The 48,240-nt window shown below is 52.5% G+C and carries 33 protein-coding genes (1 of these 33 cut by a window edge); 20 read left to right on the top strand and 13 right to left on the bottom strand.

Annotated features, from left to right (window positions below):
- Positions 1–118: 118 nt before the first annotated feature.
- Together VN577_23150 and VN577_23145 are read left to right on the top strand one after the other, a co-directional pair.
- Positions 119–826, top strand: a complete 708-nt coding sequence (locus VN577_23150) for a GntR family transcriptional regulator (GenBank protein HWR17746.1) — start codon at positions 119–121, stop codon at positions 824–826.
- Positions 827–857: 31 nt separating this feature from the next.
- Positions 858–1,856, top strand: a complete 999-nt coding sequence (locus VN577_23145) for an alpha/beta hydrolase (GenBank protein ID HWR17745.1) — start codon at positions 858–860, stop codon at positions 1,854–1,856.
- Here VN577_23145 and VN577_23140 read toward each other — a convergent pair.
- From VN577_23140 to VN577_23125, 4 genes are all read right to left on the bottom strand, one after another.
- Positions 1,825–4,518 carry an FAD-binding and (Fe-S)-binding domain-containing protein gene (locus tag VN577_23140; protein ID HWR17744.1) on the bottom strand — a complete coding sequence of 898 codons (2,694 nt, stop codon included), beginning with the start codon at positions 4,516–4,518 and terminating at the stop codon, positions 1,825–1,827. The genes VN577_23145 and VN577_23140 overlap by 32 nt on opposite strands.
- 134 nt (positions 4,519–4,652) lie before the next feature.
- Complete coding sequence (locus VN577_23135; GenBank protein ID HWR17743.1) at positions 4,653–5,504, bottom strand: fumarylacetoacetate hydrolase family protein; 852 nt, start codon at positions 5,502–5,504, stop codon at positions 4,653–4,655.
- Between the two features lie 15 nt (positions 5,505–5,519).
- A complete protein-coding gene (locus tag VN577_23130; GenBank protein HWR17742.1) occupies positions 5,520–6,263 on the bottom strand; it encodes an SDR family oxidoreductase in 744 nt (247 codons plus the stop codon).
- Positions 6,256–7,167 carry an SMP-30/gluconolactonase/LRE family protein gene (locus VN577_23125; protein ID HWR17741.1) on the bottom strand — a complete coding sequence of 304 codons (912 nt, stop codon included), beginning with the start codon at positions 7,165–7,167 and terminating at the stop codon, positions 6,256–6,258. Before VN577_23125 ends, VN577_23130 begins: the two co-directional genes overlap by 8 nt.
- A 694-nt stretch (positions 7,168–7,861) precedes the next feature.
- On the opposite strand from VN577_23125, the gene VN577_23120 reads away from it, so the two are divergent.
- Positions 7,862–8,836, top strand: a complete 975-nt coding sequence (locus VN577_23120; GenBank protein HWR17740.1) for an SGNH/GDSL hydrolase family protein — start codon at positions 7,862–7,864, stop codon at positions 8,834–8,836.
- Positions 8,837–8,841: 5 nt separating this feature from the next.
- On the opposite strand, the gene VN577_23115 is transcribed toward VN577_23120, so the two are convergent.
- Complete coding sequence (locus VN577_23115) at positions 8,842–9,984, bottom strand: glycoside hydrolase family 172 protein (protein ID HWR17739.1); 1,143 nt, start codon at positions 9,982–9,984, stop codon at positions 8,842–8,844.
- Between the two features lie 79 nt (positions 9,985–10,063).
- Positions 10,064–12,679 carry a glycosyl hydrolase-related protein gene (locus VN577_23110; GenBank protein HWR17738.1) on the bottom strand — a complete coding sequence of 872 codons (2,616 nt, stop codon included), beginning with the start codon at positions 12,677–12,679 and terminating at the stop codon, positions 10,064–10,066.
- Positions 12,680–12,877: 198 nt separating this feature from the next.
- Here VN577_23110 and VN577_23105 point away from each other — a divergent pair, with 198 nt between their 5' ends.
- A complete protein-coding gene (locus VN577_23105; GenBank protein HWR17737.1) occupies positions 12,878–13,018 on the top strand; it encodes a hypothetical protein in 141 nt (46 codons plus the stop codon).
- A gap of 882 nt (positions 13,019–13,900) precedes the next feature.
- Here VN577_23105 and VN577_23100 read toward each other — a convergent pair.
- From VN577_23100 to VN577_23085, 4 genes are all read right to left on the bottom strand, one after another.
- Positions 13,901–14,665: an SDR family NAD(P)-dependent oxidoreductase gene (locus VN577_23100; protein ID HWR17736.1), complete on the bottom strand. Its 765-nt coding sequence runs from the start codon at positions 14,663–14,665 to the stop codon at positions 13,901–13,903.
- On the bottom strand, positions 14,658–15,851 hold the full coding sequence (locus tag VN577_23095; protein ID HWR17735.1) for a mandelate racemase/muconate lactonizing enzyme family protein: 1,194 nt from the start codon (positions 15,849–15,851) through the stop codon (positions 14,658–14,660). Before VN577_23095 ends, VN577_23100 begins: the two co-directional genes overlap by 8 nt.
- 179 nt (positions 15,852–16,030) lie before the next feature.
- Positions 16,031–17,593, bottom strand: coding sequence for a hypothetical protein (locus tag VN577_23090; GenBank protein HWR17734.1), 1,563 nt, complete (start codon positions 17,591–17,593; stop codon positions 16,031–16,033).
- Between the two features lie 599 nt (positions 17,594–18,192).
- On the bottom strand, positions 18,193–20,793 hold the full coding sequence (locus VN577_23085; protein ID HWR17733.1) for a hypothetical protein: 2,601 nt from the start codon (positions 20,791–20,793) through the stop codon (positions 18,193–18,195).
- A gap of 847 nt (positions 20,794–21,640) precedes the next feature.
- On the opposite strand from VN577_23085, the gene VN577_23080 reads away from it, so the two are divergent.
- The 8 genes from VN577_23080 (at position 21,641) to VN577_23045 (ending at position 33,370) form a co-directional block, all read left to right on the top strand.
- Positions 21,641–22,585, top strand: a complete 945-nt coding sequence (locus VN577_23080; GenBank protein ID HWR17732.1) for a DMT family transporter — start codon at positions 21,641–21,643, stop codon at positions 22,583–22,585.
- Between the two features lie 36 nt (positions 22,586–22,621).
- Complete coding sequence (gene ggt, locus VN577_23075) at positions 22,622–24,304, top strand: gamma-glutamyltransferase (protein ID HWR17731.1); 1,683 nt, start codon at positions 22,622–22,624, stop codon at positions 24,302–24,304.
- Between the two features lie 45 nt (positions 24,305–24,349).
- Positions 24,350–24,601: a hypothetical protein gene (locus VN577_23070; protein HWR17730.1), complete on the top strand. Its 252-nt coding sequence runs from the start codon at positions 24,350–24,352 to the stop codon at positions 24,599–24,601.
- Positions 24,594–24,797: a type II toxin-antitoxin system VapB family antitoxin gene (gene vapB / locus VN577_23065; GenBank protein ID HWR17729.1), complete on the top strand. Its 204-nt coding sequence runs from the start codon at positions 24,594–24,596 to the stop codon at positions 24,795–24,797. The genes VN577_23070 and vapB overlap by 8 nt, the downstream gene beginning before the upstream one ends.
- A complete protein-coding gene (locus VN577_23060; GenBank protein HWR17728.1) occupies positions 24,797–25,207 on the top strand; it encodes a PIN domain-containing protein in 411 nt (136 codons plus the stop codon). The genes vapB and VN577_23060 overlap by 1 nt, the downstream gene beginning before the upstream one ends.
- A 638-nt stretch (positions 25,208–25,845) precedes the next feature.
- A complete protein-coding gene (locus VN577_23055) occupies positions 25,846–27,756 on the top strand; it encodes an AAA family ATPase (GenBank protein HWR17727.1) in 1,911 nt (636 codons plus the stop codon).
- A complete protein-coding gene (locus tag VN577_23050; GenBank protein ID HWR17726.1) occupies positions 27,753–29,516 on the top strand; it encodes a UvrD-helicase domain-containing protein in 1,764 nt (587 codons plus the stop codon). The genes VN577_23055 and VN577_23050 overlap by 4 nt, the downstream gene beginning before the upstream one ends.
- A gap of 125 nt (positions 29,517–29,641) precedes the next feature.
- Complete coding sequence (locus VN577_23045; protein ID HWR17725.1) at positions 29,642–33,370, top strand: hypothetical protein; 3,729 nt, start codon at positions 29,642–29,644, stop codon at positions 33,368–33,370.
- Between the two features lie 208 nt (positions 33,371–33,578).
- Here VN577_23045 and VN577_23040 read toward each other — a convergent pair whose 3' ends face one another.
- Genes VN577_23040 through VN577_23030 form a run of 3 tightly spaced genes read right to left on the bottom strand, consistent with a single transcriptional unit; the run spans position 33,579 to position 36,556 of the window.
- Positions 33,579–34,640, bottom strand: coding sequence for a hypothetical protein (locus tag VN577_23040; protein ID HWR17724.1), 1,062 nt, complete (start codon positions 34,638–34,640; stop codon positions 33,579–33,581).
- A gap of 45 nt (positions 34,641–34,685) precedes the next feature.
- Complete coding sequence (locus tag VN577_23035) at positions 34,686–35,396, bottom strand: hypothetical protein (protein HWR17723.1); 711 nt, start codon at positions 35,394–35,396, stop codon at positions 34,686–34,688.
- 53 nt (positions 35,397–35,449) lie between these two features.
- A complete protein-coding gene (locus VN577_23030; GenBank protein ID HWR17722.1) occupies positions 35,450–36,556 on the bottom strand; it encodes a hypothetical protein in 1,107 nt (368 codons plus the stop codon).
- 366 nt (positions 36,557–36,922) lie between these two features.
- Between VN577_23030 and VN577_23025 the strand changes: the two genes are divergently transcribed.
- From VN577_23025 to VN577_22990, 8 genes are all read left to right on the top strand, one after another.
- On the top strand, positions 36,923–38,230 hold the full coding sequence (locus VN577_23025) for a site-specific integrase (protein ID HWR17721.1): 1,308 nt from the start codon (positions 36,923–36,925) through the stop codon (positions 38,228–38,230).
- 54 nt (positions 38,231–38,284) lie between these two features.
- Positions 38,285–39,424, top strand: coding sequence for a tyrosine-type recombinase/integrase (locus VN577_23020; GenBank protein ID HWR17720.1), 1,140 nt, complete (start codon positions 38,285–38,287; stop codon positions 39,422–39,424).
- A gap of 333 nt (positions 39,425–39,757) precedes the next feature.
- Positions 39,758–40,129, top strand: coding sequence for an HNH endonuclease (locus VN577_23015; GenBank protein HWR17719.1), 372 nt, complete (start codon positions 39,758–39,760; stop codon positions 40,127–40,129).
- A gap of 577 nt (positions 40,130–40,706) precedes the next feature.
- A complete protein-coding gene (locus VN577_23010; protein HWR17718.1) occupies positions 40,707–43,034 on the top strand; it encodes a type I restriction-modification enzyme R subunit C-terminal domain-containing protein in 2,328 nt (775 codons plus the stop codon).
- A complete protein-coding gene (locus VN577_23005; GenBank protein HWR17717.1) occupies positions 43,031–44,446 on the top strand; it encodes an N-6 DNA methylase in 1,416 nt (471 codons plus the stop codon). The genes VN577_23010 and VN577_23005 overlap by 4 nt, the downstream gene beginning before the upstream one ends.
- Complete coding sequence (locus VN577_23000) at positions 44,443–46,050, top strand: restriction endonuclease subunit S (GenBank protein ID HWR17716.1); 1,608 nt, start codon at positions 44,443–44,445, stop codon at positions 46,048–46,050. Before VN577_23005 ends, VN577_23000 begins: the two co-directional genes overlap by 4 nt.
- On the top strand, positions 46,047–47,597 hold the full coding sequence (locus tag VN577_22995; protein ID HWR17715.1) for an AAA family ATPase: 1,551 nt from the start codon (positions 46,047–46,049) through the stop codon (positions 47,595–47,597). Before VN577_23000 ends, VN577_22995 begins: the two co-directional genes overlap by 4 nt.
- A 130-nt stretch (positions 47,598–47,727) precedes the next feature.
- Positions 47,728–48,240, top strand: the 5' portion of a protein-coding gene (locus VN577_22990; GenBank protein ID HWR17714.1) for a hypothetical protein. 198 nt of this gene lie beyond the right edge of the window; only the first 513 of its 711 coding nucleotides appear in the window; it begins with the start codon at positions 47,728–47,730; its stop codon lies beyond the right edge, outside the window.

Here is a 48,240-nt window from a genome sequence, read left to right as displayed (position 1 = left end):
GATAGATCATTTATCCTATATTCCGATACATTGACTGGAGCGTCAGATCGTCTACAATCATCTTGACCCGAGAAGGAACTGTTGAAACGACACTCGGGATCGCATACCAGAGGGACTGATGCCACTCACAGCAACAAAACTTAATACGCAACCGGCCCGCCACCAAGTTGCGGGAAAAATACGGGAAGCAATCCTAGATGGATCACTAATTCCAGGCGAGAGATTGGTAGAGCGCAAACTTGCCGAGGCTCTTGGGACCAGCCAGTCTGCTATTCGAGAAGCGCTAATTCAGTTAGAACTCGAAGGGCACGTTAGTAAAAAGCCAAATTCCGCGACCTATGTGACCGATTTCAGCCAGAGAGACCTGGAAAATACTATCGCCGTTCGACGGGCGCTCGAATCCTTCGCCGCTGAAGAAGCTGCCCGGCAGAGAACTCAGGCAGACATTGAGCGGATGCAGGATCTCTTCCATGAATCAACGGCTGCCGCCCGTTCGAGAGATTTCCAGAAATACATCCGCGGTGACCTGATTTGGCATATTTCGATGTGGGAATCGACTCACAACGACTGTCTGGTGGAAACCCTTCGTCGCGTCGTAGTGCCTTTGTTTGGCTTTAGTGCAATTAGGGTTGCTATGCAGCCTGGATTCAACCTTGCTAAGGACCTTCAGCTTCACAAGGCTTTATTGGACGCTATCGTCGCCGGCGAACCTGAAAGAGCCAAGCGAGCGTTTCACGCCGCCATGCAGGATTGGACAGACCAGGCAGTGCATCTGTACAGCGAAGAAGAAGCTTCTGAAGAAACTCCTGAGACCGTCGCTGAATAGTCATTCGCGGAACCGAGAAGGAAAGATAGCCGTGAAAAGCCGCTGCGGTGTCGGGTTCCTATTTCTTGTCTTTGCTTGCCTTCCACTCTTCGGACAATCTCCGAACCGGGCCGCGCGCCCAGATTCGGCTCAACTTAATAGCGATACCGGCGCGGTGCTTTGGATTGCGCTCAACTACGTTTTCATTCCGAACATCACCTACACCACGGCGAACAACTATCAAGCCAAACTGGATGTCTATCGGCCGGTATATACGAAGTCCCCTGTTCCGATAGTCGTTAATATCCATGGTGGCGGATGGGTTAATGGAACGAAAGAGGAGGTTTCTCTCAGCGTACTTCCTTACATGCAAATGGGATTTGCCGTCGTCAACGTCGAGTATCGTCTGGCTCGCATTTCCCCAGCGCCTGCAGCCGTTCAGGATTGTCTGTGCGCCTTGCACTGGGTGGGACGGAATGCAAAAGTGTTTGGCTTCGACTTAAACAAAGTTATCGTTACCGGCGCTTCAGCCGGAGGTCACCTCGCACTTACGAGTGCCCTGATCCCGACGACCGCAGGCTTCGAAGATCAATGCGCGAATGACGACGATGCTTCGGGCGGAGCTGTACCGTGGCCCAACCACAGGCCTCGCGTGGCAGCTGTAATCAACTGGTTTGGAATCACCGACGTGAAGGACCTTCTACACGGCCCACACACTCGCGCGTACGCAGTCACGTGGCTGAACAACGCTCCGGATAAGGACGACCTTGCAGCCAGGCTATCTCCCATCAATTACGTTCGGCAAGGTACGCCGCCAATTCTCACGATCCATGGTGATCGCGACACATTTGTTCCCTATGATCAAGCTATCAACTTCCACAAAGCATTGGATGCAGTTAAAACCAGGAATCACCTATTGACGATCAATGGAAAAGGTCATGGCGACTTCACTTTGGCCCAGAATTTGGAAGCATGGAACGCAATCGGACTTTTCTTGAAAACGGCAGGAATCTCTTCGATCAATGAGGTTGAGTCTCATTCAAGGCACTAGCGACAAGGAACGCTATCGACTGATAACGGATACCGCTCTGGGTTGATAGCCCGATTTCGCAAGTTCGACTCGAGGAATATCCCTCGGAGCACACGGCTCTCACCTGCGGTTTCAGCTCGATCAGCGCCGATGCACTCAACTCCGGATGTGTGAATCCTCTGTCTCCAGCAAAACCGCAGCATGTTGTGGCGTCCGGCACGATTACACGTTCGGCACACAGTCTCGCCAATTGCAGAAGTGACTTTTCTTTTCCCGCCTTCGTTACGCTACATGGGACGTGAACCGCCACGGTCGATTCGAGCTTTGTGATCGGCCCTCGCGGAACTAATTCTTGCAGCAAGAATTCGCTGAGATCAAGAACCTGCAGTTCTCCTCGGGCGTGCTCGATCAACCTTTGTGCGCACGGGCTGGTATCGACAACCACCGGGTATTTACCGTGTTCTGACGCCAAGTCGAGATGCGCGACCAACTCCTCCAATTTCTGACTTCCGACTGAAGCAAACCCTTTGCTAGAGAAAGCCATACCGCAGCAAAGATGATTTATCTCAAGTGGCACAAGCGGATTGATACCAAGACGTTGGAACAGTTTGTAAATCTCAGTAATTTGGGAAGTTGATTTTACCGAACCGCCAAACCCGCCAAACAAACGGCTGACGCAACTTGGAAAATAAACTACTTGCTTCAACGATGATGCGGACAGAGAGGTTGGAAGTTTGGGAGCAGGCAACGGAATCCACTCCGTCCACTCAGGGATTGATTTCCCCACTAGCTTTCTAGCCATTTTGGCCAACCGTCTCATTCCTTTGTTCCCGATGACCCGGTGGATTAGCCATGCAGCACGAAGAAGGCTTCGAAATGCTGTCAAAACAGTACCCAGATGCGAAGACACAAATTGAGCCAGAGCTTGACTGGTCGCATGGCGAGAACTACTGCGCAATTGTTTTATGAAAGCCCCAGTGTCAATTCCCAATGGGCACAAAGTCGCGCACAGACCGTCCGTTGCACATGTTGCTTCTCCTTCATACTGGAACCCGCGCTGCCAATCCGCCGCATTGGCTCGGGGCATCGACATCTCCCTCCAAACGCTTATCCGTTGCCTGGGCGTAAGACTTAAATGCCGCGAAGGGCAGGTCCTCTCGCAAAATCCACACTCTGTACATTTCTCGATGATCGCATTCGAAGCCGGTGTCTTCTTCAGGTTCCTTACATGTATCTTTTCGTCACTGCTGATGATCACCTCCGGGTTCATCAGCCCTAAGGGATCGAACGCGCGTTTGATGTCCCGCATCAACTCGTAAGCCTGTTTTCCCCATTCCATCTCAACGAATGGAGCCATATTGCGGCCGGTCCCATGCTCTGATTTCAAAGACCCGTCATATTTCCGAGTTACGAGTGCAGCAAGTTCAGCGATAAAGGCTCCGTATTTCTCGATCTCGTCGTTGAGGTTGAAATCAACGCAGAAGACAAAGTGGAGATTCCCTTGGAGTGCGTGCCCAAAGATGACAGCATCGTGATACCCATATCGTGTAAAGAGCGACCGTAGGTCGAGAGCTGCGTCACCCAGCCTGTTGCACGGGAAACCCACGTCTTCTATCAGGATTGTTGTGCCTGGAGACCTCGCGTGACCCAGCGCAGGGAACAGTCCTTTGCGAAGTAGCCAAAGTTGCTTGGAGCGGAGTTCATCCGACGTGAATTCACACGGTGAACAAGCGTTGCATTCTTTGAGTACTGAAGCAACTTCCTGTCTACTCCGCTCAACAGTTTCAAGGCTATCGGCACGCACCTCAATCAATAACGCAGCGATATGTTCGTCGAGCTTGCGGAAACTCTCTGGAATCTCCAGCTTCGCTTCTACAGCGCGCAGGCTTTGGCGGTCCATGAGCTCTACTGCGGAGACATATGTTTTTGTAAGCTGATAAGCAGCTCTACACGCCGTAATGACGTCAGGAAAGAGAACCAATGCTGTCGAGGAATGCTTGAGATCAGGAACCGTGTTGTATGTAATCTCGCTGATAAAGCCCAGAGTTCCCTCAGAACCGATCAGCAAATGAGCAGCAATATCAAGAGGATCGTCGAAATCGATCAGCGAGTTCAGGCTGTATCCACACGTATTCTTAATGGCAAACTTCTTGCGAATACGCCTTTGCAACTCTGGGTCAGATTTCGCGCGTGCCGCTATCTTCGTCAGGTGTTCGAGCAACAACGCGTTGTTTGCGGCAGAATGTCGACGGCTCTTTTCTGAATGCGTATCAAGAATCGAACCGTCCGCAAGGATAGCTCTAATTGCTCGCATCGTGTGATAAGTGTCCTGAACATTGCCACAGCACATTCCGCTCGAGTTATTTGCAGCGATACCCCCAATCATAGCGGCATCAATAGATGCTGGATCGGGGCCAATCTTCCGGCCAAACTTTGATAGTACGCGGTTCGCATCTCCGCCTAGAACCGCAGGTCCGAACCGCGCGGTTGCTCCATCTTCCGCAACGAATATGGGATTCCAGAGCCGACTTACTTGAATTAACACTGAGTCGCTCACCGACTGCCCGGAGAGGCTAGTCCCCGCTGCTCGAAAAGTGAACGGAACCTTCCAGGTTGTACACGCATGAATCGTCGTTATAAGTTCCGCTTCCGATTCCACCATCACTACCAATTTGGGAACCATTCGGTAGAAACTCGCGTCTGTTCCGTAGGCAAACCTACGTAGCGAATCGCGGATTAGCCGAGAGGATGGGATGCTTCGCGACAAGGACTCGAACAGTCCACCGTACCGCTCATCCATTGCTTCGTGGGACCGCATCAACAATCAGACCAATCTGTCACCTTTTGAACTTGCTCGCCCAGTCCTTCGATCCCAAGCCTGATTTGATTCCCAGCCTTCAAGTAAACCGGCGGCCGCTGTCCCAGCCCCACTCCCGGTGGAGTACCGGTGGAGATAATGTCCCCGGGGTGCAGGCTCATAAATTGGCTTATGTAACTTACGAGGTAGGCTACTCCAAAGATCATCGTCGACGTATTGCCATTTTGATAGCGATGTCCGTCAACCTCCAGCCACAGACGCAGGTTCTGAGGATCGGGTACTTCATCGGGCGTGACCAGCCAAGGCCCGATGGGTCCGAAGGTGTCCGCGCTCTTCCCTTTCACCCACTGTCCCGTGCCTTCCAGTTGAAACGCACGCTCCGAAAGATCATTCACTACACAGTATCCGGCCACATGTTCCAGAGCTTTATCAATATCAACATATTTCGCGGTCTTGCCTATCACCACACCCAGTTCGACTTCCCAGTCAGTCTTCTGCGAATTACGTGGAATCACTACATCATTGTTTGGACCGCAAATCGCGGAAACCGCTTTCATGAACAATACCGGTTCGCTGGGGACTTGAGCGCCGGCTTCAGCCGCGTGATCTGCATAATTAAGTCCAACACATATGAACTTGCCTGTCCCGGAAACACATGCCCCGATTCGAACTCCTGCCGCAACTTTCGGCAGCGACGAGATATCGATCGTCCTGAGTTTGTCCATCGTTTCTGGACAAAGTGCATCTGCAGCGATATCTGGCACGTGCGCGGACAGATCTCGCACCTCTTTATTTTCATCCAACACGCCAGGCCTTTCGCGTCCGGGATCGCCAAATCGAAGTAGTTTCATAATTCTCTCGATGGTTTAAAGCGTGAATCCGCCGTCGATCACATGAATCTGCCCCGTGGTGAAAGACGATTCGTCGGAAGCCAGGTACACAGCAAGGGCAGCGACCTCCTCCGGTCGCCCCAAACGCCCCGTGGGCTGCCGGGCCACAAATTCAGCGCGAACCTTTTCCGGGTCTCCTTGCGAAGCGATGCGTTTTGCCAGCGATGGAGAGTCCACCGTCCCGGGACAGATTGCGTTGCACCGAATCCCGCTGCGAATGAAATCGGCCGCGATAGCCTTTGTTAAGCCGATAATCGCAGCCTTGGTAGTGCCGTACACGAATCGATTGGGTGCCCCTTTTATGCTCGACACTGTCGACGAAACATTCACAATGCTACCCTTGCCTGCTTTGATCATGCCCGGTAGCACCGCCCGGCAAGTGCGATACATTGACTTAACGTTAATGTCGAACGACATATCCCAGTCGTCATCTGAACAGTTAAGAATTGTGCCGTGATGAACGTACCCGGCGCAGTTGAACAGAATATCGACTTGCCCAACTTCTGAAACTACCTCGTTGATTGCTTGCGTGTCTCGAACATCCACTCGCCGAGTCTGAATTTGCGGGCACTCCTCCGCCAATCGGCCGAGTGCCTCACCATTCAAGTCGGTCGCCCAAACTTTGCATCCGGCCGCGGCAAAGGCCAAAGCCGTGGCTCTGCCAGTCCCCTCGCCTGCGGCGGTTAGCAATGCGATCTTTCCAGCCAGTCGATCACGCATGAGCAGCAATGCCTCTCAAATCCGTTCGGTATTCCGGTTTTCCTGTTACCGGAACTGTGCAGTGGAACAAAGCTCCCCCAAAGTATCCGGAGTTTGCGTCGTAGCCGGACGGCATCACCGGCATTGGCTCTGATCTGGCTGCAGACGTAACGAACAGTTCGGTGAGTCCAGGCCCACCAAACATCACCGAAGAACTTTGTTTCGCCGGAACACTAATCTTCCGTTCCGGTCTACCGTCCGGGTCATATCGAACTACACAGCTCCCATACCATTGAGCTACCCAAACGTGGTCTTCAGCGTCGACCGTCAACCCGTCTGGCAATCCTTCGGTGCTGTCTAACTGAATGAATGTGCGTCGGCCGCGAGCTTTTCCCGTAGCAACATCGTACGAATATGCGTATACCTTTCGCGCAACGGAATCTGAGAAGTACAGTGTCGTCCCGTCTACCGAAAAACCCAAGCCGTTTGCAAGACGAAAACCCTCATCCAAAATCTGTAGTTCGCCGGAGCCATCGAGTGAAAACAATTTCCCCAATTCATACTTCGTACTCGGATCATAGAAGCACGATCCAGCAAGGAACCGGCCCTTTGGATCTGCAATGCAATCATTCAGCTGAAGTTTGACGGGCCCGAGTTCAGACGCAAGCAATCTGGGCTCGCCGACTCGGTCCCAAATCCACACGCCTGAGTTGTTCGAGAAAACAAGATCGCCCGACCGGTCGAGCGCGCAGCCATTCACCTCGACATCGGTGAGGAGCACGTCTTTGAGTTTCAACCTCCAGTCGTAGGAGTAAAACTTTCTGCCCACGCAATCCGTCCAATAGAGCTTTTGACCGGTTGCATCCCAGAGTGGCGCCTCGCCACAAAGATTGTTGTCGTCTACAAGTACTGAGCAAGAGCTCATGGAATTCCTGTAAATGTTTGCCCCTACGAAGCTGTGGACTGAAGCCCCGTTGTGGTCGAACAATCAGTGTCACTACGCCGACACCGCAAGTCGGCGGCATTTCGGGCAGTTCAAAACCCGAACACTGACACAACTTCGGACGAGTGTTAATCCATCTGAACCTGGTCCGCCGGCTAATCCTAATGCATACCTGCGTCTGCTTACGTAACGACTCTGAGTATGATCGATGATCGTTCAAATGTCAAATCAGAAACGCTCTCTTTCCTTCCGTAACCGCTTCCTGCCGGTATAATTGCCCGAAGGGTAAAATTAAATTCGCCCTTGTCCGATATTCCCCCCGGCAGCCTTGCTCGATCATTGACTAGATACTAAGCATCCAAGGGAGAATATCTGGGACGACCAACAGGGTACCGCTGTGTTGCTCGGAGTGAATGATTTGAAAGCTTTGACTCTGCTAGCCAGTGTTTTGTTCGCGACCTCTATGGTCTGTGATGCGCAATCGCCGCAAGCGTGGGTCGGCACATGGGCCAGCGCACCTATGGCGTGTCCGGTTAAAGCCGGTGGTCCCTCTCCCGGGAACTCAACGTACGTTAACATTGTCCGGACCAGCATTCGCGGTAAGCGACTCCGGGTTCGATTGACGAATGAGTTTGGGACTTCGAATCTGCATATCCAAGAAGTCCGACTCGGTCTGATGTCGCCGGGTAAGCTGGACGCTTCCAAGAGAGATTTACCAATACACTTCGGCGGACGACCTTTTACTACAATTCGCGCTGGCGAGTTCGTTATTAGCGATCCAGTTGAAACACGGATCCCTGAGCTATCGACAGTTTCAATCAGCCTTTATGTTCCTGAGCAGCCCATTGCGATCATCACTTGTCACGAATTGGCCGTATCCACAAACTTCGTGGGTCGAGGAAACACCTTCAAACATCGGAAGACAAAAATGTCGGCCACCTCCTCCTGGTACTTCCTTTCCGGCATTGACGTGCAAGCTGAAGAGTCGGCAATCGCAGTTGTGGCGCTCGGAGACTCCATTACTGACGGGATGTCATCTACGCAGGATGCCAACCGGCGTTGGCCAGACGTTTTGGCCGTTAGGCTGCAAAATGATCCCGAACTGCGCCATGTGGCGGTTCTGAACGCCGGGATTATTGGAAATCGCGTTCTTCGTGACGAAATCGGCCCTAACGCCATTGCTCGCTTCGACCGCGACGTTCTGCGTCGGCCAGGAGTCAAATGCCTGGTCCTGTTAGAAGGGATCAACGATATTGATTGGATTCGCAGTGACGAAAATGTTTCAGATTCGGCAGAATTAATCTCAGGATTGAGAAAGCTGATTGAGCGCGCACATTCGGAAACACTGTTTGTGATTGGAGGTACCATTCCGCCGTATGGCGGCGCTGAAGGGTTCATTGACAGGGGTAATTCGATACGCCATGCCGTCAACACTTGGTATCGAACCGAAAACGTGGTCGATGGCATAGCTGATTTTGATCAGGCTCTCCGGAATCCAGAACAGCCAGACAAATTGGACTCTAAATATGACTCGGGAGATCACGTTCACCCAAACGACGCCGGGTACGCTGCCATGGCTATGTCCATCAATCTGGAACTGATCCGCTCATGTGCAGAAGGACATGACTCCCCAATGCAGAGACGTAGATAGACAATTCAATTGATTTCCAGAGACTCCCTTCCTGGAAGCTTGGGGAATGGAACGTGTGGTTCAGCTTGGTACCAAAAGGCGACGGACGAAATGTCATCCTGTAGTGCAATAAATTTGGTTCCTCGGGGTGCAATGCCGAGTGCTTGAATTGTTACACGCAAATCGGATTCGAACCGTATTTGATCCGTGATGTGCCAACGGTATAGCCCAAACTTCTGCTGCGAGCGATATATCCCATCGGGTTGAATGACCTGGACCAGTCCCGAATAAGGCGAAGTAAATTCTTCGTATCGTCCCTTTTCATTTTCGAAATCGATGGAACCGCCAAAGTAATCTTCCGTTCCGGTGCCGTTGATGGTCGGAAAGTCCTTGTCTCCATCTAAGTAGAACTTTACTTCTCCTTCTCCCCACCAACCGTTGTTGTGAACTCCCCAGGTCATGTAGGTGCCGACATATTGGCCTTTACCTTTGACGCCATCGAGAATCGTATACACCTCCTTGTAAGGCAATGGGTTGACTCGCCGAAACTGCGCATGGAAATAGGCCGCGTCTTCTGACACCTGACTCATGGAGTAATCAATCTGAAAATACAATTGCATGGGACCCTCATCCAGGTTTTGCATTGTGATTTTGGCTTTGCGGCGAAATGGCATTGGCCAATAAGCATTGAAGCCACTGTTGGGATTCACACATATCGGCAGCGAGGCGATGCGGGCAGGCTTCAATAAGCCCATTGCGAAGAAGTCGCCAACCGGTACTTCCACAGAGGGTTCATTTTCATCATCCCAGTACATACGAAGGATGGCCAACCGCCAGTTTCCGATCGGCGTCAACCAAATGTGGTTAACCATTCCGGACCCATCAATTGTGGCCAACGTGGCGGTCCTCCCAGACTCGATAATGATGCTGGGGCTGACTTTCCAACCCTGCCCGCCTAAATGACGGCCGAAACTTGCATTCGTTCCTTCTGTGGCCATTCCGCCTTTTCCTTTTTCACCCGTAGGATTCTCGGGACTGATCGAAAAGGTCTTCGCATTTGAAAGTCGGTAGATATTCGCCAAACTATTCTGAAGACCGTCATACGATCCGCTTTGGCATAGAACTGGGACGGCAACGATTAACGTTGCGAACAGCAGGTTGAGTTTCATTGAGCTCCCTTGTATTCACAGTGAAGAACATCTCGGGTCCATTACTGATAACAACATAAGTTCGAAACAACGAACCGTTTCATCGGCTATCGCTATTGGACAGCGAGCCGCCCACTAGATCCGGCAATTTCATCTTCTGCAATTCTGCAGAATCTTTTGTTCGAGTCTGAATCCTCAAAGTGGCAATCCCAAACGATTTGATGGGAACAATAACCGTGCTGCCGGATACCGGAAGAGTTTGGTCGCAGCGCTCCACTGCATCGCACAACCAGGCTGATTCTATCTTTGCCGTTGGAAACTCCACCGCGAATTCGCTCGGATTTCCCTTCAACTCAGTAAAGCGAAGGATCGTACCATTGCCATCCTCTGCCTGCTTCCATGCAGTCAATACAACGTTGGGAGAATCTACATTCAGAAAGCTGCCCTGGTTGGCCGGTAGAGGGCGAGGCAATTCATCGACGCGATCCTGCGCGGAGACTACATTCACTTCGAACTTGGTCATCGCCGCCCACCCGAAACGACTTAGGGTTGCCGGCGTGAGCTCTTTTCCGCTGGTCAATGCATATCGAAATACGAATTCTCCTCCCTGCCCGGCAACATAGTTCGTCGTCCAGTAGTTGTTCATGGGCCAGGAGAAAACGATACCCTGCCTGGCACCGAACTCCGTCGGGAAAGTGCCCCGCACGATGTCGCCAAAAGTGGCTAATGGCGCATCCAGCGGTACAAGTGCCGCAGTCCCAAGTTCATCTCCTAACGCTATCCAATGTTGGATAGAAAACCACTCCCGTCCCGCACCGGGCAAAAGGTCCTTTTCAGGATCCACAAATCCATTCTGGGTTTCGTACTTAAATTGCGGATTCCGAATGGCAAACGGGAACGCGAAGTACACTCCTTCTTTTGCGTAGGTCTTGGTCTTGGTCAAGCGATTGGTAAACAGCACCGCTTTTTCATCATTGAGCAAAAGAATTTCTGTCTCGATTTTGGGGGTGTTTATGCCGGCAGATTGCACGTTCGCTACCGTGCCGAACGGGGTTTTCGATACGGACACAAGTTTCCCCTGCCAGGTTGAGTGAACTTGCATGTCTGGTAACGGAAGCACTTCGGAGTAACGTGACAACCGGTTGGATCTTCCGTCCCCTCCCGTCACGTACAGGTATTCATTAAATTTGTATGCCGACGAAGCATCTACTAACTCGCGCTGTAATTGTTTGTCGAAGATACTACGAATCGATCCCGATGTGGCATCGAGGACGATGCGATAATACTGGTTTTCTAGGATCGGTGACACAATGGAAGTCGCCGGTGCCGCCGATGTCCGATTCCGGCGCAATGCATAGCTCTTGTATCCGACGGAAGGAACATTTTTGGCCCAGAAGCGGATGTGGTCAAATCCGTTTCCGCCGCTTAGGATTTCGAACGGCACATCCTTCCCGGTGGAGAGATCGATCAGTTGCGTGTTCTTGTCCAGATCCATTTCAACCAAACCGCTGCGAGCCCAATTCAAACTATTGAAGACCAATACTGTCTGGCTTCGATTTTCAGTTGCATCCGCGATTACCGACATTGACCTCTGGACCGTCTCGTCGATCAGAAGATGTGCGTCCAGCACGCGCGCTTCCTTGACGGCGCGCTGCGCAATACTCAGTTGGCTTTCGGGATCGACGATACTTCGGTCAGCTTCCCAACAATGCTCTGCAAAGAGCAGTTGATTCTTCCAAATTGCGTTTAGCGTTTCGCGGTCGGGACTCGTCTTTGTATTCACGAGCGCACTGATGGTCGCGAACTTTTCTGCCGTCAGCGCACGTTGCTGGTTTTCTCTGGCTATCGCCGCATAATAGGAATCTGAACCAATGCCATCTTCCCAGTAGGGCCCTCCGTCGCCGCGAATTACCGGCATCTCTTTTCCGACCTGTGCAGTAATGTATTCCATTGCTTCCGCAAAGCCGGAAAAGCGAATCCGAGGATACGCGAACACCTTATTCCACTCTTCATCCAATTTCGCCTGGTTTGTATAGAGCGCGGTATTTTCCCATTGGGTCCCATATACGATGACGCCGTCCGACTTGTATTCTTTCTCGCTATACTGCTGCAAGAAGATCGGCAACGTGTCGCGACCGCCCTGGATCTGTGGAGGCAATCCAAAGATATGGGGAAGTTGCTGGTACGACTGCGAGTACCACATAGCAATTTTGCTTCCATCGGGACCTTGCCATAAGAATGGAGAACGGCGGTTCAAATGTCCGAGCCGAAGGATAGGGGCCCGTTCGTTGTTGCTGGCTGCCACCAGATATTTCAGACCGGCGGCCGAGAGAACGGACGCATAAGACCAACTGTACGAGGGGACGTCGGTGATACTGGCATATTCAAAGGGGATCCCGTAATCGGAGCTAAACCTCTGCCCAGCATAGAGCGACCGGATTAATTCCTCCGAAGAAGCAAAGCCAGTCAGTAGATTGAAATAGTTTGCCGGTACCTCTATCTTTCGCTCGCGAACCAAGTTGAGAAAGTTGGCGCGTTGCATCTGACTTCTCGTCTTCAGAAACTGCTCAGCCGCCCATTCACCATCGACTGAATAACGAAACGACGGGTGTCTTTCGATCGTCTCGATTGCTTGATCCAAAGCACGGCTTTGTATCTCGTATGTCTTCGCTTGGTAGTCGGAATAGCCAATGTCGAGATGCTCATGCGGGACCACAAAAACGATCCACTTCTTTGCTGGGCGAAGCTCAGCCAGAACTGTCTGCTTGTAGCGATCGGTGGATACCAAGACTTTCCACTTTCCCGCTACGGCTGATTCGGGAATCTTGAAATTAAGTCGATGCTCTCCGAAATCTCGATCGCTTCGAATCTCTTCCGAAGCTCGAAATCCTTTCGATTCGAGCAGTACTCGTCCATGATACGGTCGTTCTCTGAAGCGAACGCGAACTTCAACGATCTCAACAAGGTTGATCCCATCATTCTGGTAGAAGATTGTGGGAACAACCTCGGCCATGAGTTGTTCGGATTTATCTTTTTGGCCATCATTCCGGATTAACGCGATGGCATCGTAGAACAGCCCTGAGTCCCCCACCCTGCCAGGCGGCGCAACCGCGTCGTCACGGTCGTCTGGCTCGTCAATGGCCGTCAGTACGAGGAGGTTCTGTCCCTTGCGCAGAGAACGTGCGGGCAGATCTACGGTGATCGTTGCAACGGTATAAGTAGGCGCATTTCCAGTCGGATCACCCATCCTGTAGTTCAGTTTCGGTTGAGGATAGAACCACCCCGTAAGGCCGTTGATCTCCACTTGTATATGAGGTATACGCGGGGTATCCACAATTAGGCCGACGCGCAGCGAATACAGAGCGGAAGGGCGTTGTGACAAAGAAAACCGAATGGTAAACGGGTGACGACGATGTCCTGCTTGCCCATTCGCGGAACCCGGTTGGTAAGCAGGCCAGTCCTTTTGAGAGGTGCTTTCCCCCACCACGAAAACCGGATCTTCGGCCGGATCGGAATAATCAATCTGCTTCGCAAACTCTATCGATGCCTCATCGAATTTACCGATCTGCCAAACAGCTTCAGAGCCGAGTGCAGAATGAGCCGAAAAGAGCAGAATCGCGACCGCTATGCATCGCCCGGTTCGCAGCACGTTCATCCTCCTCAGTCACAACGAAGCGTTATTCGACCGATGGACCGGCCGTTTGAGAGAACGCTTGGCATGGCCCTTGATTGTTTACCTGTTGATATCAGCAGATCTCGAATGAATCTCTCGATTCCAGGAAGGAACCAGTGCCGCTCCAGCAATTGCCAGAATCAAGCAAGTCAGCGCTCCAGCAGCTATCGCATCGTCTGCAACTTCGTATGCGGAATACTGTTCTGCCCAAAGCACGTTAGCTCGACGAGCGCGGAAACGTTGATGACGCGTTGCGGCTCACTTTCATGTGGCGAGCCTGCAAAGAAGACCCCCATCAACAACCAGCGACGCACCGGTGATATAGCGCGCCGCATCCGATGCCAGGAAGTGCACTGCTTCGGCTACATCCTCCGGTTGGCCGACCCTTCCTAACGGGATCTTTTCTCCAAAACCCTTCAGAGCCTCTTGAACGTCAGACGCGGCAGCGAGAAAAGGCTCCATCATTCCGGTCTGGATTGCTCCCGGGCACACCGCGTTCACGCGAACGCCCTCTGACGAGAAATCCAGTGCCATTCCGCGAGTAAGTCCGAGAATTCCAGCTTTAGTGGCCGCATACACGGAGATATTTGATTCCGTCGCAAACGCCTGCACCGAGGAAATATTTACGATGCAACCTCTCGTTTTCTTCAAGGAGAGGAATGCGTGCTTGCTGCACAAAAACGTTCCTCTTAAATTTGTGTCAGTAATCGCGCTCCATTCTTGAGCACTGTACTCTTCAGCACGCCGGTAATACTCGATGCCTGCGTTGTTGCATAAAACGTCGATCTTTCCGAATGCCTCGATAGTTCGATTGATGAGTCGTTCAATATCTTGTTCATCACGAATATCTGCCGCCACGAACAGGGCGCGGCGATTCTCGTTCTGCAAATCCTTTTCAAGCGATGCACCGCGATTGGAATTGATATCCGCGATTACAACACCGTAACCATCCGCCGCGAACCGCTTCGCAATGGCGCGGCCGATGCCGTAAGCTCCACCGGTTACGATCACCACGCGTGGTTCAATCACTTATCTTTGCCTTTAAAGACTGTATGTCGCTGGTCGCTGCTTCAGCCTCTTCTTTGAATCTCTGTAATGCATCCCGGTTGAGTTCGACTCCCAATCCCGGCAATTTCGGTAAAGCAATTTGCCCGTTTACCATTTGCAATTCGTTCGATACCAACTCCCGTCTAAGCGATGATCCACAAAGAGAGTCCGGTAGAAATTCGATAAACGCACAATTCGGGGTGGTTGCGGCCAAGTGCGCGGCTGCTGCTATCGAAATACCCGATTTCCAGAGATGCGGAACAATTGTCAACCTCTTTTGTTCCGCAAAATTGCACACTCGCTTTGCTTCTGTGAAGCCGCCAACTCGGCCTACATCAGGCTGCACTACACTGACTTTGCCCCGGTTTATCAAGTCCATGAACTCGAACCGCGTGGCGAGCCACTCACCTGCGGCGATCGGTATCGGTTGTTCCTGGCTTAACCGCGCATAACCATCCAGATCGTCCGAAGGCAGCGGCGTTTCAATGAAGAACAGATTGAAGTCCACCCACGGCCGAATCGCTTTCAAACAGGTGTCTGCGTCCGGAAATGCATATTGCACGTCCACCATTAGCGTGAAATCCGGGCCGACAGCATCCCGCACCTCCCCGATCACGCTCGTCATCTCCTGATGAGAAGCTTTGAGTCCTTTGTGCGCGTACGGGCCACATGGAGTGACCTCGATCTTCGCCGCCCGAAAGCCCAGGGCCTTTGCTCGAAGTGCCCACTCCTTGATCGACGTCCGATATACGTCGAAAGAACTGACCTCAGGCTGAAGCGAAGCATAAGGGGTGATCGAATCCCGAACCGCACCCCCGAGCAACTCGTAGCAAGGCTTGCCAAGAGCTTTGCCGCGGATATCGTGTAGCGCCATATCCAAGGCGCCGATCGCATGGACTACCGCCCCGCGCCGGCCATTCATTGCCGACCCGACATAGAGCTTCTCCCACAGACGCACCGTATCCATCGGATCCTCGCCCATCAACATCTCTGCCAGGCCAAGCCCCATCGTATGCGTTCCCGGTGCCTCAATGCAGGCCCGGGCGATCCATGGATTTACATCTGTTTCCCCTATACCCGTAATTCCCTCATCCGTATGTATTTCAACCACAATGTCATCTTGGGACGAACTCGTGGCACCCACGTCATATCCTGGATCTAACAGCACGTGGCACTCTATGTTTGTAATCTTCATAATTAATTAATATCAATGATCGATCACAGAGTACGATTTTCTTGTCGATTGTGTCAATGAATTACTTATATCTTCGCCATTTCCATAGTTTACAGGGGTTCAAATGACAATTATAAGATCGATCATCATTCATTGGAGTTACGTGAACGGAATCACTGGCTCTGGGCAACCGCAAGTTTGAACGGCTCGACACATCCGATCATTACTGAGTTTTTCGAGTACTTAGCAAGGAGTCGTCCCTCGATCGGCTCGAAAAATGACTCAATCTGTTCATAATTCGTGTAGGGTTTGCCTGCACCGATCACCTGTTTGAGGCGAACCAATGCCTCATTTAAGTCTCTGTCTCGCTCAAAGAGCGGGCTACGCCAGATGTTGATGTCGATCGTTTTCTCCCAGCCCGTCTCTTTGTTCCACGCCAGCATTTTGTCAAAATAGTCTTCTACGAGCTTTCCGGCATTGTCGATTTTCGCTCCGTCTCGCACACCTTCGATGAGGAGCTCCCGAGCGACGCGAATCTCGAGCTGCATTTTCAGAGACTTGATTACTATGTGGGGATCTGGAAACAAGAACCTGCCAACAGCACCCACCCGAGGTTTGCCGACGGATCTCATTAATCCTTCCAGCCGCGCGATTAGGAGGCCAATCGTTCTTGGATCTTTTTGCCGTAATGCCAGGAAAGAGGCCGCAATCAGTTCCTTGTGGTCGGGATAAAGAAGTCGTGCGACATCATCCAGGACTTCGCTTTCGCTCTTGTTCCGGTAACTCGAATCCCAAAGGGTATTCATGAAGTAGAAGCTGCGCGGAAACTGCAAGAGAAGCAATTCGTTGTTTCCCATCCATCCGCGTAGCTCAGGGTATGTCTGCTGTATTGCCAATACCTCTCTCAGCGATTCGAACCCCATGTTCGTAGCCGGGAACGCTGGTTCGGATTCAATAGCTCCGTAAGGAAGGTAGACCGTACTTTTTAATGCTGCTTCGCGTCGTGCAGACTCGAGGTAAGGCGTCATTCCCGCAACAACTTCCCAAGGACCAGGAAGGTTGTTCTTGAAATTTCGGATTGTGTCAGCCATGAACTGAATGTCGCTTTCATCAGGGAACTTGCCGGTGAAGTTGAAGACCGTTCCCAACTTTTGCGGAGACTTCTTGGATGTGTGTCGCCCCCAACCGATCCACATCCAATCGACTAACTTCGTTCTGTGGCCGCCGACGCTATAGCGATCAAGAAGTTTCCGGGCCTCGAGAAAAATCTTCAATTGGTCGCTAAGTGGACTCTCGGGCCAACCACCCGGGTCCGAATCGATCAGACAAAAAGCATCCGCGTTATCAACCACGCGATAAAGAGCTTCGAATGATTTGGAGATTGTTGCGAGTTGCTGAGGATCAGAAGGGTCCATGTCCTTCTGGCATCCCTCGATCCAATGCGGCCTTAACCTCGGGTCCGGTACACTGCAGTCCGTCACGGCTATGCGATTTGCAGACTGCATGATCCAGACTTCCATCCCCCGCTGACGCTGGGCATACTCCACCACGCGCCGAAACTCCTGTAGGTACGCCTCGTCTGGCGGCGCCAAAGGAACAGTCATGGTTTCCACGTAGGGCCACATGAAAATCAAATTGCCACGCTCCGCCCAAACGATATCGACGAACCTCTTCCAGTCTTCCTCTGTCCATGTGCGGAATCCATAGGGATGGTTCAGTTGCCATCCCCCGTTCATATGAAACCCCCTTACCCGAACGCTTGGCCCGCTTCTAATGTCCAGAGGTCCTTCGACATAAACGACGTCCGCTTCGCTTCGGATCAGTTGCAGGAGGCTTGCCACGCCTAGATTGGTTCCGTGCGGGTCAGAACCCGCGACAACAACTACGATTTTGCCAAGCAGATCCAGAGACTTTATCGCTGAGTCTTGCGGGCCTAGGCCACTGGTTAACTTCTCGTCCAAGTTCAGGGCGACAGCCATCTTCTGCCCCACGACAATGGCTGTTTTACCTTTTCTTAGATCTTCCGCGGATGAACTTACTCGAACAGTTATTGCGGTCAAATCGCTCAAGTAACTCGCCAAATCCTTCACAGCATATTGAACATATGACGCCTCGTCTGGGTGTACTAAGATCACCGCATTCGTCAGGTCTATGCGGCTTGTGTGCGTTTCCGTCGAGGACAGGATCCCGCAAGAGAAGAACGGTAGAAGGACCGCGAGTAGTCTTAAGTGTCGAGTTAACTTCCTATTTACGAATCGCATAGCTGGCAGTAGGGCTGCAAAATAATGGCTGGAACAAAGTCGGGGACTGAAGAATCAGCCCCCGCGCATGGAATTCAGAACGTTAATCGAACAGCCAACTGAATTTGCCGATTGTCTAGCCTTGTTGCGGTGACTTTTCCGAAGTTGGGCGTTCCAAACGTGGTGTTTGGGTTGGCCATGATCAGGTGGTTTGCGACGTTAAATGCTTCGGCACGGAACTGCAGATTCATCTTCTCCAAAACTTTTGTGTTTTTGATGAGAGAAAGATCCACGTTTCGAAGGCCCGGACCAATAACCGTATTGATTCCTGCGTTGCCAAAGGTGTATTGAGGTGGGAGGGCAAATGCGGCCGTATCGAAGAACTGATCGATAGTCTTCGGGCCATTGTTTGGGTTGTGCAGCAAGTTTGGGAGCTTCGCTCCTTCGCCTACATTTGGATTATCGAACGCAAGTGTGACCGTGAGCGGTTGACCAGTCTGAAAGGTTCCGATTGCTGCCATTTCCCAACCGGAAATCAGCTTATCCGCGACGCCACTAACACCTCCAAGAACCTGCTTCCCTTTTCCAATTGGAAGTTCATACACAGTACTCAAGGTAAATCTGTGCCTTATGTCAGCACCCCACAAGCCTCGGTTCGCCTTGCGGTCATTATTATCCTGTAAATCTGGGGTCGATGTACTTGAGCGCTGGGAATCGGTTATCGTCTTGGCCCAGGTATAGGAAGTGAGCAAAGAGAGTCCGCTCGAGAAACGCCTTTCCCCTCGAACTTGAAGTGAGTGATAGTTCGAGCTTCCAATCGACTGATCGCTGCTAATCCTACCGACATTGGTGTAGGGACGACGGTCGTTAATACTACCCGGACCAGGTCGCGGCTGGTTCGGCAGTGCACGCGACCACAACTTCGTATCGTGGTTGCCAACGTAGCCGACATTAATCACTACGCCGGCTCCCAACTCGCGCTGCACGCTCAGGTTCCAGGCTTGCAAGTAGGGGTTCCGGGAATTCCCCGGATATGCACTGAACTGGAATACGCCTGGATTCGAAGTAGCAACGGGATTAAACCAATCCCAACTCTGAAAGTTTGAAACGTTATTGAAAACATTGTAGTTGCTGACGAATGGCGGATTATAGCTCAGGGAAGTTAGTCCGCTGAAGTTTCTCTCTTGGTAAAAGATTCCATACGCTGAGCGTATGACCGTACGTCCCGACGAACCTAGTCGGTAAGCGAACCCAATCCGTGGCGCGAAATTATTGTTGTCATTTCCATCGAAAGTACTACGATTCGGAGCAATTGAACTGGGCAGAGTTGTTTGACAACGGCGCACTGCATCGGGAACACATGGGCCTGACAGCAACAGTGTGGCCGTACTTGCTCCAGGCGGAAGAACGATGTTCGCAATCGAATTGTTCGCAGACACAGGCCAAGGCCGCCACTCATATCGCAGCCCGATATTGATTGTTAAATTGTTAGTGACACGCCAGTCGTCCTGAACCCACGGCATGATTTCCCACTGGCGGAATTGTGGGTCAAACTTTTCTGGCGAGAGTTGATAATTACTCGGAATCCCAATCAGCATGTCAGCGGCTGAATAACCCGTGAACGTGCCATCAAACGTATACGCTCCGTTTGGGATGAGTATTTCCGGGAAAGTTTCGTGGTGTCGGACAGCATGTCCGCCCATCCGAATCATGTGTTTTCCGCGTGTGAGGCTAACACTACCTTGATATTCGTACCTCTCACTGAACCAACTGCGCGGGCTAGAACCGCCGCCAAACCCGCTGAACCCGACCACTGAAAAACTCGGAGCACTAGATCCGAGCGGATCTTGAGTAACGCCGTTTATTCGCAGAACACCCGTCGCGATGCTCGGTACTTCGCCGGAATGGTTCTGAATATTGAATTGCTTGAACAGGTTATAGCCGACTCGGAATTCCAGAATGCTGTTTGGACTCAAGGTTTTGTTGAGTTGAATCCCGACGTTGTGATTGAAATTCGTATCGTACGAGGAGAAGTTGGAGTTCAGGATCGCTGGATTATTGTTGATCTGGTTGCGAACATAATGCCCAAATATCTGAGTATCTTGCTGCAAGGAATGGTCCAGCCGAACGAGGAATTGGTCGGTGGAATTGGTGCTACTGCCGGGGGCGACGTAGTTGTTAGACAAACCCGGACGATTCGGCAGGAGAAGGTACTTGTCGAGGAAATCTGGCATGACACTAAGCACCTTGTTCGGAGGAATGACATTTCCAGGATACGGCTGGCCGGTAAAAGGATCCTTTATGACTCTCGGAGTTGGCAAGGCAAGTAATTCCGAGAAATCCCCGTGATGCATCGCTTGGGTCGGGAGACTGGCCAGCAAGGTTACCGTACGATGCTCGCGGAACCCCTCGTAGCTGCCGAAATAGAATGTTTTGTTGCGGATCAGCGGCCCGCCAAACGTAGCACCAAATTGATTGCGTCGTAGCGGCGGCTTTGGTTGGCCCAATCTCTTCGTGAAGTAATTAGTCGCATCAAAGAAATCGTTTCGGAGGAACTCGAAAGCGCTGCCATGATACTGGTTGGTGCCGGACTTTAGCACCATGTTCACAAGACCTCCGGCGTTGGAACCAAAGTCCGCAGAGTAGTTGCCGGTTTGAGTCTTGAACTCCTGTATTGCATCGACGGACGGATTCATGGTGTTCGTTCCGTGGATCCAATCCTTGAAGGAAATCCCGTCCAGCAGATAATCGTTATAGATCTCCGAATTTCCATTAACCGAAAAGCTTCCGCCGCCCGTCGTGGTAGTTTGCCGATCGATTTTGACGGCTCCAAAAATGGAACCGTACGCAGGGCCGGTCGTTACCCCCGGTGAGAGAAGTTGCAATTGAAGGAAGTTTCGCCCGTTCAGCGGGATCTCGCTAACCAGCTTGGACTCGAAGAGAGTGCCAACGGTGGATTCAGTGGTCTGCACCGCCGTCGGCGCAGCGGTGACCGAGATCTCCGATGCCGTCGTTCCGGGCGCGAGAACAAAGTCAACGGTGCGTAACGACTGAACTTCCAACCGCACCTCCTTCACGATCTTCCGTTGAAAGCCATCTCGTGTCGCAGTGACTTCGTAAACGCCGATCTTCAAGTTCGGCACTGAGTACTGCCCTGCTTCATTGCTCTTCGCTTGCCGAGTGTCCCCGGTGTTCACGTTCCTTACGCTCACGGCCGCGCCAGACAAGATTGCACCTGTAGAGTCGCTCACAGAGCCCACAATGCCCGCTCCCTGTGCGCGTAGTGAGACTGGGAACGCGATGAGCACAAAAAGGGTGGCCAGTCCGAAGCTGCGGATCACACTCAGGAACATCATGCTTCCTCCCATTTAATCGATGAACGATCATTATTCATCGACGAGGTCGGAAGGTATATCTCACCTGAAAACTCGCTGTCAACTGGGAAATTCGCAAGTACAGCGATTGTTTCGACTAGACTACCACCTTTACCTCCTGCTACGATCTGCTGCGATTATGATCGATTATCGACCGTAGAGGGAATGAATGAACCGCCGACATGGTTCCGGAATCAACTTTGCCGCTCTCATCGTCGTCAACCTGCTGTGGGCGACCCAATACCCTGCTTACAAGATTGGGGGGGACGCCATGGAACCGGCTGCTCTCAATTTCTGGATGCTGTTGCTCGCGTTGATTCCTCTGATCCCTCTTCGATTGCGAGAGAAGCGCCGCATGCAACGCTCGAATTCCAAAAGAGGTTGGCGGACTCTCTACGAATATCTAATCCTCGGAATTCTCGGCATTGTGCCCCCATCGGTGATGCTTTCTTGGGGCATCTCGCATTCATCCGCTTCCAATGCCGCTCTCCTGTCGCTTACCATTCCAGTCCTGATGACGGTTCTCGGCGTTCTTATGCTCGGTGAGCGCTTCACTACTCTGCGGATTTTTAGCCTCGTGCTCGGACTGCTCGGCACCTTGATGATCTCCACCAGCGACTTGGCGGAAGCCTCGTTCAGTCGCAATCTGCTGTTCGGAAACTTCGTCATCTTGATTGCCGGGTTAGGTAGCGCCTTTTACAACACATACAGCAAGAGTTTGCTTGCCCGCTATTCCGAACTCGAAGTTCTGATCAACAGTTATGTCGTGGGAGCCGTAGCGTGCGCCATAATCTCCGGCTTCTTTGAAAAATCGCCGTTCTACAAAATCGATGGCTACTCCTCCCGGACTTGGGTCGCAATTGCCGTACTTGGACTTCTGTCGTGGGGAGTAGCGATGGTCCTGTGGATGTGGGTTCTCAACCGCCTCGACGTCGGACAAGTATCCACTTCCATCTACTTGTTGCCGCTGTTTGGGCTCGTACTCTCTATCATCTCCGTTCACGATCGCATCACGCCTTCGCAAATCTTGGGAGGCCTTTTGACGGTCGCCGGCACCGCGACACTCACGCTGTTTGAGAAAAATCGTGATCAGCCAAGCGGCGAATCGGCATAAACTCAGTACCCTAACGCGACACTAAGGAAAGTGCTGATGCTTCCCCGTCCACAATTGGCTCTGCTCATCCTGTTGTTCGTGACGTTCGCAGGTCCCCTCTCCTTCGCGCAGGGCCGAAACACCGCGCGCTCCATGGTCATTACTCCGAACGGCATCGTAGCCACCAGTCAAATTCAAGCTTCGCAAGCGGGTGCGGAGATACTCCGCCGTGGTGGCTCGGCAATCGACGCGGCCATTGCCGCCAACGCCGTGCTTGGAGTAATCGAGCCTATGATGAACGGCATCGGTGGCGACCTATTCGCGCTTTATTGGGATGCCAAGTCGGGCAAGCTATACGGTCTTAACTCCAGCGGTTGGGCTCCACGACAACTCACGCTTGAACGTTTGCGATCCAAAGGGAAAGCTACTCCGCCTCTCTCCGGAATCGATTCCGTCACCGTTCCCGGAGCAGTTGCCGGATGGAAGGCGCTCCACAACCGCTTTGGAGTCTTGCAGTGGAAGGACTTGCTTCAACCCGCGATTTTTTACTCCGAATCAGGTTTTCCTGTTCCAGAAATTGCGCACGCGTACTGGAACGAATACCGAGAGACAGTTTATAAAGATGACGAAAGTCGGCGCGTCTATCTGCCGAATGGGAAGGTGCCGGACGTTGGAGACCTATTCAGAAATCCCGATCTGGCCGCGACTCTTCGTGTACTTGCCCGTGAAGGCGCCGAAGCCTTCTATAAGGGCCCCATCGCCAATGCAATTCTAAGCACTTCTCGAACTCTGAATGGATCAATGGCGGCTGACGATCTCGCGTCTTTTGAGCCCGAATGGGTGGAACCCATCTCTACTTCGTATCGAGGCTGGCACATTTACGAACTTCCTCCAAACGGCCAAGGTATGGCGGCTCTGGAAATGCTAAACATCCTGGAGACGCTCCCTGCCTCGCTGGACGGTCCCTCAGATCCGGTTGAGCTGCATCAGCGAATCGAGTCAATGAAGCTCGCTTATGCCGACCTGTACCGCTACAATGCCGATCCGCGATTTGCAAAGGTTCCAGTCGCAGGATTGACTTCGAAGGACTTTGCCAAAAAGCGAGCGCAGTTGATTGACTCAAGCCGTGCGAATTGCAGCGTTCCTTACGGCGAGCCGTTCAGCGACACGACCTATCTGTCTGTCGTCGATCGCAACGGTAATATCGTTTCGATGATTCAGAGCAACTATGACGCCTTTGGTTCTGGGATCACCGTGCGCGGCATGGGCTTCGTACTTCAGGACAGAGGTGCCTTATTCTCTCTCGACCCTTCTTCTCCCAATGTACTGGCTCCACGTAAGAGACCGTTTCACACCATCATTCCTGCCTTCATGGAGAAAGGCGACGAGCACATCGGATTTGGAATTATGGGCGGAGCCAACCAGCCCTTGGCGCATGTACAATTCGTCTCCAACATCGTCGACTACCACATGAATATCCAGCAAGCATTGGAGGAACCTCGGTTCACCGTCCATCCCAATCAAGGCTGTAATATCCGTGTCGAATCCCGTATACCCGGCAAAACCCAGAACGAACTATCAGCAATGGGCCACATACTAGATGTTCGTGAGGCTTACTCAACCCTGATGGGCCGTGGAAATGCAGTGCTTCGCAACTCAAAATCCAAGGTTAATTATGGAGCCTCGGACGCCAGGGCTGATGGAATCGCAGAGCCGGAACTTATCCGGAGCCTCCATTAAGTAGGCAACCGCTAGTCTCTGGCAAACTGAAGTGCAGAGCAACGGTTGACCTTCGTCACTTATGACCGCGGGACGATTCCTCCCTTGCTAAAGGTCTGGGCAGAAGAAGAGCGTTCCCATGGCGGTGTGCTCTTTGTCGATGAAAAGACCATCTCGCCGACAGATATTGGGGGACTCGTCCGGGCGCTGATTTCGCTCGCTGCCGAGGGATTTCTTACCGGTTTGGCATATACCAGTGTATATGGCAAGACCAAAGGAGCCGTCCATGCAACGCAAAGCGAAGATTTTCATGAATAACCGGAGTCAAGCGGTCCGTCTCCCCAAAGAGTTTCAGTTCCGGACACACGAGGTATTCATTCGTAAAGAGGGGAGCGAGGTCGTGTTGTCCCCACGGCCGTTTGACTGGACTTCCTACCTTGCCGAGGCGCCCGTAGCTTCGGCGACTTTCATGGAAGAGATGGAAGATCTGCCGGTGCAGGAGCGGGAAGCGTAATGCGACGCTACATGCTGGACACCGATATCTGTTCTTATGTGATGAAACGCTCCGATGACGCACTTCTCAAACACCTCGAAAAGCTGCCGGTCAGCGATGTGTGCGTCTCGGTAGTCACGAAGTCAGAATTGCTCTATGGTGTCGAAGTATCTCCGCGGCGGAAGCAGGACGAGGCAGCACTGCATGCTTTCCTGAGTTATGTTGAGGTTCTCGATTTCGCCGACCCGTCAGCTGCGCATTATGCCGAGATCCGATCTCACTGGAAAAAATTGGGAACTATGATCGGAGCCAATGATCTCTTCATCGCAGCCCATGCGCGAAGCCTGGGCTTGACGCTGGTGACTCACCATACGGGGGAATTGGGGCGGGCCCCTAAATTGGCGATCGAAGACTGGACGAAAGTTCCCTGAAATGGTTCCTGGAGCGATGTTTCTGCGTGGGTGCGAATGATGGGCCCGATCCGGAAAAATGGTGGGCGATCGAAAGGAATCGTTCCGGCGGACTGCCGGTCAGCCGGAAACTATCCTTATTATTAGGGTTCAGGGCAGGGTAGTGTGCCAGTTGTGGGCCGCGCAAGGTGAACTCTTCGTTGAGCTGCTCCTAAATGGGACGATAAAGACGCTCAACAAAAATGTTAACTCTGGATCAGCATATCGGGGTTCGAATCCCTGGGAGGCAGCCAAATTAGAATCAACAACTTGCCGCAGAAACAAGCCCGCACGGAAGCAAACGCAAACGGTATCAAGAAAGCGCATAAATCGCACTTTGTATCAGGGCGTGCGGCACACTTATGGCACACCTGCAACACACACCACACACGAAAACCCGCATTTCCTGTCGAGCGAGTGATCTAGGCAAAAATTGATTTAGGCTAGTGCATGTACCCCTCCACCACGAGCACAGCCCCCATTTCATGCTGATCCCGACACATTGCTTCAAGGCGACTCGGCACTTCCCCCCCTTTTTTGTCCAACTTGCGGGTGATCACCGCGAAATCCCTTCATAGCGGAGTACGATACCTGCCGACACTTCCTCGAAGGAGTTTCTGTTGAAAGTCGTTCAACTCAAGATCGAGAACTTCAGAGGGATCCAGTCGGCGGACCTTAGATTTGATGGCCACGCTCTCCTTCTGGGACCCAACAACGTCGGGAAGAGCACAATATGCGAAGCACTAGATCTTGTCCTCGGGCCTGATCGTTTGAACAAGTTCCCGCCAGTCGAAGAATTCGATTTTTATAACGGCAAATATCTCCAACCGGCGGCTACACCCGAAGACAAACCGCTGCCGATCCCAATTCGCGTGCAGGTGCTTCTCATCGACTTGAGTGCTGAGGTGTTGAAGAGATGCAGCGGGCATCTGGAGTTCTGGCATTCCGCGGAGAAACGGCTGTTGGCACAAGGTGAGGTGGCGGCGGCAACTCCCGGGACCTCAGTGCCTTGTCTGAGACTCGAGACCGTAGCTCAGTACGATCCGGAGGAGGATGAATTCACGGCAGAGACCGTGTACGTGCATAGTCCAAATAATGCAGAGGATGGCAAAGATCCGGTCCGACGGGAGATCAAACGGCTTTTTGGTTTCCTGTACCTGCGCGCATTGCGCACAGGTTCGCGTGCGCTAAGTCTTGAGCGCGGATCTTTGTTAGATCTGCTGTTGCGCTTGCAGAAAATCCGGACGGGTCTCTGGGAGCAAGCCATCAAGCGGCTTCGCGCGCTCGACATCGAAAAAGACGCCGCCGAGCTGGAACCTGTGTTGAAATCAATCGAGGAACGGCTTGCGAGCTACGTTCCGGCCAGTAAGCCGGGGCGTAAGACCAAGCTATACGTCACCCAGCTCACGCGTGAACATCTGCGCAAGACGATGTCTTTCTTCCTCGGGATGCGAGATGACCAAGAAGAAGTTCCATTTCAGCAAGCCGGGACCGGAACCCTCAATACTCTAGTGCTGGCGCTGCTTTCGTTCATCGCGGAACTCAAACCGGAGTCGGTTATCTTCGCGATGGAGGAACCCGAGATCGCTGTCCAGCCCCACACACAGCGTCGAATTGCAGAGTACCTCTTGCTCCATACCAAGCAGGCATTCGTCACGTCCCATTCCCCTTACGTCATCGAGCGGTTCACTCCGGAGAATACATTTTTGCTCACGCGTGGTACGGGCGGAAGCCTGCAATGTATGTGTGTCGCGGATGCAACAGGACTAAAGGAGAATGACTACAAGCGATATGCTCGCCGTGGCCTCGCCGAGTGCATGCTTGGCAAAGGCGTCGTTCTCGTCGAAGGAACAACAGAATCCCATGCATTACCTGTGTTAGCGCGCTGCATCGAGGCGAATGATCCAACACTGAACCCACTCGATCTTGCTGGCGTGACGGTATTTGACGCGGAGAGTGACGGGACAATACCGAAGTTCGCGAGATTTTTTCAGGCACTCGGCTTGAAAACATTCGGCTTCTACGATTTCAAACAGAGGACGCCAGATGAGAAAAAGAAATTCGCAGATGTGTTAGACATCAACGTGGAACACGCATACAAAGGTTTCGAACAGCTACTCGCCCAGGAGATCGCTGTCAGCCGATTGCGTTTGTTTGTAGACGCCCTCGTAGCCGCTGGGGTGGATTTGGGCCATTACGGTATTCCCGCGACGCTTCCAACCGACGACAACGCGATGAAGAAACTTGTTCAGCAGCTTCTCTCGTCAACCAAAGGCGCAGGATGGGCGGCTCTTCTAATTGAAGAGTGTCAGCTCAATGAGTTGCCACAGACGGCTGTCGCATTCTTGAAGTCCATCTATACGTTTTTCCCGATTCCTACGATCACCGCGGCAACCCCTCCTACCAGCTCCGCGAATGCTGCTCCACAATCGGCCGCGTCGCCGTCCTCACAACCGGATGTTCCGGCTGCTGCCGCGGACGGCGATTCTTCACATTCCACTTCATCTGTTGATGTGAATGGAAAAGCGTGAATATTTGTCCAGAGCGGAAGAAGCTGCTTGACTGTAACGGGCATGCGGTTGTTACCGGTGGCCCGGGCAGCGGCAAAACGACTATTGCTCTCAAAAAGGCGCTAGTTCGGATCGATGCAGGTCTTGACCCGGGTCAGTCCGTTCTGTTCTTAAGCTTTTCTCGAACAGCGGTTGCGCGCATTTTGCAGGTGGCACGCCTGGAGCTTTCTCGTCGAGAGCATCGAACTCGCCTCAATGTCCAGACGTTTCATTCTTTTTTCTGGGACTTGCTGAGGACTCACGCTTATCTTTTGGGCGCACCGTCGCCAATCAAGATCCTTATGCCCCAGGATGAGCGAGTGCGAAACGGTGGTACCAAGAGCGATCCTGATAACGCTCAGTGGAATGCCTGGCTCGCCGAGCGGGAAACGCTTTTTCTAAACGAAGGGCTAATTGCTTTTGATCTCTTTGCCCCAAAGGCAGCGGAATTGTTTGCGCGCAGCGCCTGGATAACGCGGCTGGTGGGCGAACGGTTCCCCCTTGTAATCGTCGACGAGGCTCAAGATACAGGACCCGATGCATGGCGATGCATTGAGATGCTTTCGCCCTTGACTCAGGTCATCTGTCTTGCCGATCTCGAACAACAGATATTCGACCACCTGCCGGGTATTGGGCCCGAGCGGATGGATGCGATCAAGGCTACGCTAAAACCTCTGGAGGTAAAGCTAGGATCGCAAAACATGCGAAGCCCGAGGTCTCAGATTGCTGAATTTGGGCAAGACATCATGGCTGGCCGCATCCGCCCTGGCGGATATAAAGGGGTGTCGAATCTTTCGTTCAATCGTGGAACAGACCTTGGAGCAACGCTTCGAAAAGCTTTAGGGTGCTTACACCGACTGATTCGAGCGGAAACGAAGGATTGGGCGAAGACGATAGCGATCCTTGTGCCAACTGCGGCGGAGGCTGCCAAGGTCTCTGCCGCCTTAAATGCTGGCAAGAAACCAGTTCCTCACAAACTGTTGTTCGATGAGGATGAGGCTCGGTTGGCTGCGCGTTTCGCTGCTTTCCTGCTCGAGCCCAAGGAAACGATGCCGCTTGAGTCGCAGTTGGCAGAGGCATTGATGTTATTGCACAACCTTAGAAAAGCCTCAGGATCGAAGTCCGATGCCAAACAGCTACTTGACTGGGCAGTAAAATGCCAGGCAGGAAACGTGAGTAAGGCAGGTCTTGTGAAGGTTCTTACGAATCTGTTGAGCACCCTCACGACTAGTTCATTCGTTGGCGATCCATCGCGCGACTGGACATTCGTGAAATCGTGCTTGCGGTCTTCTGGGGAACCGCTGTTTCAGGGCGTTGCAACACATCTCGACTACTTGATTGCGTTTAAACGAGGAAAACATATCGCCGCTGGGCTGAGCGCAGTGTGGGAGATGGTTTCGTCTTACCGGCGAGCGCGAGAGGTACTTGACAACGCGTTGGCACAAGATCTCATTTTGGATGGTGTGGATGATCCCGACGGAATCCAGGTAATGACGATTCATAAATCCAAGGCTAAGCAGTTTGATGGGGTGATCGTTCTTCGAAGAGATAGGCACAATGGCCGCACGCTCGTGTCAAACCTTGTGTGGCGTGACGATAAGCCTCCCTATATGCGCAGTCGAAAGATTCTGATGGTTGCCGTCACTCGCGCGAAGGTGCACACCATGATGGTGCAGCAAGTTTGGCCTGCATGCCCGATAATGAGTCACTACATTCTCGCTTCAGCGTATACATCCCGGTAGCGGCAACGACAATGTCGAGAATCCGTCGAAACGACCCATGCCCCTGCGGGTCGGGCAAGAAGTTCAAAAAGTGCCACGGCTCACCTCTAAACAGCACGCAACCTGAGCGGTTGTTTGGGGACCTCTTGGAAGCAATGCACGAGGAGTCGCTCGCCGTCGAGGAACATGGCTTCAGTCAGATCGGCGGAACCCTTCCGGAACTGGTCAAGGAGTTGGCTTTGTGTGACCGCAAGTCAGCCCTCGCCGCCGTAGCTGGACTCACTCTTCTGCATGAAAATCGCATTCACCTGGTGCGCTTGGAGTGCCTGCTGCACCTTATCGCGATACACAGCAACGGCAAAGATCTTGTCACCGTCGAGCTCCTTGATCGCTGGTTGAATCAACTTCTTGAGCGCTCTGCTTTGCGAAGACGAGAAGATCCTGCCGAGGACATCGCGATTGCAAACATCATGACGGACTCCGGGAATTATCGCGTTTTCACCGGAGACTGGAGCAACCCGGATTACTACCTGCAAGATATGTTGGACGCCTTGAGAAAAGGGCCCGCTAGTTTGGACGTTCTACGCGAGCACTGCCTTGTCGCTCTTAAAGTGTCGGACCTTATTTCCGATCGCATGGGCTATTCGCGGCTAACGGGCAACTCGGAGGCCGAATCCGCTCCCGTCTCGGTGCCAATATCTGATCAAGCTCTTCTCGATCTTAGTCGGCGCGCAATTATCACTTTCGATGAGATGGGAGTTCATGGAATCGACTTCGCCTCGCTTGCGCCGTTCTGCATACCTCTGACGGAGTTCTGTCAGCGCGCACGCGATGCAAATGTAAAAAACGTTCGACAGCAGCCCTTCGTTATCCTCGACGGAGAACTGATAGTCACAAACCCTGCCGCATTGCCAATGAGTATCGTGATGCACATCCTCTCCGAGGTGCGCGATCTTGGCTTGCTCCGTGGTTTGGCAAACAGCCTTCACCGGGTGCAAGGACCACGGACACTGAGGGAATTAACAAGGGGTATCTCAACCGGTGATTTCTTGACTTCACTGCTGCCAGAACAAAAAGAAGTGCTGAGGCCTGGCGTGAGTCAAACTGCATTTCGTTTCGATGAGGATAAGTTCCTGCATATTCTCTTCTTGCACGACGATGTCAACGAAATCGCGCAGAATGGGCCGTCTTCGGTTTGGAGTCCACCGTTCCGTGACATGCTGGACGATTTCGTGATCGCGAGTTGCCATCGCTTCCTGGAAGAGGGACGATGCCGCGGTGGATTGACTCTGGTTGTGATCGGCGGTGTTTGGAGAGGGTGTGCAATAGCACTTCCAACGCGACTGCCACCGCAATGCGCTATTCAAGTATGGTCTTCAGCCGATCTGGATCGACTAATCGTGAATGAACACCGATGGAAGCTGCTCCTCTGGAAGATGTCTATGCAGCGCCGTGCTCTAGAAGAACTCGGAGTTCGAGTGGAAGCTCACAGCGATGCGAATTTGTATTCGATGTGGACGCACCACGATTTTCGTCTCGTACCGCGGGATCAAGGCGACGGTCTTTTCAATCTTATTTCATACGGACCAGAATTCATCTTTGCGTTGCGAAACGAACACCGCTCAGGCATGGACGATCACGTCATCTATCGTCCTGACCGCGCAACATGGGAGCGCGTTCGCAAGGTGCATACGCGGTCCCATTTTCATGAGGACTCTACACGAAGAACCTATGCCGCATTGTGTCCGGTAGAAAAGGGCGTATTGGGAGGTGCCATAGAGACGGCGGATCGTGCATGGTGGGTCGATTGCTCAACCAGTGCCTCCCATCCGGATCGGCGTCGCCTGGTATACGACCTCTGGGAAAGCGCGCTCAATTGGGTCGAGAAGGTCGCGCCCGCATTAGACCGACAAGTGCCCGAATTGGGTGGGCAAAACGTAATTTTTGACTTGGATGTGTCCCAGATTGTGGCTCACGAGAATTGGACACCGGAGGGAGTGCAGGAAATCAAAGCTACGGGTTCTATACCTATGCGCATTGCTGGCCGAATTATTTCGCTGCGTTTGCCGATTGGACTTCTAGCGATGGCATATTCGGCTAAGAACAATGCTGAGCGTCTCCTAGTGAGCGCCTTCGTCGAGAGTGCACTGACTCTGGCGAGGGTGAAAGACTTGGAATCACGGGCCGCTCAGATCCTGGCCTCTTTAGCGCTCTCGGATGATGACCGTTTCATGCATCTCATCCCAGCCCACGACGTACGCGACTACCTCAGAGTATTCGATAACAATCTCCCCGAACTCCTCCACGACGATGAAATCGCGTTCGGCACAATCAACACGGCCCAAGAAGCCGGCCTCAAGGTTCCTTCGAGGATTGACGCGGTGGAATCAGCCAATTCAGCATTGAACAAACTCGTCGATGCTTTGTGGAAGAGAGTTCATTCCCGGCTCGGGGAAATCGATCGCGTCAATTTCATCGTGAAATGCCTTCAAAACCACGAACGGCTGCTTTATGAACATGACCGTTGGCAACGAACCGCACGAGCTCTATTTTCGTTACACAAAGACCGGGTTGATGTTCTCAAGGCGACACAGGCGGTACAGGAAAAACGCGATCGCACTCAAATCGTCGATCGCATCCTCATCGAGATGGCAGTTTGCACTTCACCACTGAAGGACGGTCGGCGGGCAAGCCAAGCTGATATCGACTACCTTGCGACCCAGGTTCTTCTGCTGGTCGCGACGGCCGCCCACTCGGACGCCGTGCGCGCTGGCTGTACCGAACCCTCCATGCGCATCTCCGAATTGGGTGAATTCACATTTGGCGATAACTTCGTGAACGTAATGCGACCCTACATCGCCAGTCACTTCGAGCGCACCCACATTACTGCAATCAAGAACTATGGCGAGCTGTTCTCGCCTCGCTCAGAGGGGACAAAAACGGAAGAAGAAGTTTTCGGGCACGAGTTCGTAGAGAGCTTCACCGAGGAGTTTGGCATCAATCCGAGCAAGCTAAAGGAGCTTGCGGGACTGCTGCAAGAAAGCGCCATTGAACGGCGCTCCTTAGTTGTAGTTGAGGACGCCGATTCCTTCGCGAAGAGACTAACTGGAGCGGGGTTCACGTCGGCCGAAGTTGGGGAGATACGGCACAATTTTCTTCTCAAACCGCGAGAACAGTGGGACTCGGCCCCGAAGCCATTTAGGAATAAGGATTGGCACCCGTGGCGATACCGGCGCCGCCTTTCCCTGATGACCCGACCAATCGTTGAGTTTGGAGATCGCAGGCTCGTCTATGCGCCTGGGTTTTGTGAGGACAGTTTCCGTCACACCATCATGGAAAGTTTTACCGGCGCATTTGAAACGGAATATTTCGATACGACGCGAATGAAGCGATATGCCGGGGCCGCGAATGCGCGCAGAGGAATTGAATTCAATCAGGCGGTAGCAGATCTCTTCTCAGAGCAAGATTGGAATGTTCGACTGGAAGTCGCCATGACGGAACTCGAAGCTGCCGAGAATCAAGCGAAAGGCGACGTCGATGTGCTCGCTTGGAAGAAAGATGTGGTCTGCGTCTGCGAGTGCAAAGAGCTTTTGTTTGCGCGTAACGTGAGCGAAGTCGCTGAGCAACTGAAGCGATTTCGCGGAGCTCCAGGAGATGACTTGGACAAACATCTGCGACGGACCCACTTTATTACGTCGCATCCAGATAAACTACTGCGCATAACCGGTATTCAGAATCCGCGAGTTGTGCCCTTGTTGGTCACGAGCAAGGTCGTCCCAATGCAATTTGTCAGAACTGTTGCCACTCAAGTCGTGTCAGCCGATCAGGTTACGTCCGACTTCCTCGCTAGCTTACTGGGGTCAAGGAGTAAGTGAAACCTGACTGGAGGCTGCTTGTGCAGGGCACGCCATCTAACAGATGGTAGCATCAACGGTTCTCAGGAGTTCAAAATGCTGGAAAGCATGCTGTAAACGCTGCTGAAGAGAGAGCGTTGAGCATCGATACTTCGAATTAATACCACGTCACATCGGCATGAGAGCAATCCACGTTTATGTCCTTTGAAGTAGATTTAGACTAGCGAAATCACTCACGCCACGTCTGGGGGATGCGCTCGGGCTCCCACGAAAACGAACGTCCTGCAATCTCAAAAGCAATGGGTTTCAGGGGCATGACCGGGCGCTGCGCCTTGAACCCTGACCGCGCCCATTCGGTCATCAATTCGTTCGTCACTGCCGAAAAGGCGTCGCCAACTTTCTTGACGATCGGATGTGGCGATTCAAGAGGATGAAAACTAAACAGTATCTCCCAATCAAATCCGTTGGTAAGTACCCAAGCACTAATGCAAATACAGAACCCGATTTCGGCGGGGTACTTTGCCGCATATCTCTCGACCAGTTTTTCAAAGACGGATGGTGGCAGGCTGCCGTATCCAGTATTCAAGAATATAAGACCGCCATTTAGATCCGAGTTGCCGATCCGGTCCATCGTCTTTCTAATCTGGTCGGCAGCCGATCTCACCTGAGACTTAATGGGGCCGCCGATGACATCAAGGTAGATCATCAATTCTTTGTCCTTCAGATCACCTGCGCGAATGTCAACATGACTGCCCCAATTCTCTGCAGAAAAGAGCTGAGCCAACTTCTCCTGCCGAGTCGTTTTTTCGAGCCCCTCTTCCCGAAGGTCCTTCAATTCAAGAATCCAGTTATCAAGTCTGTAGTCGGCGTTACGAGAATCTATCCCGCATTCTGCACAGGTAAGTCGCCGTCCTCCAGATGACTCAATAATTTGATCGACAAAAGCTTCTCCCAATTCGGGCGAAAGTATTCTTCTCAGCTTTTTCCCACCGGGAGCAAATGTCTCGGGAAAAAACGTACACGAGATTCCTTTTTCCTCGGCAACTCGATACGCAGCGAGGACATCTCCGCCCTCTTCAACGACACGACGCGCCGATAACGGGTCGTGCAAGATCAGACGAATTGGCTGCCACTCTTGAAAACGAAGAAGCTCACTAGCTCCGTGGATGCCATCTCTTTGCTCCGCCGCCCTTACAAAAATCACGGCAATTGCCGTTTCCCACTCAAATAGATCTCGGTGGTCTTTAGTCGGTTTAACGTAATAGACCAAACGCTGTATGAGTACGCCCATGAGGCTGAACCCTTCGATTGGGATTTTTAGGTGCGACAATCTCGCTTAGGGAGCGCCGTTTCCATCAAGAGGTTTATAGAGCTGATTGATGATCTCACACACAATCTGAATAGTATGAAGTGCGAGATTGTGGAGATTCGTGCTGCCGTGTGCATAGTCGTTGCGAATAAACGGGAGTGTGTCAACCAGCACGCCGGCATAGTCCCACTCCAGATCGGCCGGCGTCACTTGTATGTTGGAATCGTCCCACGAGATTTCCGTCAGGTTCTTCTCTGACATCTCTCGGATCTTCTCCATCTCAACGCGCGCCCGCGCGTTGATCTGTCCTCGATTGCGCCACGTCGCAAAACCTTCATTTCTGACAATTCCCTGGGCTACCGCATATTTCAAGAGCGCCCGTAGCATAGGCCTTTTGCCACGACTATTGACCCTACCGGTCTGGATGTCGTCTTTTAGCCGGTCCCGCAAAGCCAATTCCAAACACGCAAGACTCTGATGCTCCGCGACGGGGTAAAAGCGATACACAAACCACGCATATAGGTAAACATTGCGAGCGGTTTCAAACTGTACCGCAATATCCTGCGGAACGCCCGCATGCAGCGATACCCCCGCTATGTCGCTGTGGTGATCACTCATCTCCGCCGCGCGGATCGTGCCAGCAGCTCGGTCAATACGGACCCACATCTTGCTGCGCGGATCCGGTTCGCAAACGAACTCGTGGGGTCTTAAGCGTTCCGGATCGAAATCGTGGTGCATAGCGGTATCTCCGTTGTTTATAGCAACTTGCGCGGCCTCGCCATGGGTCTTGCCTAAACAATTTGCGACACCACGGATTTGGAAAGCCCCTCGCTGAAAAAGGTCTTGCCGACCTCAATGCTTCGTCCAAAAAAGCGCCTGTAGTTCAGTCTCGCTTTGTCTACAGCTTCCGGGCTGCCGCCAGTGACGGCGAAGATGGTGGGGCGTGTCCGTTTCGAAAGTTCAACACGCTTCAACAATTGCTTGAACTCGTAATCCGCTCCCGGAAGCGAATAGCCCACAAACACCCACCTGGAACATTGCCGTAATGCCGCCTCTGCCCGGAACCACGAAATCTGAAACATCCGGAAATCAAGCGCCTTGCGATAGCTGAATGTGGCTATTCGGGTCCCCAGCACCACGCCCGAGCACCTTGCACATTCCCACCGCGGCTTCGCTGCCGTATCCGGGCGAATCTCCCGCCACTCTTCCTTGCTCAAAATCTGATCCGCAATATGTGTGACTTCCGATGGATGGAACCAAAACACACGCCGGCAGCAATCGCAATAGAGCCAATTGATTGATCCGTGCATTTTAGTGATCTTGAACAATGGGTCCCCAGATTCCTTCTCTGATTCGATTACTTGCCCTGAGTCAGGAAAGGATGCGGCGTTAATTCCGTGCCCATACGAAATTCCGCAACTCTTCTTGCGATCGAGGCAAACCGACTCAAGCGAAACGTCCCAATTCAAACTGATAAACGTCGCGTTCTCTGGATCGACTGACTCTACGAAGTGGAACAAGCGTTTCAGGTCCGGCGTCTGCCGCTTCGCGGCCGATGAATACTTGTGGTGCAGCATTCGCATGATTCGGGCGATCAGAACTCTTCGTACAGTCCGCAATCTCGCTGGTGAATACAACGATCCCAAATGATGTCCAGTGTTCGCTGCCAGATCGATACACGTAAACACATCCTCAAGTTCCGGCCAATATTTCGCATCCGCCTGCTTCGAGTGGTCGAACACGTCATGGATAAATCGATCCAGGAATCCAACCATCGCACGGCTTGGCCCCGAACCGTAGTCGCGAGCTGCGAGCAATTCTTTGGTGAAATCTGATTGCAGAGGCAATCCCGCGTAGTGGGAAAATCCTGCACCCAGAATGTATGCCGTGCGGCTCAAGCTTTTTTCCTTTCGTGTACAACGAAGATAGCTCATACCTACGGCAATGCAACTCCAAAATACGGCGGCGGCACTCCGTGCATCTTTACCCCACTCTCGCCTTCTTTCAAGTGGACGCCGCAGAGATCGCAGCACGCTCGGACGCTCGGGCTGATGCGCCGGTGTCGCGCCAAACGGTAAAACGTGTTTGTCACGCACCGCGCCGCCACTCGCGCCCTGCCACCCTCCCTCGGCTGCCGTTCTGCCCTTCGCACCGCTCCGGCTTGTTTTTTCCCGCTGCCGCTTCAAGTGAAGAAAAAAACAAGCCGGAAACGGCGTAGAACGGAAAAACAATGAAATTAGAAGAAATCAAGAGCCGAACCAAAGATGCAGTCGAGTATCGTTCAGTCGCTCGAATCAGGCCACAGTGAAGTGCTTACCGAATATCTGTCGGGCATGGCACGGTTCCACGATTACAGCTTTGGCAATGTGATGTTGATTGCACGGCAGACTGTACCTGTTTCCGGCGAAAGGAGAAATATGCCTCGTAAAGTTGGTCAGATCATTGCGCGAGGCGAGCGTCATTGGCTCGTTCGCGTTTATCTCGGGCGCGATCGCGAAACGCGCAAGCGCATCTACCACAATCGAACAATCTACGGTTCCTTGCGTCACGCACAGGCGTACTTAACAAAGAGATTGCATGAACGAGGCTTATCCCGTGGCGTCGAAAGTCTTCAGGTCACAGTAGATGAATTCCTGGATCACTGGCTGAAAACGGCCGTCAAACCCAAAGTTCGCGCGAAGACGTATAGCGACTACGCAGCCATACTGCGGCGATACATCCGTCCGGCGCTCGGCGAGAAAATGTTGGCCTCCCTCTCGCCTCTTGAAATCCAGGCCGCATATCAGACCATGATTGACCGGAAGCTCTCGGCCAGGACGGTTCGATATGCACATGCCGTCTTGCGCGCGGCAATGCGACAGGCCGTGCGTTGGCAGTTGCTCCTTACTGATCCGACGCGAGGAGTGGAGATTCCCTCTCAGCGCCAAAGAGAAATGCAAGCGTTGACGACCGAACAAGCTCGGCTATTTCTAAAGACTGCATTGAAATCTCCGCAAGCTTGCCTTTTTGCCGTAGCCCTCACTACCGGAATGCGCCCCAGCGAATACTTTGCTCTCTGCTGGCGGGACATTGACTGGGATCACGGAACCGTCAGTATCGCTCGAGCTCTTCACAGGCACGAAGGCCAATGGAGCTTTGCGGACACGAAGCGGGCCCGGAGTCGCCGAGTCGTTAAGCTGCAAACGTGGGTTATGGATCTCCTCCGGAAAAAGGCCGAGAAATCTCGGCCAGCGTCAGGTTCGGTATTCGCGGATCTGATCTTTACCACCGATCGTGGTGAGCCGATCAACGAGGAGTACCTGGTCAAGAAGTATTTCAAGTCGCTCCTGCGGGAAGCTGGTTTGCCGAACATTCGGCTCTACGATCTCCGCCATACGTGTGCCACACTTGCCCTCACAATAGGCGTGCCTCCAAAAGTAGTGTCCGAGCAACTCGGACACGCGAGTGCGGCGTTCACACTGGATACCTACTCTCACGTGCTTCCGCACATGCAGGCCGAAGCTGCCGCAAAGATGGAAGCGGCCCTTCTAGACGGCCTCTCGCTGCAATCCAGATCCCCCTTCAATTCTTAGAAAGTAACTGGTGCCGATCTTGTGTGCATGCGGCACAGAAAGGAACGTGTCCCCATGTCTCGCAAATTAGGTCAGATCATCGCAGTTCGCGACAATACCCGGATGATTCGCATTCCGATGGGCTCTGATCCGCAAACCAAACAACGCAGTTATTACAACCGTACTGTTCATGGCTCTCTGCGGCAGGCGCAGAAGTTTCTCGGAAAGAAAATCAACGACCTTGGTGCCTACATTGAGCGAGATGGTGCAAAGATTCAGTTGGATCAGTATCTCGATCAATGGCTCAAGACAATCAAGCCGCAAATTTGCAGCAAGACATACGAAAGCTACGAGAGTCTGCTGGCGAAATATATCCGTCCATCGCTTGGGAAAAATCCCATCGTAGGAATCAAGCCCCTGGATGTGCAAGGTGTGTACCAACAGATGTCGGACCGTGGACTGTCGCCGAGGACAGTCCAGGGCGCTCATTGGGTCCTCAATGCCGCCTTCAGACAAGCTTTGCGGTGGGAAATGATCTTGGAAGTGCCAACCAAGGGCCTGAAGCTGCCCCGAATCCGAAGGCGTGAGATGCGCGTGCTCAGCGTCGAGGAGGCCAAGACATTCTTGAAGTTTGCTCTGCCGACGATGTATGGAACCTTATTCGCCGTCGCCATTACGACTGGAATGCGTCCGAGCGAGTACATCGGACTCAAGTGGCAGGACATCGACTGGGAACGCGGAACTGTCAGCATTAAACGGACGTTGCGGAAAGGACCTACGGGCCAGTGGGAATATGGGGAGACGAAACGGGCCGGCAGTAGAAGACTCATCAGATTACAGAATTGGATTCTCGCGAGACTGAAGGAACTACGGCGGTTGCAATCGGCACATCCAGTTGTTGACCCCGAAGAATGGCCGGAGGCAGTGGACCTGATATTTGTTACGGAGTTCGGAAGACCGGTGAATGTGAATAGCCTGGTTTACAAGCACTTCAAACCCATCTTGAAAAAGGCCGGACTGCCGAACATCAGACTCTACGACCTGCGGCATACCGCGGCGACGTTAGCGTTGACGGTTGGCGTTTCACCGAAAGTCGTCTCTGAGCAGCTGGGCCACACGAGCGCAGCGTTTACGCTTGACGTGTATTCCCATGTGTTGCCACACATGCAGGACGATGCAGCAGCGAAAGTCGAGGCCGTGTTGATCGGAAATTAACCGATTACGAATTTGCTGGTAATTCGATCAATGTGCGAGCCGGGTTGACTTCCGCTTGCTGAAGAGCAAGCGAAAAAGCACCCTTAGGGGCCACAAACAAAACCGCAGCCATAGCCCGATTAGCAAGCCAATACTGCCTGCGCCGCTATAATCCATCCACTCCGAGGAACGCGACATACAGCCATCCTTCTGAGGACCTGAACCATTGTAGAGCACTCTGGTCCTTCAGTTCCCTGCTGCACTCCGAATTTCCCTTAGGAATCGTCTTTTCATTCGGGTGGTCCACTGGCCCCATCTGCCCGGCCCATGCCAAGTTCAACTAGAAGGGCTGTCATGAAGTTGCGACGTAACCAGTTTTGTCCCGTGCATCACTCCCGCTCCTGCTGTGGCCGGGAACCACTGCCGAACCGGCCTAAGCTCATTCGCCTGGGGGTCCAGCGCATCGAGGACGCACAGCACCCGCGCGGATACCGCGAATTACGTTCGCCGGCGGAGATGCGGAAACTTCTCGACCGGAAGATTGTGGAACAGAACCGGACCTGCGCCATTTGCCGAATCGAGTTTACCGACTATAACGATATCGTCCCGGACCACAAGATCCCCAAGGGCATGGGCGGATCCTGGAGAGACGACCATCCGGACAACATCCAAGCCGTACATTGGTGGTGCAACGAAGAAAAAGGGTCCGCCAGAATGCAAAGCTAAGCGCACGTCACACGAGGGCAGCGTTTACCCGAGAGGTGTATTTACAAGTGCTGCAACATAGCGGGGCGGCGCGGCCGCCAAATCCGAGAGCGCTTTGCGAGCCAAAGCAGGCCCATTGAGGGACGTACTTGGTTTTGTACTCGCTGGATTCGCGTTACCAAACACAGGTCTGAGACAATCGTAAGTCTTTCAAATACAATTCGGTTCCAAGCCCATGTATCCCGCTACGCCAGCGAATTCGGAATGGCTTACACGTAAGAAGATCATCGACGCAAGGCTCTACGCGGCAGGATGGCAAATCGTACCTCTCGCCGCGACCAAGTCGTATGATCGCTGCGCTGTCGAGGAGTTCCAGACCGCCAACGGCCCCGCGGACTACGCGCTGTGCCTCAACAATCGGGTTGTAGCCGTTGTAGAGGCGAAGAAACTAACGCTCGGTCCCCAAAACGTTCTCTCCCAGGCCGAGCGCTACTCTCGGGGGATCTGGCAAGGCGAGCAGCGTTGGGGAGACTTCGGTGTACCGTTTCTTTATTCAACGAACGGCGAAGTTATCTGGCACCATGATATCCGACACGCATTGAATCGTTCTCGCGAGATTTCGCTCTTTCACACTCCGGCAGCATTGGAGGAGAAGCTAAAGCGAGATTTTGATGAGTCCCTTGGATTGCTGCAACTGCTGCCTAACAATCATCCCAGGGTGCGACCGTACCAGAGAGAAGCAAATCAAGCGGTCGAAATGGCCATTTCAGAACGGAAACGAAACATGCTTGTCGCAATGGCTACCGGAACTGGGAAGACGTTCACGACCGTTAATCAGATCTACCGTCTGATGAAGACGGGCGTCGCTAGGCGAATTCTGTTTCTGGTAGATCGGCGCGCACTGGCTGCACAAGCTTTGCGTGCGTTTGCGTCCTTTGATGCTGAACCAGGATTGAAATTCGACAACGTTTACGAAGTCTACAGCCAACGGTTTAGGAGGGAGGACTTAGGCGAGGAAGACAAATTCGATCCAAAAGTTCTTCCTGCGTCATACCTGCTTTCTCCAAAACCGGGCAGTGCCTTCGTCTACATTTCCACAATCCAGCGCATGACAATCAATCTTTTTGGCAGGGATGCAGTATGGGGAATAGGAGATGAGGAAATTGATGAAGATGCTGCTAAGCTCGACATTCCGACGCATGTTTTTGATCTCGTTGTTGCGGATGAGTGCCATCGGGGCTACACGAGCTCGCAGGCTGGTTTATGGAGGATGACACTCAATCATTTCGATGCCATCAAGCTTGGTCTTACAGCCACGCCGGCATCACACACGACCTCGTTCTTTAAACATCTCGTCTATCGGTACGAATATGAACGGGCTGTACAGGAAGGGTTCCTGGTTGACTATGACGTAGTTAACATCAGGTCCAACGTCAGAATCAATGGCATTTTTTTGAATGAAGGCGAAGAAGTCGGGCTCGTAAACCCAGAGACAGGAGCCAAGAAGCTGGATGTTCTGGAAGACGAGCGACAGTTTGACACAAGCAAGATTGAGCACGAGATTACTTCTCCCGATTCCAACAAGAAGATCCTGGAAGAGATCAAGCGATACACTCTGCAGCACGAGGAACGGTATGGACGATTCCCTAAGACGCTGATTTTTGCAGCGAATGATCTCCCCCACACCTCCCATGCCGATCAACTCGTCGATATCGCTCGCGATGTTTTTGGTCACGGGGATTCATTCGTTCAGAAGATAACTGGCAGTCCCACTGTAGACCGCCCTTTGCAGCGCATTCGTGAGTTCCGAAACCGCCCCCACCCGGCAATTGCGGTTTCTGTCGACATGATGACAACAGGTGTCGACATTCCCGATCTGGAGTACATCGTGTTCCTTCGCCCGATCAAATCACGTATCCTTTTTGAGCAGATGATTGGTCGCGGTACCCGAAAAGGCGAGAAGCTTACGGACAAGTCTCACTTCGTAGTCTTTGACTGCTTCGATGGAACGCTCCTGCAGTACTTCAAGGACACAACAGGTGTTACCGAAGAAGCGCCGACGCCACCAACGAGGACAATCAGCGAGATCATTGAAGATATTTGGCAGAATCGCGACCGCGACTACAACGTCCGATGTCTTGTCAAGCGACTCCAGCGTATCGACAAAGAGATGTCCGGGGAGGCTCGAGAGCAATTCTCGGCCTTTGTGCCCGACGGCGATATGGCGGCGTTCGCGAAGATGTTGCCCCAAGACCTCCATCAGAATTTTACGAAAGTTATGAATCTCCTGCGAGATGTCGCTTTTCAAGATCTGCTGTTGCACTATCAGCGAAAACTGCGTGTTTTCCTCATTGCCCACGGTACACAGGACACTGTGTCATCAGAATGGCTTGTTCGGGGATCCGACGGAAACGAGTACAAGCCTCGGGATTATCTGACCGCGTTCGTGCAGTACGTTCATAGTCATCAGTCGGATATCGATGCCATTAGCATTCTTCTGAATGCACCTCGGGACTGGTCTCCTGGCGCCCTTCAGGAGCTGAGGCAGAAGCTCTCAGCCGCGCCGCAGCGGTTCACCGTGGAAAATTTAGAGAAGGCTCACCGGACTATGTACAAAAAGGCTATGGTCGATATCATCTCAATGGTGAAGCACGCCGCAGATTCCCAGAGCCCGCTACTCACGGCCGCGGAAAGAGTCGATCGAGCTCTCGATAAAATTGCTAGAGGGCGCTCGTTTAATGAACTGCAGCGACAGTGGCTTGAACGAATCCGTGTTCACCTGCAAGAGAATCTCTCCATCGATCAAGAAGACTTCGAAAGCCAGCCTGCTTTAAGTCGGTACGGCGGTTGGAGCCGCGCTGTCGACGTTTTCGAAGGATATTTGCCTGGACTGTTGACGGAACTCAATATGGCGATTGCTGCATGACTGACATTGTTCAAAAACTCTGGAGCTTTTGTCACACGCTTCGCCACGACGGCGTGGACTATGGTGACTACATTGAACAGCTCACTTATTTGCTTTTCTTGAAGATGGCGGACGAGAAGGGCGTCCCGGTCCCTAAGGGGTTTGATTGGAACAGTCTCAAAGACTTGTCCGGTACTTCGCTTCTCGATCACTACGCAGAGGTACTGCGAAAGCTGCGTGCCTCGGGCAGCCTGTTGAGCGATATTTTCACTCAGGCGAACTCCCGATTCAACAATCCCGTCAATCTGCGCCGTCTTCTCGACATGATCGACGAAGAGGAATGGACGGCGATGGATGTGGACGTAAAGGGCGCTGCATTTGAAGGTCTACTTGAAAAGGCAGCCAGCGAGGGGAAGAAAGGAGCCGGACAATACTTCACGCCACGCCCGCTGATCCAATCCGTTTGCCGAGTAATGAAGCCAGATCCTCGGGTGAGGCCCGACTTCACAATCTGTGACCCTGCGTGCGGAACAGGTGGATTCCTAGTGGCGGCCTACGAATGGCTAGTGGCCACAAGCAAGGGAATCTTCGAACGTTCTGACGCGAAGCGAATAAGGGCGAAGACGTACTTCGGTCAAGAACTGGTCCCGCGTCCTCGCCGCCTCGCACTGATGAACCTCTATTTGCATGGTGTCGAACCGCGAATCTACTTGGGAGACACCATCTACGATCCAGATCGTGGCGAACGTTATGACCTAGTACTGACAAACCCGCCTTTTGGCACCAAGGGTGCCAACCAGGCTCCCAACAGAGACGACTTCACTGTCGAGACAAGCAACAAGCAGCTGAATTTTCTCCAGCACGTGATCAACATTCTTAAGCCGGGAGGCCGCGCAGCTGTCGTACTGCCTGACAACTGTCTTTTTGAGGACAAAGCGGGCGAAGTTTTCGAAATTCTCATGCAGGATTGCGCGCTGCACACCCTCCTTCGCCTTCCGCGCGGAACCTTCACACCATATAGCCAGGGCATAAAGGCGAATGTAATTTTCTTTCAAAAGGGCCGACCGACCGACTCCGTCTGGATTTTTGATGCCCGTTCAAACATACCAGGTATTACAAAGAAGGAACGCCCCCTCACTTTGGCACAATTCAAGGACTTTGAGACATGCTTCGGGCCTGATCCGAATGGCTTGAGTAAACGAAAGGATCAGGGCGATCAAGGGAGGTTTCGACAATTCTCGTTGGCAGAGGTGAAAGCAAGGAACTATAAGCTCGATGTTACATGGCTGAGAGATGAATCTCTGGACGACGGTGACGAAATACCGGAGCCCCAAGATCTAGCCACAGAGGCAATCACCGATCTAGAAGCAGTTGTGGATGATCTGCGTGAGATCCTCGGGCTTATAGAGAGGCAGGATACCCTGACCAAATGAATAGCTTGCCTAACGGGTGGATTGAGATTGATCTTGGTGACCATGTCTATATCGCAGGCCGCATCGGTTGGCGTGGGTTGAAGGCTCAAGAATACAAGTCGTCTGGCCCGATTCTGCTTTCTGTTCCGAATTTGAATTGGGGAGACTATGTGGATTTTTCTGAGGTCAATCACATATCGCAGGCCAGGTATGATGAGAGCCCTGAGATTCATTTAAAGCAAGGCGACATTCTGCTAGTGAAAGACGGCGCTGGAATTGGAAAGCTAGGGTATGTTGCTGATCTGCCCGGGGACGCGACGGTTAACTCATCGATTCTTGTAGTTCGCCCGAATGATGACCTTCTGTTCAGCGAATACCTGTTTTATTACCTTAAGGGACCTCAGTTTCAGAAAATTGCTCGCGAACGGATCACTGGTTCTGCAACTCCCCACCTTTTCCAGAAAGACATCAAGCAGTTGAAGATTCGAGTTGCCCCGGCGCTGGAACAGCGCCGCATCGTTTCAACTCTTAAGGTACTGCTCGAAAGGGCTCGCAAATGCAGTGATAGGCTGGCGAAGGTTCCGACAGCATTGGCGCGATTTCGTCAGACGGTTTTGGAGGCAGCGTTTTCTGGTCGCCTTACGCAGCACGAAGCAGGATCGTTGAGCTGGCGATCACAACGTATCGATTCATTGTTTGAAGTTCGAACCGGCGGTACTCCTAGCCGCAAGCAGCCTCGCTATTTCACTGGGGGAAGGATTCCCTGGGTCAAAACAGGAGAGGTCCAGAATGGAAACATCTTCGAGACCGAGGAGCACATTACTGAAACTGCCCTTCGCGACAGCAACGCCAAGGTGTTCCCCGCGGAGACAATCCTCGTTGCGATGTATGGTGAGGGCAAAACACGAGGTCAAATCGCCCGCCTGAAAATCCCTGCCGCCACCAATCAAGCTTGCGCCGCACTCATTAATGAGCGAATACACGAAGACACGCGCGAATACGTGTTTCTTTTCCTGTTGAGTCAATATCAGAAGCTTCGCAGGGAGTCGTTTGGCGGGAATCAGCCAAACCTCAACTTAGGAATCATCAAGGGTTGGGAAGTGCCTCTCCCGTCCCTCGAACTGCAAGGAGAAATAGTCCGCCGACTACGTCAGCTCCTCGGGACTTATGACCGCCTGGAAGCTCGGCTCAACCGAGCCACAACTCTCGTCGGATCGATAATACAGAGCACTCTCGCGAAAGCTTTTCGGGGAGAGTTGGTCGTACCTGAATCAGAACGAACCGAGCAAGAGGGTAGAACCTTCGAGAGCGCACTCGACCTCTTGGAGCGTGTCCGTCAAGAGAAGAAGTCGGTGGTTAAGTTGCGCGAGGGTGCTAGGAGCGTGCCAACAATGAAGAAACGACAATCGGACAAGACGATGCAAAAAGGGCCTCTTTCAACAGCATATTTACGCGAAACTCTCGTCACGGCTGGACATCCATTGAGCCCAAATGACTTGTGGGATTTTTCTGGAATTGAAGACATTGATCAATTCTACGCACAGCTGAAACTCGAAGTTGACCAAGGCTTGGTCAGAGAAAAGAAGGAGAGCCGGACCGATCGCTATCTGGAACCCGTGTCGTGAGAATCGATTGGGTCACAATTCGAGATTTCAAGAACCTCAGGGAATTCCACGTCGACTTTGACGAGAGCCAGCTGACCACCGTTCTGATCGGTCGCAACGGTTCAGGCAAGTCCAACTTGTTAGAGGCCTTGGTTCTAATTTTCCGCGACTTGGATCTTGAAGAAATGCCGTCGTTTGCCTATGAGATCCAGTACTTGTGTCGCAAGAGAAGGGTTCTCATCTCGGCGGACCCGAAGCGGCCGAAAGATCGAGTGCGAGTCACTTTAGATGGGGAACCTCTGCCCTTCCGCCGATTCCTGGATCGAAAAAGAGAGTTGTTGCCCAACTATGTATTCGCCTACTATTCCGGACCTGCCAACCGCCTTGAGAAACATTTTGATCAGCACCAAAACCTATTCTACAAAGCTCTGTTAGACGGAGAATCACAACCCCTTCGGCCACTCTTTTATGCCCGCCCCATACACAGCCAATTTGTTCTACTTGCCTATTTTTCGTTTCCCAGCAAGACGTCAACTGATTTCCTTAAACAAAAGTTCGGGATTGCGGGCCTAGATTCAATTCTGTTTGTGCTCCGGGAACCTTATTGGGCAAGGAACAGAGAATCACGCCCTGATGGAAATCCACTGTTTTGGGGAGCCCGTGGCGTAGTGAGTAGGTTTCTAGACGCATTGTTCGATGGCTGTCTTGCTCCCACTAGCAGAAAAGTCCGTGTGGCCCAAAGTTATCGAGGCCAGTCTCAGGAAGAGGAACATCAGTATCTGTTTCTGCCAAATGTTGCGTCTCTCCAGAAGCTTGCAAAACAATACGGAAACAATCTGGACTTCTTCAAGAATCTTGAAAGTACATACATATCGGAACTCATCCACGAGGTGCGCATTCGGGTCCGCAAGGAGAATGTCGACGGTAGTATTACGTTTCGAGAATTGAGTGAAGGAGAGCAACAACTTCTTGCTGTCAGGGGCTTGTTGAGTTTTACGTATGACGAGGAGTCACTCTTCTTGATGGACGAACCGGATACCCACCTGAATCCAGCCTGGAAATATGAGTATTTGGACATTTTGGAGGATGTCGTTGGTTCCCAACAAACCAGTCACTTGATAATTGCGACCCACGACCCTCTGCTCATAGGTGGTTTGCCGCGCTCTCAGGTGCAAATGTTTGAGACGAAGGCTGGGGCCGTGTCAGCTCGGCCTCCTGAGGAAGATCCCCGCGGGATGGGGATAGACGGCCTTCTTCGAAGCGAGCTCTTCGGACTTGCATCTACGCTGGACGTTCATACTCAAGAAAAATTTGATCGGCGAAGAGAGCTTTTCGCGAAGAAGCATCGGACCAAAAAAGAGGACAAGGAACTTCGGCAGCTTTCAGATGAGCTCGCAGAACTTGGTATCTCTCGCACGATTCGCGATCCGCTTTATGACAAATTCGTTCGTGCGTATAGCAGGCGCACGGTTTCCAAGAAACGGCAACTCACTAGTGAAGATCTTCAGACACAGAATAAGATTGCTGAAGAGGTCCTGGATGAGATTCTCGCCAAGGAGTCTCATTGATTCTCATTGAAATCGACGGGAAGACTCCTCCTCAAAAGTGGCTAACCAAGGCCAAAAAGACCACGAAGAAACTCTTGGCCGCCAAGGACGATGCGTCCCGAACAGCGTTGATCAAGAAGCACAGCAGCCTATGGCGACAAAAAAGCTGCAAAAATTTCTCTTGTCGCTATCGCATGGAAAATGCTGGTATTCGGAAGCAAAAGAACTGTGCTCCTTCTGGGATGTGGATCATTTTCGTCCAAAAGGACGAGCACTCGCTCTCGATCGTGCAGAAAGAACAGGATACTGGTGGCTAGCTTTTGAGTGGACGAACTATCGCTGCTCCGGCAATATCTGCAATCGTCCTAATCAAGATGCATGCGGTGTTACACGCGGAAAAGCCGACTTTTTCCCGCTTCGGCCAGGCACTCACCCCGCGACAGGTCCGGACTGTGATTGCGCCGACGAGCACCCATACCTGTTAGACCCTACGGACCAAGATGATGTGGATCTCATCTCCTTCGATGAAACCGGACTCCCGGTTCCCGAAGGTGGCATCGGAGCGTGGCCCGCAGAGAGGGTGAAAGTAACGGTGCATTTGCTCCACTTGGATTCAGACGCTCTTGTTGACGAGAGGAAACAAGTCTGGAACCGATGTCGACGG

Source organism: Terriglobales bacterium (assembly GCA_035561515.1).
Taxonomy (GTDB): Bacteria; Acidobacteriota; Terriglobia; order Terriglobales; family Acidobacteriaceae; genus DATMXP01.
Note: the sequence above shows the minus strand (reverse complement) of the source record. Positions and strands in the feature narration are given on the sequence as shown.

Bases quoted from the DNA above. Each gene is read 5' to 3' on its own strand.
- VN577_23135 (HWR17743.1), bottom strand. From the start codon at position 5,504: ATGAAACTACTTCGATTTGGCGATCCCGGACGCGAAAGGCCTGGCGTG.
- VN577_23025 (HWR17721.1), top strand. From the start codon at position 36,923: ATGCAGTCGAGTATCGTTCAGTCGCTCGAATCAGGCCACAGTGAAGTG.
- vapB (HWR17729.1), top strand. From the start codon at position 24,594: ATGAATAACCGGAGTCAAGCGGTCCGTCTCCCCAAAGAGTTTCAGTTC.
- VN577_23005 (HWR17717.1), top strand. From the start codon at position 43,031: ATGACTGACATTGTTCAAAAACTCTGGAGCTTTTGTCACACGCTTCGC.
- VN577_23080 (HWR17732.1), top strand. From the start codon at position 21,641: ATGAACCGCCGACATGGTTCCGGAATCAACTTTGCCGCTCTCATCGTC.
- ggt (HWR17731.1), top strand. From the start codon at position 22,622: ATGCTTCCCCGTCCACAATTGGCTCTGCTCATCCTGTTGTTCGTGACG.
- VN577_23000 (HWR17716.1), top strand. From the start codon at position 44,443: ATGAATAGCTTGCCTAACGGGTGGATTGAGATTGATCTTGGTGACCAT.
- VN577_23125 (HWR17741.1), bottom strand. From the start codon at position 7,167: ATGAGCTCTTGCTCAGTACTTGTAGACGACAACAATCTTTGTGGCGAG.
- VN577_23040 (HWR17724.1), bottom strand. From the start codon at position 34,640: ATGGGCGTACTCATACAGCGTTTGGTCTATTACGTTAAACCGACTAAA.
- VN577_23085 (HWR17733.1), bottom strand. From the start codon at position 20,793: ATGAATCCGTCCGTCGATGCAATACAGGAGTTCAAGACTCAAACCGGC.
- VN577_23035 (HWR17723.1), bottom strand. From the start codon at position 35,396: ATGCACCACGATTTCGATCCGGAACGCTTAAGACCCCACGAGTTCGTT.
- VN577_23020 (HWR17720.1), top strand. From the start codon at position 38,285: ATGTCTCGCAAATTAGGTCAGATCATCGCAGTTCGCGACAATACCCGG.
- VN577_23015 (HWR17719.1), top strand. From the start codon at position 39,758: ATGAAGTTGCGACGTAACCAGTTTTGTCCCGTGCATCACTCCCGCTCC.
- VN577_23150 (HWR17746.1), top strand. From the start codon at position 119: ATGCCACTCACAGCAACAAAACTTAATACGCAACCGGCCCGCCACCAA.
- VN577_23130 (HWR17742.1), bottom strand. From the start codon at position 6,263: ATGCGTGATCGACTGGCTGGAAAGATCGCATTGCTAACCGCCGCAGGC.
- VN577_23090 (HWR17734.1), bottom strand. From the start codon at position 17,593: ATGAACGGGGGATGGCAACTGAACCATCCCTATGGATTCCGCACATGG.
- VN577_23120 (HWR17740.1), top strand. From the start codon at position 7,862: ATGTCGCCGGGTAAGCTGGACGCTTCCAAGAGAGATTTACCAATACAC.
- VN577_23105 (HWR17737.1), top strand. From the start codon at position 12,878: ATGATACGGTCGTTCTCTGAAGCGAACGCGAACTTCAACGATCTCAAC.
- VN577_23140 (HWR17744.1), bottom strand. From the start codon at position 4,518: ATGGTTCCCAAATTGGTAGTGATGGTGGAATCGGAAGCGGAACTTATA.
- VN577_23060 (HWR17728.1), top strand. From the start codon at position 24,797: ATGCGACGCTACATGCTGGACACCGATATCTGTTCTTATGTGATGAAA.
- VN577_23115 (HWR17739.1), bottom strand. From the start codon at position 9,984: ATGAAACTCAACCTGCTGTTCGCAACGTTAATCGTTGCCGTCCCAGTT.